The sequence below is a fragment of the Streptomyces sp. XY431 genome (assembly GCF_001279805.1).
GTDB lineage: Bacteria > Actinomycetota > Actinomycetes > Streptomycetales > Streptomycetaceae > Kitasatospora > Kitasatospora purpeofusca.
The window spans coordinates 1-43,680 of record NZ_LGDO01000489.1; the positions used below are offsets into that span (position 1 = coordinate 1).

Genomic DNA, 43,680 nt, shown 5'->3' on the forward strand with positions numbered 1-43,680 from the left:
ACGCTGACGTTGTCGAGGGCGACCACGCGGGTCTCGCCCTCCCCGTAGACCTTGTTCAGGCCGGTGGCGCGGGCGGCCGCCCGGCCGGTACGGACGGCGCTTGCGGTCGACGTGCTCACGGGGTGCTCCTCAAGTCGGGCATGGCGGACCGGGCCGTTCGGCTCCGGGGGGCTGGCCGGCCGGGCCCTTCCAGGGGCGTCCGGCCGTACCTCCATGCTCCTTCCGGTGATCATGGTTTCTCGTCGCTCCGCCGGACGGTTGGCCCGACCACCGCTGGGCGTACGCCCAGGTGGCGCCCTCCTCCTGCGGTATGACACCGACCCTGAGCGGAAGGGCGGTGGCCGGATCGAGCGGGTCGAGTGGCCAAATCACGAACTGTTCGTCAGATGGCAAGGAAACATGACAACTTCCCCGCCTCGGAACATGCGAAAGGGGATGCCGGGCGACTAGGCTCAGGGGTGGCCCGCACGGGGGCGGGAGCGCTGCTCTCCGTTCCGCCGGCGGGGCCGGGTCCGCAGAAGCCCAGATGGTGGAACGCAGACACGGGCAGCTTAAAACTGCTTGGCCGAAAGGCCGTGCCGGTTCGAGTCCGGCTCTGGGCACCGACTCGCGGGGACGCCGACCGGCGTCCCCGCCGGACGTCAGCGGCCGAATCCTTCTCGCGGCGGATGCCGATCCCTTTGCCAAGCCATTACCCTTGTGCTGCGGGCGGTGCAGTGCCGCCACGGAGGGAATGAGCAATGAGAAGCAGCAACCCGGTCTTCTCGCGGGAGGGGTCCTTCACCCGCGAGTCCGGCTACGCGGGTTTCGGGACCACCCAGACCCCGCCGGCCGGGAGCCCGTACGCAGGCAACCCCTACGGCAACAATCCGTACGGGAACAACCCGTACGCCAACAACCCCTACGGCCAGCAGCCCCAGGGCGGGGCGCCGCTGACCGACGAGCAGCTCGTCGAGATGTACAACGCGCCCTCCGCCGGTCCCGCGGCGACGGGCCGGATGACGCTGGACGACGTGGTCGCGCGCACCGCGATGACGCTGCTCACCCTGGTCGCGGCCGGCGGTCTCGCCTGGTTCGCGCTGCCGGACCGGAACTTCGGCCTGGCCGGCGTCGCCTCGCTGGTCGCGTTCGTGCTCGGCATGGTGATCTCCTTCAAGCGGAGCGTCAGCCCGCCGCTGATCCTGCTCTACGCGGGCCTCCAGGGCTTCGCGCTCGGTGCGATCACCAAGGTGTTCAACACCATCTGGGAGGGCATCGCGATCCAGGCGGTGCTGGGCACCGCGGCGGTGTTCGCGGCGATGCTGATCGCCTACAAGACCGGGCGGATCCGGGTCACCCCGCGCTACACCCGGATCGGCATCGCGATCGCCATGGGCTTCGTGCTGCTGATGCTGGTCAACATGGTCGCCTCGCTGGTCTTCGGCGCCGACATGGGGCTGCGCAGCGGCCCGCTGGGCATCGTGGTCGGCCTGGTCGGCATCGGCCTCGGCGCGTTCTTCCTCTCGCTGGACTTCGCGGCGATCGAGGAGGCCATCGCCCAGGGCGCGCCGCAGAAGGAGTCCTGGCGGGCGGCCTTCGGGCTCACCCTGTCGCTGGTCTGGATCTACGTCGAGATGCTGCGGCTGATCGCGATCCTGCGCGGCGACGACTGACCCTCCGTCGTACGACCCGCCGTACCACCACTGCCGCCGGGCCCCGGAGCGACCGCTCCGGGGCCCGGCGGCTTTCGTCCCCGGTGGCCCGTATGCTCGCGGCATGTCCGAGACGTCCGATGAGAAGACCCTGGCCGAGGCCGTCGACGCCCTGGCCGACCGGTTCCGTGCGATGCCGCAGAGCCGGCTGCTCGGTGCCGTCCCCGGGCACCCCTCGCGGGCCTCGGCCGGACTGGCGCTGGCCCGCTGGCTGGCGGTGACGGCGGCGGCCGCGGAGGCGGTCCGGGCCGACGGCGGGGCGGACGGCCCGCCCGCGCACGAGCTGCCGGACGCCGGGGCGTTCGCCGTCGGCGACCAGCTCGCCGTGGTCGGGCACGACCTGGCGGCGGCCCTGGCCGCGCTGCCCGGGGACGCCGAGGTGGCCCTGCCGGACGGTCCGGTGGCGGCCGCGGCGGTGCGGGCCCTGGCCGTGCGACGGCTGGCGGAGGTCTCGGCGGCCCTCTGACGGACGCTGACGGCGCCGTGTGCCTGACGGCGCCGTGTGCCGATCTGCGAAGCGCCGACGGCCAGGCGCTGGCGAAACGCCGAGGGCCGGCCGGATCGGTAACCCCCTCGATCCGGCCGGCCCTCGGCGTCGGCGCGCCCGGCTCGGCGCGCTCGGGTCAGATGCTGGCCACCACCCGGTCGGCGAGCACGTACACGGCGTCCTCGTCGGTGGAGAAGGTCAGCGAGTAGGAGCCGGAGAACCGGGAGCCGCCGAGCAGCCGGACGTTCTCACCGGCCCGGACGGCGTCGATCAGCCGGTACGCGGCCTCGCGGTCGCCCGGGGCCACGCAGAGCGTGGTGCCGTCGGCGAAGGCGTAGACGTCCAGGGTGCCGAGCGGTCCGGGGCGGACGTCGATCAGTGCGGTGCCCTCCTCGGCCAGCGTGGTCAGCCGGGTGTCGGTCCACTCCCGGGACGGCGTCTGGCTGGGCACGAAGTCGGGGTGCGAGGGGTGGCGGCGCGGGTCGGGCGCGGTGGCCGGGGCCTCCTCGACGGCAGCCTCGGCGTCCAGCAGCCCGGCCTCCAGGCCGGTGGCCAGCAGGTCGGCCTCGCGGCGGGCCCGGGCGTCCCCGGTGCCCTCGCCGGCCGGGTGGCCGCCGGCGGGGTGGCCGGCCGGGTGGGCCGGGCGCAGCGGGCTGCCGCCCTCGGGGCCGGTCTCGGTGGGCCGGGTGCCGCCGTCGCCGATGAGGTCCTCCAGCGCGGAGCGCAGGGCCTCGCCGAACTCCGGGTCCATGGTGCCCGGGTGGTCGGCGTTGTCGGCGGCCTCGTTCGGCCCGGTGGGGCGGGGGAAGAAGAGCGGCCACTCGTCGGTGGTGCTGAAGACACCGGCGAACGGGGAGTCGAACAGCGGCGCGTCCTCGGCCGCGCGGGCCTCCTGCTCGGCCCAGAACGCCCGGGCCTCGGTGATCTCCCGCTCGCGGTCGGCGGCCAGGGCCTCGGCGACGGCCCGGCGTATCGCGGCCTCGTCGACGGTCGGGGCGACGGCGGCCCGTGCGTCCAACCGTCGGGAGATTCCCCGGAGGTGGACCAGCACGGTGGTCGACACGGCGATCAGGATCAGCAACAGGATGGTGTAGACGGCGCTCACGGAACGTACTCCTAGGGAGGAGTGGAACGGGGTTACCTCTCCACACTGCCCCATCCGGTGCTGTTACCGCAGTGGCCAATGTCCAATTTGTCGGTGACTTTCGCTCTTGTCCCCAAATTGTTAGGTAGGACCGCTCTACGCAGCGGAGTTGATCCGCTCCGCACCGTCGATTTCCGGTCCGGAAATGAACGAAAAGAGGGCCGGATCGACCTCGCGGTGTGATCCGGCCCTCAATTACGCTGTGTCACTCCAAATGGGTGGTCTGGACCCTTCGGGGTTGACAGCGCGAGGTCAGCTGAGGCGCTCCAGGACCATCGCCATGCCCTGGCCGCCGCCGACGCACATGGTCTCCAGGCCGAACTGCTTGTCGTGCCACTGCAGCGAGTTGATCAGGGTGGTGGTGATCCGGGCGCCGGTCATGCCGAAGGGGTGGCCGACCGCGATCGCGCCGCCGTTGACGTTCAGCCGGTCCAGGTCGACGCCGAGGTCCCGGTAGGAGGGGATCACCTGGGCGGCGAAGGCCTCGTTGATCTCGACCAGATCGATGTCGCCGATGGACAGGCCCGCCCGCTTCAGCGCCTGCTTCGAGGCCTCGACCGGGCCGTAGCCCATGATCTCGGGGGAGAGCGCGCTGACACCGGTGGAGACCACCCGGGCGAGCGGCGTGATGCCCAGCTCGCGGGCCTTGGTGTCGGACATGACGACCAGCGCGGCGGCGCCGTCGTTCAGCGGGCAGCAGTTACCGGCGGTCACCGTGCCGTCCGGGCGGAACACCGGCTTGAGCCCGGAGACGCCCTCCAGCGTGACGCCCGCGCGCGGGCCGTCGTCCTGGCCGACCACGGTGCCGTCGGGGGTGGTGACCGGGGTGATCTCCCGCTCCCAGAAGCCGGCCTTGATCGCCGCCTCGGCGAGGTTCTGCGAGCGCACGCCGAACTCGTCCTGCTCGGCCCGGGTGATGCCCTTGAGCGCGGCGAGGTTCTCGGCGGTCTGGCCCATCGCGATGTAGGCGTCCGGCAGCAGCCCGTCCTCGCGCGGGTCGTGCCACTCGCCGCCGCCCGCCTCTGCGCGCGCCGCCGTGCGCGCCTGGGCGTCGCCGAACAGCGGGTTCATGGTGCCGGGCAGGCCGTCCGAGCTGCCGTGGATCGACCGGGAGACGGTCTCCACGCCGGCCGAGACGAAGACGTCGCCCTCGCCGGCCTTGATCGCGTGCAGGGCCATCCGGGTGGTCTGCAGCGAGGAGGAGCAGTAGCGGGTGATGGTGGTGCCGGGCAGGTAGTCCATGCCCATCTGCACCGCCACGATGCGGGCCAGGTTGTGGCCCTGCTCGCCGCCGGGCAGGCCGCAGCCGAGCATCAGGTCGTCGATCTCGCGCGGGTCGAGCTGCGGCACCTTGGCCAGCGCGGCCTGGATGATGTGCGCGGTCAGGTCGTCCGGGCGGACGTCCTTCAGGGAGCCCTTGAAGGCCCGGCCGATCGGCGAACGGGTGGCGCTGACGATGACGGCTTCGGGCATGGCGGGCTCCTCGCTGAGTGGCGGCGGACAGGCGTCCGGGAGGAAAGTTACCGTCTGGTAGCTCAGTCGTCACCCGCCCCGGTGTGTGAGCTGGCCGACGTGTTGCCGGGCACCGGACCGGCGCTCCCGGAGAGCCCCCCGGACAGGCCCTCGGAGACCGCGTCGGACGGCCCGCCGACCGGTTCCCCGGCGGCCCAGGAGCCCGGCAGGCCGACCCGCAGCCGGTGGCGCAGCAGCGCCCAGCGGCCGGCCGCGCCGTCCAGGCCGCCGACCGCCGCCACCTCGCTGCCGGACCGGTCGGCCGCGGCCGCGGCGGCCACCGCCACCGGCAGCACCGCCTCGCCGGGGACCGGCCCGTCGGCCGGCTCCTCCTGCGGCCAGAGGCCCAGCGCGGCGCAGACCGAGGGCAGGACGGCCATCGCGGCCGTCGCGTAACCCTGGGCCGAGGGGTGGTAGCGGTCGGCGGCGAACATCTCCGGCCTGGCCGCGAACTCCGGGCCGAGCAGCGAGCCGAGCGACACCGTCCGGCCGCCCGCCTCCACCACCGCGATGGTCTGCGCGGCGGCCAGCTGGCGGCTGACCCGGCGGGCCACCCAGCGCAGCGGCGGGCGGACCGGCTTGATGGTCCCGAGGTCGGGGCAGGTGCCGACCACCACCTCGCAGCCGGCCGCGCGCAGCGCCGCGACCGTTTCGCCGAGCTGGCGCACCGCGAGCTGGGCCGGGCTGTGCCGGGTCACGTCATTGGCGCCGATCATGATCACGGCGATGTCCGGGCGGCAGGACAGGGCCTGCTCCAGCTGGCCGGCCAGATCGGCGGAGCGGCCGCCCGAGAACGCCACGTTCACCAGCCGGACCGGGCGCTCGGCGACCGAGGCGAGGCCCGCGGCGAGCAGCGCCCCCGGGGTCTCCCGGGCCCGCAGCACCCCCAGGCCGGCCGCGGTGGAGTCGCCCAGGAAGGCCAGCACCAGCGGCGGCTGCGGCGCGGCCGCGCGGTCGGCGAAGGCCTCGCCGTAGACGCCGTCGGCCCTCGGCGGGTCGCCGTCCAGGATGCCGATGGCCTGGACGGCCAGCTTGCTCTCGGTCAGCAGCAGGCCGACCAGGCCCACCCCCAGTACTCCGAGCCCCCCGCCGCCGTACACCGCCGCGGTGGCGATCCGCCGGGCCACCCGGGCCCGCGACTGCTGTGTTCCTGGCACCCCGTGCCCCCTTCGCGTCCTCGTGCCACCCCGACGGGTGCCGTTCCCGATGCGTGTACACCCCTAGTACCCGTCTTGGGCGCGGGCTACGACGGGGGTGGGCCGTTCGTGGTGCGCACGGGCTCTCCGGGACGCCCGGTACGGCCTAGGCTTGCGGTACCGACAGCACTCGTATGCCCACACATCGGGAGGACCCCCGTGCGGTACCACAATTCGATCATCGACCTGGTCGGCAACACGCCGCTGGTCAAGCTGAACAAGGTCGCCGAGGGGATCAGCGCCACCGTGCTCGCCAAGGTCGAGTACTTCAACCCCGGCGGCTCGGTGAAGGACCGCATCGCCGTGCGGATGATCGAGGCCGCCGAGGCCTCGGGGGCCCTCAAGCCCGGCGGCACCATCGTCGAGCCGACCTCCGGCAACACCGGTGTCGGTCTGGCGATCGTGGCCCAGCAGAAGGGCTACAAGTGCATCTTCGTCTGTCCGGACAAGGTGTCGACCGACAAGATCAACACGCTGCGCGCGTACGGCGCCGAGGTGGTCGTCTGTCCGACCGCCGTCGCCCCCGAGCACCCGGACTCGTACTACAACGTGTCCGACCGCCTGGTCCGGGAGACCCCGAACGCCTGGAAGCCGGACCAGTACTCCAACCCGGACAACCCGGCCTCGCACTTCCACTCCACCGGCCCTGAGCTGTGGGAGCAGACCGGGGGCCGGATCACCCACTTCGTGGCGGGCGTCGGCACCGGCGGCACCATCTCCGGCACCGGCAACTACCTGAAGGAGGTCTCCGGCGGCAAGGTCAAGGTGATCGGCGCCGACCCGGAGGGCTCGGTCTACTCGGGCGGCACCGGCCGGCCGTACCTGGTCGAGGGCGTCGGTGAGGACTTCTGGCCGACCGCCTACGACCGCGACGTCGCGGACGGCATCGTCGCCGTCTCCGACAAGGACTCCTTCCAGATGACCCGCCGCCTGGCCAAGGAGGAGGGCCTGCTGGTCGGCGGCTCCTGCGGCATGGCGGTCGTCGCCGCGCTGGAGGTGGCGCGCGGGCTCGGCCCGGACGACGTCGTCGTGGTGCTGCTGCCGGACGGCGGCCGGGGCTACCTCTCGAAGATCTTCAACGACGACTGGATGGCCGACTACGGCTTCCTGCCGTCCGCCACCGACGAGGCGCACATCGGCGAGGTGCTGGCCCGCAAGGACGCCATCGAGCACGAGGGCATCCCGCAGTTCGTCCACATGCACCCCAACGAGACCGTCGCCGAGGCGGTCCGGGTGCTGCGCGAGTACGGCGTCTCGCAGATGCCGGTGGTCTCGCCGGGCGCCGGCCACCCGGACATCATGGCCGGCGAGGTGATCGGCTCGGTGGCGGAGAAGCTGCTGCTGGAGGGCGTGTTCGCGGGCGACATCGAGCTGACCGACACGCTGGACCGGGTGATGTCCAAGCCGCTGCCGGTGGTCGGCTCGGGCGAGACCGTCACCAACCTGATGTCGGTGCTGGAGAAGGCCGACGCCGCGGTGGTGCTGGTGGAGGGCAAGCCGCAGGGCATCGTCACCCGCCAGGACCTGCTCGGCTTCCTGGCCGGCAGCCGCGCCGGTCACTGAGCCCCGCCGGTACTGGGCCGCGCCGCGCGCCGACCCGCGGTCAGCCGCCGCCCCCGACCCGGTGGCTGAGGAACCGTACGGCACGGGTTCCGTTTCCGGGCGAACCGGTACACCGGCGTCATCTCCGTGCAGCACGGGCTTAACACGACTGCGGCATGGTTGTGCACACGGCAACAAGACGCCGAACGGGACGACAACGACCGGCCGGGAGCGGCTCCCCGGCGGCGCGGTCCGTCCCGGGCACGACGGTCGGTCCTGACCCGGCCGGTGGTGTCCCTGTCCGAGGAGGCGCCGTCGTCCCGCCCCTGCCCGGCTCCGGCCGGCTGCCAGGGTGAGGCGGCTCCCGGACACCCGCGCCGCTCGGCGCGTCCGCACGGCTCCCGGGTGGGGGAGACGGGCGGAAGCGGTGGGGCCGGTCCCTCCTCGAAGGGGGGACCGGCCCCGCTGCATTTCTCCGGCGCCTCCCGGTGGGCGGGATCCCGTAGTCTCGGCGCATGACCAGCACTGACACGACCGGCCAGGACAGCCCGCGCTACGTCCGGCTCAGCATCGAGCTCATCGCCGAGATCACCGACGAGGGCGCCCTCAAGGCGGCGGCCCTCGAGCAGGTGACCGCGGACGAGTACCTCGACGACGAGGAGCGCGCGCAGTCCGTCGAGGCCATCGAGGTGGACCCGGCGGGCTCGCTCGCCCACTTCATCGACCCGGTGGCGCTGCTCGGCGACGTCCCGGGTGTCGAGCTCGCCTCGGCGACCTGGGAGTCGGCGAACACCGACTTCGACCCCGAGGACGGGGAGTGGGACGAGTACGCGGTGGAGGAGGCGGCCGAGTAGGGCTCGCCCGCCACTTCCGGGGAAAGCCCGGCCTGCTGTCCGCAGGCCGGGCTTTTTGTCCATATTTGGCACATGGTTTCGTCTTCTCATACGATCGCAAGCCGTTGGTGTTGGAACCGTGAACGTACGGATTGCGTTTTTGTATCCGTAATGCCCGGATGAGCAGTAGGGAGTGGGCGACGTGACGGCACGGGACGGTCAGGGCCGGTCGGCCGCGAGCAGCTGGAGCCGGCGCGGCGTACTCGCCGGCCTGGTCGGTGCCCCGGTACTGCTGCTGGCGGCCTGCAACGACACCAAGAGCGCGGACAACGGCGCGGGCACCGGAACGACGGGCGCCGGCGGCACCGGCGGTTCCGGTGGCACCGGTTCCGGCGGCGGACAGCCGACGGCGAGCGCCACCAGCACTCCGAAGACCTCCGTCGCCGTGATCACCGTCACCCCGGCCGACGGCACCACGTCGGCCGGCTTCAGCGAGCCGGTCCGGGTCGCCGTCGCCGGCGGCACCCTCACCTCGGTCACGGTCGCCGACTCCACCGGCAAGGCGCTGGCCGGCGCGCTGTCCGACGACGGCACCGTCTGGACCTCCGCCGCCTCCCCGGCCAGCGGCACCAAGTACACGGTGACCGCGGCCGCCGTCGACAAGGACAAGCTGGAGGCCGATGCCAACGCGGTCTTCACCACCGCGACGCCGGCCAACACCTTCGTGGGCTACTTCACCCCCGAGGACGGCTCGGTGGTCGGCGTCGGCATGCCGGTCTCGATCAACTTCAGCAAGCCGGTCACCGACCGCAAGGCCGTCCAGCAGGCCATCACCGTGGTGGCCGAGCCGGGCGTCGAGATCGTCGGGCACTGGTTCTCCAGCACCCGTCTCGACTTCCGCCCGCAGGAGTACTGGGCCAAGGGCACCAAGGTGACCGTCAAGCTCCGGCTCAAGGACGTGCAGGGCGCCAAGGGCGTCTACGGCACCCAGTCCAAGGACGTCCGCTTCACCGTCGGCCGGGCCCAGACCAGCGTCGCCGACCTCGCCACCAAGAAGCTCACCGTCACCACCGACGGCCAGGTCAGCGCCGTCTACGCGATCTCCGGCGGCTCGCCCGAGTTCCGCACCTGGGGCGGGAAGATGGTGATCACCGAGCAGTACCAGCAGACCCGGATGAACTCCCAGACCGTCGGCCTCGGCAGCGAGTACGACATCCCGGACGTGCCGCACGCCCAGCGCCTCTCCACCTCCGGCACCTTCATCCACGGCAACTACTGGTCCCCCGCGTCGACCTTCGGCAGCCAGAACACCAGCCACGGCTGCGTCGGTCTGCGCGACGTCAAGGGCGGACAGGACGCCAACGCGGACGGCTACAAGTTCTTCAAGAGCTCGATGGTCGGCGACGTGGTCGAGGTCACCAACTCCGGGGACAAGACCGTCGTCCCGTCCAACGGCCTCAACGGCTGGAACATGGCCTGGGCCGACTGGAAGGCCGGCAGCGCGGTCTGACGCCCCCGGGCGCCACGGGCGTTCCCGGCGGGGGACTACCCACCGTCCGCGCGAATTCCCGCCCGCGAGGACAGAACCCCGCCCGCCCCCCGAGGAGTCAGGGGGATGTGAAACGCGAGCAGAGGGAGCGCCTGGACGCCGAGTTCAGCGCGTTCGTGGTCGGCATCGGGCCACGGCTGATCAGGCTGGCCGAGCTGCTGACCGGTGATCCGCACCGGGCCGGGGACATCGTGCAGTCGGCGCTGGAACGCGCCTACCTGCACTGGCCCAGGATCACCGCGAACGCGGACGACCCGACCGCCTACGTGCGGCGGATCGTCGTCAACCAGCACCGCGACTGGTGGCGGCGGTTGCGCAACCGCGAGCTGCCCACCGACCGCGCCCCCGACCGGCCGGTGCCGGCGGACTTCGCCGAGCAGCAGGCCCAGCGGGCCCTGCTGCACCAGGCGCTGGCCGCCCTCACCCGGCGCGAGCGGGCGGTCGTGGTGCTGCGGTACTACGGGGACCTGAGTGAGGCCGAGACCGCCGCCGAACTGGGCATCGCGCCCGGGACGGTCAAGTCCACGCTGCACCGGGCGCTGTCGAAGCTGCGCGCACGGCCCGAGCTCGCCGACCGCACCGGCGGTCCGGCGGGCCACGACCCGAGCGACATCGAGGTGGCGGTATGAACGGCGGCACGGAATTCGAGGAGCGGCTCGGAGAGCTGCTGACCCGGGAGGACACGGCCTGGGGGGCGGGGGGCCCCGACCCGGCGACGGTCATCGCCGGGGCGCGGCGCCGCCGGGCCCGGCGGCGGGTCGGCACCGGGGCGGCCGCGTTGGCGGTCGCCCTGGTCTGCGGGGGGACGGCGCTGACCCTCGGCGACCCCCGGCCGGCCGGCGGTGCGGCGGGCGTGGCAGGGGCGGCGGTCACGACGACGGCCGCCGTGCTGCCCGGCGCGGCCCCCGCGTCGGCGTCGGTGGTGCCGGTCGCCACGGGGGCGGGGGCGCAGCCGGACTCGCCGGTCCGGCTGGTGGAGCCCGGCAAGCAGCTCACGATCGCCGACGGCTACCGGATGAGCGTCACCGCGACCCGGTCCTGCGTCGAGAAGTGGGAGCAGGCCACCGGGAGGTGGGAGCAGCCGTTCGGCTGCCGCGACGCCACCAGCGACAACCTCGACCACAGCCGGCCCACCATCGGCGCGCAGAGCCTCGGGGACGGCGAGCGGACCGTGGTGACCGGCCTGTACCTGGGCCCGGCGCCGGCCCGGATCACGGTCGAACTCAAGGACGTCCAGGTGGTCGCCACCCTGGTCACCACCACGGAGATGAACGGCTGGACCGCCTACTACGCGGTGGTTCCGGGTGCCGCCCGCTCCTCCTCGGGCCCGAACGGGCCCGACGCCTCCCCCTCCGTCGCGGCCTGGGCCGCCGACGGGACGCGGCTCGCGGACCTGGTCGCCCCGCGCCGGCCCGACCCCTGGGCCACCGCGGGCGGCGGGACGGGCGCACCGGCCGCGCGCTGACGGCGGACGGTCGGCGGGGCCCGCGGATCGCGGCCGAACGCGAGGGCCGAAATCCGCCGGACTCCCGGGGGCGGCGGCGGGAGGGTGGGGGCATGACGACCACCACTTCTCCCGCTTCGCCCGCCCCGTCCGTCCTGACCGTCCGGGCGATCGACCCGGCCGTGCACCGCGCCCTGCTGGTACGCGACGACGCCGGCCGCCCGCCGGTCCGCTCGGTCGACGAGACCGGCGGCGCCCCGCTGCGCTGCTGCCTGGCCCGGGCCGGGGCCGGGGAGCGGATCGCCCTGCTGAGCTACGCGCCGCTGCGGCGCTGGGCCGCGGAGACCGGGGCCGAGCCCGGCCCGTACGAGGAACTCGGCCCGGTGTTCGTGCACGACGGCCCGTGCGAGGGCCCGGCGACCGGGGAGAGCTGGCCGGAGGGCTTCCACGGCGGGCAGCGGGTGCTGCGCGCCTACGACCGGCGCGGGCACATCCTCGGCGGCGTCGTGGTGCTGCCGGAGACCGCCGAGGCGGGCGCGGCGCTCCTGCTCGCCGACCCGGAGGTGGCCGTGGTGCACGTCCGGGCGGTGGAGTACGGGTGCTTCATGCACGAGGTCCGGCGGGGGTGACCACCCGTCCACGAGGTCCGGCGGGGGAGACCGCGGCCGGCCGGGTGCTCACGAGCGCTTGGCGTAGTCCCCGTAGCCCTGCCAGTCCAGGACGACCGCCGGCTCGTCGCCCACCACCCACGCGTCGTGGCCGGGCGGGCAGACCATGAAGTCGCCGGGGCCGAACTCGCTCTCCTCGCCGTCGTCCATGACGATCTTCAGCCGCCCCGAGATCATGTAGCCGACGTGCGCGGCCTGGCAGCTGTCCGTCTTCGCGATCGGCTTGACGTGCCGGGACCACTGCCAGCCGGGCCGGAACACCGCCCGCCCGACGCCCCCGGCGTCCAGGTGGACCAGGCGCAGCTCGCCGGTGTCCGCCTCGAACGGGCGGACCTCCTCGGGATCGGTGTCGAAGTTCCTGCGGATGAGACCGGCCATGGGGTGCTCCTCGGGTCTCCTGGGGACAGGAGCGGCCGCACCACCGGGGCGGGTGGTGCGGCCGCCCTCCTGGTCCTTCCAGTCTGCGCCCGCCGGGCGCCGGGCGCAGACCCGGCGGGCGCCGGGCGCAGACCCGGCGGCTCAGCCCTGGGTACCCGTCCTGGCCACCCCGATCGGGCAGCTGGCGCCGGTGCCGCCCAGACCGCAGTAGCCGTTCGGGTTCTTGGCGTCCGACAGGTACTGCTGGTGGTACGGCTCGGCCGGGAAGAACGGGCCGGCCGGGGCGATCTCGGTGGTGATCGGGCCGAGGCCGAGCGCCGTCAGCGCCGGCTGGAAGGCGTCCCGGGTCGCGGTCGCGGTGGCCGCCTGGGCGGGGGAGTGGGTGTAGACCGCGGAGCGGTACTGGGTGCCCACGTCGTTGCCCTGCCGGTTGCCCTGGGTCGGGTCGTGCGCCTCCCAGAAGGTCTTCAGCAGCCGCTCGTAGGAGACCACCGCCGGGTCGAAGACCACCCGCACCGCCTCGGTGTGCCCGGTCAGGCCGCTGCACACCTCCTCGTACGTCGGGTTCGGGGTGTGGCCGCCCTGGTAGCCGACCAGCGTCGTCCAGACGCCGGGCAGCCGCCAGAACGTCCGCTCGGCGCCCCAGAAGCAGCCCAGACCGAAGTCCGCGACCTCGAACCCGTCGGGATACGGGCCGGTCAGCGGGTGGCCGAGGACGGTGTGCGGCTCGCTGAGCGTGAAGCCGGGGGCCGCCCGGCCGGGCAGGGCCTGGTCGGCGGGGACGAGCGAGGACTTGTGGCGGTTGAACAGCACGGCCTGCTCCAACGGTTCGAGAAGGGTTGCGGAGGTTCCAACGCCGTCGCCCGCCCGGGGATTCCGGCCGGTCCCCGGCGGCCGGGTGCCTTCCGGGCGGCAGCCCGGCGTTCGCCGACTACGCTCGGAGCATGACCGAGCACCAGCTTCCCCAGGGCTTCGAGACCCTCGCCATCCACGCGGGTCAGGAAGCAGACCCCCAGACCGGGGCCGTCGTCACGCCGATCTACCAGGTGTCCACCTACAAGCAGGACGGGGTGGGCGGCCTGCGGGGCGGCTACGAGTACAGCCGCAGCGCCAACCCGACCCGCACCGCGCTGGAGGAGTGCCTCGCCGCGCTGGAGGGCGGCTCCCGCGGCCTCGCCTTCGCCTCCGGCCTGGCGGCCGAGGACACGCTCCTGCGCACCGTCCTCAAGCCGGGCGACCACATCGTGATCCCCAACGACGCCTACGGCGGCACCTTCCGGCTCTTCGCCAAGGTGCTGACCCGCTGGGGCGTCGAGTTCTCCGTGGCCAACACCCAGGACCTGTCCACGGTCCGCGAGGCACTGCGCCCCAACACCCGCGCGGTCTGGGTGGAGACCCCGTCCAACCCGCTGCTGGGCATCACCGACCTGGCCGCGCTGGCCGAGATCGCGCACGGCGCCGGCGCGCTGCTGGTCGTCGACAACACCTTCGCCAGCCCGTACCTGCAGCAGCCGATCGCGCTGGGCGCCGACGTGGTCGTGCACTCGACCACCAAGTACATGGGCGGCCACTCCGACGTGGTCGGCGGCGCCCTGGTGATCGCCGAGGCCGGACTGGCCGAGGAGGTCGCCTACCACCAGAACGCGATGGGCGCGGTCTCCGGCCCGTTCGACGCCTGGCTGGTGCTGCGCGGCATCAAGACCCTGGGCGTCCGGATGGACCGGCACAGCTCGAACGCCGAGAAGGTCGCCGAGCTGCTGGCGGGCCACCCCAAGGTCAGCCAGGTGCTGTACCCGGGCCTGCCCGAGCACCCCGGCCACGAGATCGCCGCCAAGCAGATGAAGGCCTTCGGCGGCATGGTGTCGTTCCGGGTGAACGGCGGCGAGGAGGCGGCGGTCGAGGTCTGCAACCGGGCGGAGCTGTTCACCCTCGGTGAGTCGCTGGGCGGCGTGGAGTCGCTGATCGAGCACCCGGGCCGGATGACCCACGCCTCGGTGGCCGGTTCGGCGCTGGAGGTGCCGGCCGACCTGGTGCGGGTCTCCGTCGGCATCGAGTCGATCGACGACCTGCTGGCCGACCTCCAGCAGGCGCTGGGCAAGTAGTGCCCGTCGGTCGCTAACCGCCCTGCCGGCCCGCCGAGTACGACTCCATCGAGTGGTTGAAGCGGGCCAGCAGGGCGCAGAACACCTGCTGCTCCTCGGGCGGCCAGTCGGCGACCAGCTGACGCGTCAACTCCGTCCGCCCGGCCCGGACTTCGGCCAGCCGGTCGGCGCCGAGCGGGGTCAGGGCGAGCCGGACGGCGCGCCGGTCGGCCGGGTCCTGCACCCGGCCGACCAGGCCGGCCGCGACCAGCGGGGCGACCTGCCGGGTGACGGTGGAGGAGTCGACCCCCAGCGCGTCGGCCAGGGCCTTGACGTTGGCGGGGCCGAGGCGCTCCAGCCGCTCCAGCAGCAGGTAGGCGGCCCGGACCAGGGCGGCCACTCCGTCGGATCCGCGGACCTGTTCCATTCTGCGGGCGAACACCGCCAGCTGGTACTGGAGTTGCGTGTGCACGGGGTCGGTGAGGTCGGAGGCCAGGGGCGAGGTCGTCGTCATCGCGGCTCACGATCATCATGCGGTGAGAGAGGCTCAGAAGCAGCAGCGTACGCGGGCCGGGCGGGCCCGGGAACAGGGCCGACGTCCCCGGACGAGGCGCCGAAGAAGCCTAGGCTGCTGTCATGCACAGCTGGCCGATCACCCTCGACGATGTCCGCGGCGCCCAGAAGATGCTCGCCGGGGTGGCCCGGACGACGCCGATGGAGGGCAGTCGCCACCTTTCCGCGCTGGTCGGCGCTCCGGTCCACCTGAAGTGCGAGAACCTCCAGCGCACCGGCTCGTTCAAACTGCGCGGGGCGTACGTCCGGATCGCGGGCCTCTCGCCGGTGCAGCGGGCGGGCGGGGTGGTCGCGGCCAGTGCCGGCAACCACGCCCAGGGGGTGGCGCTGGCGGCCTCGCTGCTCGGGGTGCGCTCCACCGTCTTCATGCCGCTGGCCGCGCCGCTGCCCAAGGTCGCGGCGACCAGGGAGTACGGCGCCGAGGTGCGGCTGCACGGGGCGACCGTGGACGAGGCGCTGCAGGCGGCGCAGCAGTACGCGGAGGCGAGCGGGTCGGTGTTCATCCACCCGTTCGACCACCGGGACATCGTGATCGGGCAGGCCACGGTCGGGCTGGAGATCCTGGAGCAGTGCCCCGAGGTGCGGACCGTGCTGGTCGGCGTGGGCGGCGGCGGGCTGCTGGCGGGGATCGCGGCGGCGGTCAAGCCGCTGCGGCCGGACGTCCGGGTGGTGGGGATGCAGGCGGCGGGCGCCGCCGCGTACCCGCCCTCGCTTGCGGCGGGGCGTCCGGTCTCGCTGGAGCGGTTCGCCACCATGGCCGACGGGATCATGGTGGGCCGGCCCGGGGACGTGCCGTTCGAGATCGTCAACACCCTGGCGGACGGGGTCCGCACCGTGTCCGAGGACTCGCTGTCCCGGGCCCTGCTGCTCGGTCTCGAGCGGCTGAAGCTGGTGGTGGAGCCGGCCGGGGCGGCGCCGATCGCGGCCCTGCTGGAGCAGCCGGACTCCTTCGAGGGGCCGGTGGTGGCGGTGCTCTCCGGCGGCAACATCGATCCGCAGCTGATGCAGCGGGTGCTGCGGCACGGCCTGGCGGCCGCCGGCCGGTACCTCTCGCTGCGGGTGCGGCTGGCGGACCGGCCGGGGGCGCTGGCGGGGCTGCTCGGGGTGCTGACCCGGGTCGACGCCAATGTGCTGGACGTGGCGCACGTGCGGGTCGACCCCCGGCTGGGGCTGACCGAGGTGGAGGTGGACCTGCACCTGGAGACCAAGGGGCCGGAGCACTGCGCGGCGGTGCTCGGCGAGCTGCGGGACGCGGGGTACGTGGTCTCCGCGTAGGGGCCGGGGGGCTCCGGAGTCGCTGGCCCACCAGGAATGGGGGCAAAGTGGGACAGGCCACTTGTTGTCCCGCGCAGTCGTCCCCGCCCTTCCGTCCCTCCCCGAGGAGATGAGGCAGGCCCATGGCGCCAGCCATCCAAGCCGAGAACCTGGTGAAGACCTTCGGCGACGTACGAGCCCTGGACGGCGTCAGCCTCGACGTCCCCGAGGGCACGGTGCTCGGGCTGCTCGGCCCGAACGGCGCCGGCAAGACCACCACCGTGCGCGTCCTCACCACCCTGCTCCAGCCCGACTCCGGCCGTGCCACGGTGGCCGGCGTCGACGTCCTCAAGCATCCGAACCGGGTCCGCAGCCTGATCGGCCTCTCCGGCCAGTACGCCGCGGTCGACGAGTACCTCACCGGTTTCGAGAACCTCCAGATGGTCGGCGAGCTCTACCAGATGCCGGTCCGCGCGGCGAAGGCCAGGGCGCTCGAACTGCTGGAGTGGTTCAACCTCACCGAGGCCAAGGACCGCATCGCCAAGACCTACTCCGGCGGTATGCGCCGGCGCCTCGACCTGGCCGCCGCCCTGGTGGTCCGGCCGCCGGTGATGTTCCTGGACGAGCCCACCACCGGTCTGGACCCCCGCAACCGGCTCGCCCTGTGGGAGGTCATCGAGACCCTCGTCGAGCAGGGCACCACGCTGCTGCTCACCACCCAGTACCTGGAGGAGGCCGACCGCCTCGCCCACGACATCGCCGTGGTCGACCACGGCCGGGTGATCGCCCGCGGCACCGCCGACCAGCTCAAGGCGCAGATCGGCGGCGAGCGGATCGAGGTCGTGGTGCACCGGGCCGAGCTGGTCGGCGAGGCGGTGGCCGCGCTGTCCGGCTACGCGCTGGGCGAGCCGGCGCTGGAGAAGAACACCCGCCGGATCACCGTCCCGGTCAGCGGCGGCGCCCGGGTGCTCGCGGACGTGATCCGCGAGCTGGACGCCCGCTCGATCGAGATCGACGACATCGGCCTGCGCCGGCCGACCCTGGACGACGTCTTCCTCTCGCTCACCGGCCACCACACCGAGGCCGACCAGGAGGAGGGCGGCGGCGGGGGCCGCGCCGACGGCTCCGGCGCGGACGAGCGGGCCGTCCCGGCCGGGAAGGAGCGGTGAGATGACCAGTGCCACCGAGCACGCCATCGGTGGGGCGGTGCCCAAGCAGCGCCGGGGCGTGGCCGCCGTGCTGCACGACTCCTGGGTGGTCGCCAAGCGGAACCTGCGCCGGATGACCCGGATCCCCGAGATCGTGGTGTTCGGGCTCATGCAGCCGGTGATGTTCGTGCTGCTGTTCTCGTTCGTCATGGGCGGCGCGATCCAGATCCCCGGGACGGAGTCCAGCTCCTCGACGTACATCCAGTTCCTGATGGCCGGCATCTTCGCCCAGACCGTCACCTTCGCGGTGGCCGGCGCCTCGGCCGGCATCGCCGAGGACATGTCCAAGGGGCTGGTGGACCGGTTCCGCTCACTGCCGATGACCCGCTCGTCGGTACTGGTCGGCCGCACCCTGGCGGACCTCTGCCAGACCGCCTTCACCCTGGTGGTGCTCGCGGTGGTCGCGCTGCTGGTCGGCTGGCGGATCCACCACGGGTTCTGGTCCGCGCTGGGCGCGTTCGGGCTGCTGCTCCTGCTCGGCTACGCGTTCTCGTGGATCGGGGCGCTGATCGGCCTCTCGGTGCGCAGTCCGGAGGCGGCCACCTCGGCCGGGCTGATCTGGCTGTTCCCGCTGACCTTCATCTCCAACGCCTTCGTGCCGGTCAGCTCGATGCCGGGCTGGCTGCAGGGGATCGCCTACTGGAACCCGTTCAGCGCCACCGTGCAGGCCTGCCGCAACCTCTTCGGCAACCAGGTCGGGCCGGTGGACGACGTCTGGCCGATGCAGCACGCGGAGCTGATGTCGGTGCTCTGGTCGCTGGCGATCATCGCGGTGTTCTCCTGGCTCTCGGTGCGCAAGTACCGCTCGGCCGCGGGCTGAGCGGGGCGCGTTCGCCCGGGGCGGCCGTTCGCCCGGGGTGGCACGCGAAGGGCGGCCGTGGCAGGTGCCACGGCCGCCCTTTCGCCCGTCCGCCGGACCGGCGGGGGAGGATCAGCCGGTGTAGGGCTTGACCTCGATGATCTTGACCATGGCCCGCTTGCCGTTCGGCAGCTCGTAGGTGGCCTCGTCGCCGATGGTCTTGGCGTCGATGGCGCGGCCCAGCGGGGACTGCGGCGAGTAGATCTCCAGGTCGTCGTCGCCGGCCACCTCGCGCGAACCCAGCAGGAACTTCATGGTGTCGTCCACGTCGCCGTCGAAGGCGACCGTGACGACCATGCCCGGTGCCACCACGCCCGAGTCGGCCGGGGCCTCGCCGACCTTGGCGCGCTCCAGGAGCTGGGTGAGCTGGCGGATCCGCAGCTCGTACTTGCCCTGCTCCTCCTTGGCCGCGTGGTAGCCGGCGTTCTCCTTGAGGTCACCCTCCTCACGCGCGGCCTCGATCTTCTGCGCGATCTCGATCCGCCAGGGGCCGGTCAGGTGATCCAGCTCGGCCTTGAGCTGGTCGTAGCCGGACTGAGTGAGCCAGGTCACGTTCTCGCTGGTCTGGGTCACGGGTGCTCCTCGTAGGTGCTGGGGCTGTGCTGAGGGTGTGAGTCGTCAGCGCGTAGGTCGGTGCAGATAACGGTCTTAACTACAAAGCAACGCCCGCTCCCGTACCAGCTGGTGCGGAAGGGGCGAAACCACGAGCCTAACAACTCCTGCCGACAATCGGGAGAGTCGTTGGCGCGCCATTGACGACGGCGTTGCGCCGAGGTGTACCGGATCGGCGGGCGGGACTCCCCTACGGATGCCCGCCCGCCCGGGCGAATATGCGCCGACCGCCGTCCGGACGACCGGTCGGCGCCTTTCGGGCCCGGCCTAGGCGGGTGTGCAGCCCAGCAGCTCGGCGGTGGTGCCGCGGGCGGTGGTCCGCAGACTGACCACCGCGTCGTAGCCGGTGCCCGCCGCGGGGACGGGGAAGTCGGCGACCCCGACCACCGCGCCGTCCTCGCCCTGCGAGCGGACGGTGCAGCTGCCGGCCGTGCCCTCGGTCTTGCGCACCGCCAGGTGCAGCTGGAGCTCACTGTCCGAGACGGCCTGGAAGGTCGGCACGGTGCCGTTGATCCGAGTCTCCCGGATCAGGTACGAGCTGCCCAGCCAGGCGATCAGGCCCAGCGCCAGCACCCCGCAGACCGCGCCGATCACCTTGAGCCGGCGGTCGGTCTCGCGGTCGCCGCGCCGCCCGTAGCGCCCCTCGGGGAGCTGCGGGGTCCGGGTGCCAGCACTCATGGGGCTCAGTCCTCTCGTGAGGAGGAGGCCGCGCGGGTGGTGCGGGGGAATGCGGGGCTCCTCCAGTCCGTCACTATAGGAGGGGCACGCCCGCGGCCGGTCCGGCGGGGGCGGGGCTCGGCCGTGTCGGCGCCGTACGCCGCGGCCGGTCCCGCGGTGACGCGGCCCCGAGAGCGGCTCGGACGGTGGGCGGACCGGATGGCGCGGGACGCCCGGACATTTGTGGAAGGAACGCACGCGTTGACTGAGCAGTTGCGACTGATGGCGGTGCACGCACACCCGGACGACGAGTCCAGCAAGGGCGCGGCGACCATGGCCATGTACGTCGACCAGGGGGTGGACGTGCTGGTGGCCACCTGCACCGGGGGGGAACGCGGTTCGGTCCTCAACCCGAAGCTGCAGGGCAAGCCGGAGATCGAGGAGAACATCCACGAGGTGCGGCGCAAGGAGATGGACGAGGCCCGCGCGATCCTCGGGATCAAGCAGGCCTGGCTGGGCTTCGTGGACTCGGGCCTGCCCGAGGGCGACCCGCTGCCCCCGCTGCCCGAGGGCTGCTTCGGCCTCCAGGACGTCAAGGAGGCGGCCGAACCCCTGGTCCGCCTGATCCGGGAGTTCAAGCCGCAGGTCATCACGACCTACGACGAGAACGGCGGCTACCCGCACCCCGACCACATCATGACCCACAAGATCACCATGGCGGCCTTCGACGCCGCCGGGGACCCCGACGCCTACCCCGGGGCCGGCGAGCCCTGGCAGCCGCTGAAGCTCTACTACAACCACGGCTTCCCGATGGGCCGGATCCGCGCCCTGCACAAGTACCTCAGCGAGAACGGCCACGAGTCCCCCTACGGCGAGTGGATCGCCGGCTGGGAGAAGAGCGGCCGCACCGAGCGCGAGATCACCACCCGGGTCCGCTGCGACGACTGGTTCGAGACCCGGGACCGCGCGCTGATCGCGCACGCCACCCAGATCGACCCGGACGGCCCGTGGTTCCGCGTCCCGCTGGAGGTCCAGCGCGAGGTGTGGCCCACCGAGGACTACGAGCTCGCCCGTACCCTGGTCGACGTGGACCTGCCGGAGGACGACCTGTTCGCCGGTCTGCGTACCCCCAGCCTGACGGCCGAGAAGGCCGACACGCGGGACTGAAGCACCCCCCGACGGCCCGGCTCCCCGTGAGCCGGGCCACCATAGAGATATGAGTGCCCCCGTGAACCTCACCCACCTCGCCGCCGAGCTCGCCGTCGACGACGCCAAGGTCACCCCCGGCCTGCTGGGCTTCGTCGTCTTCGCCGCCCTCGGCGTGGCCACCTGGTTCCTGGCCAAGTCGATGAACCGGCAGTTCAAGAAGGTCGACTTCGTCGAGGAGCCGGAGGCTCCGAAGGAGTGAGGTCCTGCCCCCTCCCGGGCGCCGATGCGCAAGGATGGGGGGCATGCCGAACCGCCTCGCCGACGCCACGTCGCCGTACCTGCAGCAGCATGCCGACAACCCGGTCGACTGGTGGCCGTGGGGGCCGGAGGCCTTCGCCGAGGCGGAGCGCCGCGGCGTACCGGTACTGCTGAGCGTCGGGTACGCCGCCTGCCACTGGTGCCATGTGATGGCCCACGAGTCCTTCGAGGACGGCGGCACGGCGGCGTACCTCAACGAGCGGTTCGTCGCCGTCAAGGTCGACCGGGAGGAGCGGCCGGACGTCGACGCCGTCTACATGGAGGCGGTCCAGGCGGCGACCGGGCAGGGGGGCTGGCCGATGACCGTCTTCCTGACCCCCGAGAAGGAGCCGTTCTACTTCGGCACCTACTTCCCGCCCCAGCCCCGGCACGGCATGCCCTCGTTCCGGCAGGTGCTGGAGGGCGTGCACGCGGCCTGGCGGGACCGGCGGGAGGAGGTCGGCGAGGTCGCCGGGCGGATCCGGGCCGACCTGGCCGAGCGGGCCTCCGTGTACGCGGTCGGCAGCGGGGTGCACACGCCGCCCGGCGAGGCCGAGCTGCACGAGGCGCTGGTCGGGCTCAGCCGTGACTTCGACGAGCGGCACGGTGGCTTCGGCGGGGCGCCGAAGTTCCCGCCGGCCATGGTGATCGAGTACCTGCTGCGCCACCACGCCAGGACCGGCTCCGAGGCGGCGCTGGAGATGGCCGTCCGCACCGGCGAGGCGATGGCCCGCGGCGGCATCCACGACCAGCTCGGCGGCGGCTTCTCCCGGTACGCGGTGGACGCCCGCTGGGTGGTACCGCACTTCGAGAAGATGCTCTACGACAACGCGCTGCTGCTCCGCGCGTACCTGCACCTGTGGCGGGCGACCGGTTCCCCGCTGGCCCGCCGGACGGCGCTCTCCACGGCGGACTTCCTGCTGCGCGAACTGCGCACCCCCGAGGGCGCGTTCGCCTCCGCGCTGGACGCCGACAGCCTCGACGAGGAGACCGGCGCCAGCAGCGAGGGCGCCTACTACGTCTGGGAGCCGGGCCAGTTGGTCGACCTGCTCGGCCCGGCCGACGCGGCCACCGCCGCCCGGCTGTTCTCCGTCACCGCGGACGGCACCTTCGAGCACGGCACCTCCGTCCTCCAGCTCCTCGCCGACCCCGAGGACCCCGCCGAGTACGAGGCGATCAGGGCGCGCCTGCTGGCGGCCCGCGCGGAGCGCCCGGCGCCCGCCCGGGACGACAAGGTGGTCGCCGCCTGGAACGGCCTCGCCGTCGCCGCCCTCGCCGAGACCGGCGCCCTGCTGGACCGCCCCGACCTCGTCGCCGCCGCCGAGCGCGCCGCCGACCTGCTGCTCGCCGTCCACCTCACCCCCGACGGCCGGCTGCTGCGCACCTCCCGGGACGGCCGCCCCGGCGCCAACGCGGGCGTGCTGGAGGACTACGCCGACACCGCCGAGGGCTTCCTCGCGCTGTACTCCGTCACCGGCGAGTCGGAGTGGCTCCAGCTGGCCGGCGGGCTGCTCGACACCGTGCTCAAGCACTTCACCGACGAGGCGACCGGTGCCCTCTACGACACCGCCGACGACGCCGAGGAACTGATCCGGCGCCCGCAGGACCCGACCGACAACGCGACCCCGTCCGGCTGGACCGCCGCCGCGAACGCGCTGCTCGGCTACGCCGCCTGCACCGGGTCGGACCGTCACCGGACCGCCGCCGAGCGGGCGCTCGGCATCGTCGGGGCGCTGGCCTCGCGCGCGCCCCGCTTCGTCGGCTGGGGTCTGGCGGCGGCCGAGGCGCTGGCCGACGGGCCGCGCGAGGTCGCGGTGATCGGCCCGGCCGGCGACCCGGCGACGGCCGCGCTGCACCGGACCGCGCTGCTGGGCACCGCGCCCGGCGCGGTGGTCGCGCTCGGCGAGCCGGGCGCGGGCAGCGACGACGTCCCGCTGCTGGCCGGCCGGCCGCTGGTCGACGGCGCGCCCGCCGCGTACGTCTGCCGCCACTTCGCCTGTGACGCCCCGACCACCGATCCGGCCGTCCTCGCGGCCCGGCTGGGCGTGTTCCAGGACGTGTCCGGGCGGTAGAAAAGCGGTGGAGGGAGGCGGTGGGGCCGGGGGAGGATGGCTCATGCCCTGGACCATCAGCAGCTCCCTCGACGACTTCCGCGCCCGGGCCGGCGGCTTCCTCGCCGCGCACCCGGCCGAGAACACCGTCCTGCTCACGATCACCGACCGGCTGGCGGCGAGCGGCCCGCACTACTACGGCGACGGCGTGCCGGTGTTCGGCTGGTGGCGCGCCGAGCCGGACGGGCCGGTCGCCGGTGCGTTCGTGCAGACGCCGCCGTTCACCCCTCGGCTGGGGCGGATGCCGGAATCGGCCGCGGTCGAGCTGGCCGCCGAGCTGGCCGCCCTGCTCGCCGCCGAGCTGGTTGCCGAGCCGGCCGCTGGGTCGGCCGCCGCTCCGGCCGGGGCCGCAGCGCTCACCGGAGCGGGCGGGGGCGCGGCCGCGACGCTGGCCTTCGGCGCCGCCTGGGCTGCGGTCACCGGTACCACGAGCACCGTCAGGACCAACGAACGGCTCTACCGGCTCGGCGAGTTGGCCGATCCGCCGCGCCCGCCGTCCGGCCGGTCCCGGCTCGCCGGAGCGGCCGACCACGAGCTGCTGGTCCGCTGGTTCGCCGAGTTCGCCGAGGAGGTGGACATCCGGATCCCCAACGTCGCGACGGTGGTGGACGACCGGACCGCCGCCGGCCAGCTGCACCTGTGGGAGGACGGCGGGCGGCCGGTCGCGGTGGCGGGGGCCAGCGCGGTGATCGCCGGGATGTCGCGGATCGGCCCGGTCTACACCCCGGGCGAGGCCCGGGGCCGGGGCTACGCCAGCGGTGTCACGGCGGCCGCCTCGGCCGCCGCCCTCGCCCGAGGGGCGGTGGAGGTGCTGCTCTACACCGATCTCGCCAATCCGACCAGCAACTCGATCTACCAGCAGATCGGCTACCGGCCGGTGGAGGACTGCGTGGAGCTGGCCTTCGGCGACTGAGGTCCGCCGACGGTCCTCGACGGTTGCCGGCGGCCGACAGCCGTCTACGGGGGTCGGGAACCACCGGTACCGGGAAGACGTCGGACCGGTGGGGCAGGGCAGGCAGCAGGAGGGGGCGCGACGGTGGACGCGGTACTCGCACGGGCGGCCCGGCTGGGGCCGCTGGAGGTGGCGGTCGGAGCGCTGGCCGGCAACCTCGCGCTGTTCGTGGTGGCCCTGCTGGCCGGGGGCTGGCTGGTCCGTCGCTTCGGCGACCGGCGGCTGACCCCGGCCCCCGCGCCGCCGGACCGCCGGGAACGGCTGCTGACGGTGGTCGCCGTGCTGCTCAACTCGGCCCTGGGGCTGGCCGGCTGGCTGCTCTGGCGGGCCGGCTGGATCCGGCTCACCGCGGACACCGGGCCGCGGGCACTGGCCGATCTGCTGCTGTTCTCGCTGGTGATGGACGCGCTGATGTACGGCGGCCACTGGCTGGCCCACCGCCGCCGGCTCTACCGGCTGGCGCACGAGCTGCACCACGCCTACCCGGACCCGCGCCCGGCCACCCTGTTCGTGCTGCACCCGCTGGAGGTGCTGGGTTTCGGCGGGGCCTGGATCGCGGTGCTCTGCCTCTGGCCGGGGATGTCCGCCGCGGCACTGGCCGGCTACATCGGCGTCAATCTGGTCTTCGGCCTGCTCGGGCACCTCGGGGTGGAGCCGTTCCCGGTCCGGGTCCGGCGGCTGGCGGTGTTCCGCTGGGTGGCGCTGCCGATGTTCCACGTCGGCCACCACCGCGACCCCTCGGTCAACCTGGGCTTCTACACCACGGTCTGGGACCGGCTGTTCGGCACCGTCGACCCCCGCTACGACGCCCGCCGGCTGGCGCCGGACCCCGGCCGGTACGACCGGTAGCCGGGGGGCGGTCCGCAGCCGGGGCGGTCCGCAGCCGGTACGACCGGTGGCCGGAGCCGGGGCGGTCCTCCTACTCCCAGTCCCAGCTGATGCCCAGGATGCAGGGCCGCAGGGCGGTCGCGACCAGGTGGACGCAGTGGTGGCCGTCGAGGGTCAGCTCCTCGGTCTCGTAGGGCCGTTCGGCGGGGGAGCGGCGGGCGAAGCGGTGGCAGCGGACGGGGAGTGCCTCCGGGTGGAAGGTGACCTGGAGCACGTACTGTCCGGCACCCGAGTTGAAGCCCCGGACGTACTCGCAGCTGGGGGTGGGGGACGGGGCGTCGTCGAAGCCGTAGCCGAGCAGATGGGTGTCGCCCGCGCGCAGCCGCCGGTCCAGCAGGAGTTCGGCGACCAGCAGGTCGTGGGCCTGGTCACGGCGGATGCGGCCGGGGCGGCAGTTCTCCTCGGCGCGGACCCCGACCCGGGTGATGTCGCTGCCCGGGTCGCCCTGGTGGATGGCGAGGTAGCGGTCGATCCCGTCCCGGTGGGCGCGCAGGGCGTGCTGGGAGTCGCGGCGCAGCAGCTGGCGGTCGGCGCCGATCCGGATCCGCTCGATGTGGGTGATGGTGTGCAGGCCGGTGTCGCGCGGGCTGGACAGCTCGGTGAGCAGGTCGTCGACGGCGGTGGCCGGGCTGATGAGGTCGCGGTAGGGGCGGACGGGCGGGCCGGCCGGCTCGGCGGGTGCGCCGCGCCGGGGGCCCAGCAGTCTGGTGAGGGAGTGCGCGGGGAGGTCCAGGACCCGCTCCAACTCCCTTACGGCGCGCAGCGACTCCGGCCGCTCGGGGCGGCGGTGGCCCTGCTGCCAGTAGCTGAGGCTGGTGACCCCGATGTGGACGCCGCGCAGCGCGAGGTGGTCGCGGACCCGGTGCAGGGCGAGGCCCCGGACGGCGATGGCGGTGCGCAGGGCGAGGTAGAACGGGCCGGTCCGCAGCGCGGTGGCGAGGTCGGGGTGGTCGGTCCGCTGCATGCGGCCTCCTCGGGTGGCGGACGGGGCGGGCCCGGTCGGTCGTGAATATTCACATGTGGAGGGGGGTTTGTCACCGGTCGGGGCGTGACTGGCAGGGGTTCCCGGGCCGGCGTTCACAACGGGGCGGGTGCGTTCACACCCGGCGGAAGGGGTGCCGAGGGGCGTTGACCGGCCATGTCAACAGCGCGATGCTCGGTGGCGCGATCCGGACCGCACCCCCACACCTCTCGACTCCTCTGCCTGTCGCAAGGAGGAAATCCCCCATGTCAGTCGCACGGACACGCCTGCGCCGCACCGTCTCGGTGCTCGCACTCGGCGTCCTCGGCCCGGCGCTCAGCGTCGCGGCCGTCACCCCGGCCCAGGCCACCCCCACGGCCTCGTCCGCCCCCGTCCAGGCCCAGCGGGTACAGCCCGCCGCCGCAGGTGCCACGGCCGATCTGGCCGGCACCTTCAAGAAGCTCAACATCACCATGCAGCAGCAACAGCAGACCAACTGGTGCTGGGCGGCGAGCGGCAACACCATCGCCACCTGGTACGGCTACACCTACAGCCAGAACCAGTTCTGCAACGCCGCGTTCGGCCGTTCGACCAACTCCGGCTGCCCCAACAGCCAGGCCACGCTGGGCGATGTGCAGAACGGCCTGAGCTGGGTCGGCATCAACCCGGGCTCCTACGTCACCGGCTATCTGCGCTACAGCACGGTGCAGACCGAGGTGAACGCCAACCGGCCGATCGAGACCCGGATCCAGTGGAGTTCCGGCGGCGGCCACATGCACGTGGTCTACGGGTTCGACACCTCCAACAACTGGGTCTACTGGGGCGACCCGTGGCCGTCCAACACCCGCTACAACTGGGCGGACTACAACTACTACGTGTCGAACGGCACGTTCTCCTGGACCCACTCCCTGTACCGGATCGGCGCGTGAGGGGCGACATGAGCAGCATGCGTGATGCCGCGGCCGTCCGCGGCGCGACGGTCGTCCTGCTGGCCGCCGGCCTCGGCCTGGCCCTCGCCCCGGCCGCCTCCGCGGCCGGACCCGGCGGGGTGCCCGAGCCGGTGCCCGCGGCGGAGCTGGCCCAGGCCCGCGGCGCGGTCCAGAGTCCGGCGGTGCTGGACCAGTTGGGCCGGTTCTTCGCCCGCAAGGGTGCCCCGCAGACCGGGCAGCTCACGGTCGGGGCGGACTCCTCGGGCACCGCGGACGCCGCCGCGCCCAGGCTGACCGGTGACACCGTGCCGGTGTACCTGCTGGACGCGGACTTCGTGTCCGGCTCCCCGGGTGCCCCGGTGGCCCGGGCCGAGTTCACCGCGAGCAAGGTGGTCGCGGCGGACGGCCGGATCGCCTCGGTCTGGACGGTCAAGCAGAACGGCGGCTGGCGGGTCGTCAACATCGCCACCGGCGGCGACGAGAGCGACTACGCGGCGCGGGCGGCGGCCGGCGGCGGTGGTACGGCGTTCCGCGAGCCGCAGATCAACGCCTGGTACGTGCTGCGGGACGGCCGGGTGCTGCCGCTGGACGAGGAGGCGCGCCGCTCGGTGGGCGAGGCCGGGGTGAGCCTGGCCGCGTACCAGGGGCTGGTCCGGCAGCGGTACGGCGACAAGCTGCCCGGCTCGGCGTACGACCGGGCGGGCAAGGGCGGCGGCTACGAGCCCGGCGCCCCGCGGGCCGCCGGTACTCCGGTGAACGGCGGCAGCGCGCTGCCGGCCGTGACGGCGGTCGCGGCCCTGGGCGTCACCGCGCTCGCGGGCGCGGGCCTGGCGCTCCGGCGGCGGACGGCGGCGCGGGCGGTGGACGCGCGCTGAGGACCGGAGCGGACGGCGAACAACGGACCGGCGGCGGGGCGGAAGCCCCCGCCGTCGGTCCTGCCGTGCGTCATGACCCGGCGAACCCGTCCTCCAGGATCGCGAAGGTGCGGTGGACGAGTTCGGCGATGTCCTCGCTGCCGCCGCTCTCGGCCCACTGCAGCACGGTCTCCGTGGTGGCGGCGCCGATCGCGGCGGCGGTGATCCGCATCGCGAAGGTGGGCTCCCGCACTCCGGCCCGCCGGGTCAGCACGGTGAGGTAGAGCCGCTGCGGTTCGTTGCCGGTGTCGATCATCCGGGCGCGCAGCGCGGGTACGTCCTTGGTCAGCCGCATGCGGACCAGCAGTTCCTCGCGCTCGTGCTCCAGCAGTTGCCGCAGCAGCCCGATGAGGGCCTCCCGGCAGGACCGCAGGAACGGTTCGTCGGCGGGGCGGGCGAGCAGGGCGTCGATCATCGCCGGGTCGTACTCGTCGGTGAGGACGAGGTCCTCCTTGGTGGCGAAGTACCGGAAGAAGGTGGACGGGGAGACCTCGGCGGCGGCCGCGATCTGGTCGACCGTGGTGTTCTCGTAGCCCTGTTCGGCGATCAGCCGGTAGGCCTCGCGCCGGATGGTCTGGCGGGTCTTCAGCTTCTTCCGCTCGCGCAGCGACAGCGGCGCCTCCAGCATCGCCTGGATCGGGTTGCCCGGTCCGGCCGGAGGTGCCGTTGCCGACTGCGGTGCGCTCATGTCTTCGATTATCCGTGATCGGTCGCGGGCACGACGGCCTCCCCCGACTCTCCCGGTGCCCCGGCGGGTGAGGCCGGTCCGGCGGTGGCCCCGGCGCCCCCGACAGCGGCCCCGGCCGGTTCGGCGGCCGGCATCCGCAGCGCCACGAGCACAGCGGACAGCACCGCGATCACCCCGGAGACCAGCAGGACGACCGTCATTCCGTGCACATAGGCGCCGTGCGCCGAGGCGGCCAGGGCGGGGTCGCCGGTCGCGGCGGCGACCGCGTCGGCGGCGACCACCGAGCGTCCGGCCCGCTCGGCCGCGCCCGCCGCGAGTCCGCCGGTGTCCAGCGCCCCCCGGTAGGAGTCGGCCAGCAGGCTGCCGAAGACGGCCACTCCGATCGCGCCGCCGACCTGGCGGAAGGTCTGCAGCAGCCCCGAGCCGACGCCGGCCCGGGCGGGCGGCAGGGTGAGCAGGGCGGTGGCCTGCGCGGTGATCAGGGACAGGCCCATGCCGACCCCGAGCAGGGCGAGCCAGACCGCGGCGAGGGCGTAGCCGTCCGAGACCTCGGTACGGCTGCCGAGGAGCAGCGCGCCGGCCAGTACGGCCAGCCCGAGGACGATCACGGTCCGGGGGCCGGTCCTGGCGACGAGCCGGTCGCTGAGCCGGGCGGCCACCATCAGGCCGAGCATCATCGGCATCAGCCGCAGGCCGGTACCGAAGGCGTCGGCGCCGAGAACGCTCTGGAAGTACAGCGGGAGGACGAAGAAGGCGCCGAACAGCACCAGTGACACCAGCGTCGCGGCCACCGTCGACCAGCGGAAGCCGCCGTCGGCGAGCAGGGTCAGATCGAGCATCGGGTCCTGTTGCCGCCGGCTGCGCAGCACCAGCGCGGTGAGGGCGACCAGCGCGCCGCCGACCGTGCCGAGCACCAGCGGGTCGCTCCAGCCGCGCTCGGGGCTCTCGATGATGCCGTAGGTGAGCGCGGCCAGTCCGCCCGCGCCGAGCAGCGTGGCGGGCAGGTCGATCCGGGGCGCGGCCGGGTTGCGGGTCTCCGGCAGCAGCAGGGTGCAGGCGGTGATGCCGATCACGACCAGCGGCAGGTTGATCGCGAAGATCGCGCCCCACCAGAAGTGCTGGAGCAGGAAGCCGCCGATCAGCGGACCGAGCGGGGTGCCGACGGCCAGCGAAGCGGCCAGGATCGCGGTGGCGCGGCGCTGCTCGGCGGGCGGGAAGAGGCCGGGGATCACCGCCATGGACATCGGCATGACGAGCGCGCCGGCCAGGCCCATCGCGGCCCGGGCGGCGATCAGTGTGCCCGGGCTGTCGGCCAGCATGCCGACGGCCGAGGCGAGGCCGAACAGGGCGAGGCCCAGGGTGAGGGTGAAGCGGCGGCCGAACCGGTCGCCGATCAGCCCGGCCGGGAGCATCACCGCGGCGAACACCACGGTGTAGGAGTCGACGATCCACTGCTGCTGCCCGGTGGTGGCCTGGAGCTGCGAGGCGAGCGTGGGCAGGGCCACGTTCAGGACCGTCATGTCGAAGCTGATCACCAGGACGCTGAGTGCGACCGCGACGAGGGCGAGCCAGCGCCGTGGGTCCGGCCCGGGTGGGGCCGCCTGGTCGGTGGGCGGGGTGGACACGGGAACCTCCGGGGCCTGCGAAGGGAGTCTCTGTCAAATGACAGTAACTACCAAAAGATGGGCCCCGTCAATGCCGGATCACGGTTCCAAGTTGACTACGCTCCGTGATGTGTCCTGGAAGTGCGCGTTCCGCACGGGGAATTGACGCAACGTTGATCTGTCGTTCGCCGCTTTCGGGCGGTTACGGGTGACTGTCGGTAGATACCATGTGGCCGTCGGTCAGTGCGGGCCGGTGCGTGCCGAGAGCGGAGAAGGGGTGGGGCGGCACGGGCCGACCACGAGCCCGGCGCAGGAAGGGGAAGCCGAAATGGCCGAGCGGGAGTCGGGCGCCCAGATCTGGGGTGCCGCAGTGGTGGTGGCTTCGGCGCTGGCCGTGGTCGCGGCCTATCTGATCAACGGTGCCGCGCTGGTGCTGGTGGTCGCCGGGGTCGAGGTGCTGCTGCTGATGGTGTACGTGGGCCGGCGCTGGCGGCTGCTCCGCCAGGCGCCCGAGCCGGACCGCCGGGCGGCGCCGAAGGGCCATCGGACGGCGGGCGGCACGGTGGACGCCGCGCACTGCGAGCGCTGCCGCCGGGCCCGGGAGGCGATCGACGCGCGGCAGGCGGGGCGCCAGCCGCGGATCCCGCACGCGCACGACCGTCACGATCACCATGACCACCACGACCGGTCGCGCGAGCGCCGGCGCGAAGGGTCGCACGAGCATGCCCCGCACGAGCGCGGGTCGCACGAGCACGCGCCGCACGAGCGCCCGGTCCGGGAGTGGACAGCGGAACGGGCGGCCGTCCGGTCGCACGACCGGTCGACCGCCCGTCACGGGGCGCCGGGCTCAGCCGGCCGCGCTGTAGGCCACCAGTGAGACGCCGACGTACTGGGTGATGAAGGCCCCGAGGGTGAAGGCGTGGAACACCTCGTGGAAGCCGAACCAGCGCGGTGACGGGTCGGGCCGCTTGAGCCCGTACACCACGCCGCCGATGCTGTAGAGCACCCCGCCGACGATCATCAGCACGATGACCGCGACCCCGCCCGCGTGCAGGAAGTCGGGCAGGAAGAACGCGGCGGCCCAGCCCAGCGCGATGTACACCGGCGTGTAGAGCCAGCGCGGCGCACCGACCCAGAAGACCCGGAACGCGATCCCCGCCAGCGCACCGCCCCAGACCGCCCAGAGCAGCAGCTGCCGGGCGGCGCCGTCCAGCAGCAGGATGGTGAACGGCGTGTAGGTGCCGGCGATGATCAGGAAGATGTTCGCGTGGTCCAGCCGGCGCAGGATCGCGTCGCCGCGCGGGCCCCAGGTGAACCGGTGGTAGACCGCGCTGACCCCGAAGAGCAGCCAGGCGCTGGCCGAGTAGATCGCGCACGCGACTCTCGCGGGCCCCGGTTCGGCCAGGCAGATCAGCACGATCCCGGCGGCGACGGTGGCGGGGAACATCGCGGCGTGCAGCCAGCCGCGCCACTTCGGCTTGAGCGGCGCAGGCTCCGCGCTCTCCAGGAGCTCAGCAGTCATGAGCCGCATGCTACCCGCTACCTACGGATCCGTAGGTTACTCGGTCGTAGGAAGTGGCGCTCATCACGACTTGGACGTTTTGGAGCATTGGTGGAGGGGGTGGAGGGGGCCCGAGGCCCCTTGGGGTGGTCTGCTACTGGCTGGTAATCATCCTTACTGTAGTAAAAGATGCGTCAACTTTGCCTTCTTGCCGCGTTCCGGCCCAAGGTGCGGAGCTACGCTGCAAGCACCCTCAACCCCCGCTACGCCGTCTCCCCGCCGGGATGGCGTGAAACGGAGCGATCGTGTCGAACGAGAACTCGGCTGCTCTCAGCGCCGCGCCGACCCGCCACCAGCGTCTGCTGGCGTGGGTGCGCGAGATTGCGGAGATCACCCAGCCGGACCGCGTCGAATGGTGCGACGGTTCCGAGGAGGAGTACCAGCGCCTCGCGGACCTGCTCGTCGCCCAGGGCACTTTCAAGAAGCTCAACGAGGACAAGCGACCCAACTCCTACTACGCCGCCTCCGACCCCACGGACGTGGCGCGGGTCGAGGACCGGACCTTCATCTGCTCCGAGCAGGAGAAGGACGCCGGCCCGACCAACCACTGGAAGGCCCCCGCCGAGATGCGGGAGATCTTCCAGGGCGAGCAGGGCCTGTTCCGCGGCGCCATGAAGGGCCGCACCATGTACGTCGTCCCCTTCTCGATGGGCCCGGTCGGCTCCCCGCTGGCCGCGTACGGCGTCGAGATCACCGACTCCGCCTACGTCGCGGTGTCGATGCGCGTGATGACCCGCATGGGCCGCGCGGTGCTGGACCAGCTCGGCGAGGACGGCGACTTCGTCAAGGCCGTGCACACCGTCGGCGCCCCGCTGGCCGAGGGCCAGGCGGACGTGCCGTGGCCGTGCAACAGCACCAAGTACATCTCGCACTTCCCGGAGACCCGCGAGATCTGGTCCTTCGGCTCCGGCTACGGCGGCAACGCCCTGCTGGGCAAGAAGTGCTACGCGCTGCGCATCGCCTCGACCATGGCCCGTGACGAGGGCTGGCTGGCCGAGCACATGCTCATCCTGAAGCTCACCCCGCCGTCGGGCGAGGTCAAGTACGCGGCCGCCGCCTTCCCGTCGGCCTGCGGCAAGACCAACCTGGCGATGCTCCAGCCCACCATCCCGGGCTGGAAGGTCGAGACGATCGGCGACGACATCGCCTGGATGCGCTTCGGCGCCGACGGCCGCCTGTACGCCATCAACCCCGAGGCCGGCTTCTTCGGCGTCGCGCCGGGCACCGGTGTCGACACCAACGCCAACGCGATCGACACCCTCTGGGGCAACACCGTCTTCACCAACGTCGCGCTCACCGACGACGGCGACGTGTGGTGGGAGGGCCTCACCGACGAGAAGCCGGCCCACCTGATCGACTGGCGGGGCGACGACTGGACGCCGGAGTCCGGCACCCCGGCGGCCCACCCGAACGCCCGTTTCGCCGTCCCGGCCGCGCAGTGCCCGACCATCGCCCCCGAGTGGGAGGACCCGGCGGGTGTGCCGATCTCGGCGATCCTGTTCGGCGGCCGCCGGGCCACCGCCGTCCCGCTGGTGACCGAGTCCTTCGACTGGCAGCACGGTGTCTTCCTCGGCGCCAACATCGCCTCCGAGAAGACCGCCGCCGCCGAGGGCACCGTCGGCGAGCTGCGTCGCGACCCGTTCGCGATGCTGCCGTTCTGCGGCTACAACATGGGCGACTACTTCGCCCACTGGCTGAAGATCGGCGCCTCGGCGGACGCCGCCAAGCTGCCGAAGATCTACTACGTGAACTGGTTCCGCAAGAACGCCGACGGTCAGTTCGTCTGGCCGGGCTACGGCGAGAACAGCCGCGTGCTGAAGTGGATCGTCGAGCGCCTGGAGGGTGACGGCGCGGGCGTCGAGACCCCGATCGGCGTGCTGCCGACCGTCGAGGGCTTCGACCTGGACGGCCTGGAGCTGTCGAAGGAGGACCTCGACCTGCTCTTCACCGTCGACGCCGACATCTGGCGTCAGGAGGCCGCGCTCGTCCCGGCGCACCTGGAGATGTTCGGTGAGCACACGCCCGCCGAGCTGTGGGACGAGTACCGAGACCTGGTCGCCCGCCTCGGCTGAGCCTGAGCCTCAGCAGGAGCGGTAGAGAGGCCGGTGTGCCGCACGAAACGCGCACCGGTCAGCGACAGGACGGCCGGAGACCCGACGGACGATCTTTCCCCGACCAAGGAGATCGCCCGACCGGGGCTCCGGCCGTAGCGCTTTTCCGGGCACCCCGTGGTGCCTCGTGGCAGGCACTGCCCTACGGCTGGGTGTAGCCGCTCAGGAAGACGCCGATCCGGGTGACCGCGTCGGTGATCTCCTCCGCGCGCGGCAGGGTGACCAGCCGGAAGTGGTCCGGCTCGGGCCAGTTGAAGCCGGAGCCCTGGACCAGCAGGATCCGCTCGGCCCGCAGCAGGTCGAGCACCATCCGGGCGTCGTCCTTGATCTTGAACACCTTCGGGTCCAGCCGGGGGAAGGCGTACAGCGCGCCCCTCGGCTTCACACAGCTGACCCCGGGGATCTCGTTGAGCAGCCGGTACGCGGCGTCCCGGGACTCCAGCAGCCGCCCGCCGGGCAGCACCAAGTCCTTGATCGACTGCCGTCCGCCGAGCGCCGCGGCCACCGCGTGCTGGGCCGGCATGTTGGCGCACAGCCGCATCGAGGCCAGGACGGTCAGGCCCTCGACATAGCTGCGGGCCCGGGTGCGGTCCCCGGAGAGCACCATCCAGCCCGAGCGGAAGCCCGCCACCCGGTAGGACTTGGACATGCCGTTGAAGGTGACGCAGAACAGGTCGGGGGCCAGGGTGGCCAGCGGGACGTGCTCGGCGTCGTCGTAGAGGATCTTGTCGTAGATCTCGTCCGCGTAGATCACCAGCTGGTGCCGGCGGGCGATCTCGACCAGCCCCTCCAGCACCTCGCGCGGGTAGACCGCGCCGGTGGGGTTGTTCGGGTTGATCACCACCATCGCCCTGGTCCGGTCGGTGACCTTGGCCTCGACGTCGGCGAGGTCCGGGTACCAGTCGGACTGCTCGTCGCAGCGGTAGTGCACGGCGGTGCCGCCGGCCAGCGAGACGGAGGCCGTCCACAGCGGGTAGTCCGGGGCCGGGACGAGCACCTCGTCGCCGTCGTCCAGCAGCGCGGTCATCGCCAGCTGGATCAGCTCGGAGACGCCGTTGCCGAGGAAGACGTCCTCGACCGTCAGGCCGTGCAGCCCGCGCTCCTCGTAGTGCATCACCACGGCGCGGCGGGCGGAGAGCAGGCCCTTGGAGTCGCCGTACCCGTGCGCGGAGGAGAGGTTGCGCAGGATGTCCTGGAGGATCTCCGGCGGTGCGTCGAAGCCGAACAGCGCGGGATTGCCGGTGTTGAGCTTCAGGATGCGGTGGCCCTGTTCCTCCAGCCGCATCGCCTCGTCGAGCACCGGACCGCGGATGTCGTAGCAGACATTGGCGAGCTTGCTGGACTGGATGACCTGCATGCCTGCCTACTTTAGGGGCACGAACGGGCGGCCCGGCGCGTGTCGTGGGACACCCGCCGGACCGCCCGGACGCTGCTGATCCGCCACCCCTTCGATCGGGAGGCGGAGGGCTCAGCCGGCCTTCCAGATCAGCGGCTGGGTGTCCAGAACGCTACCGAAGACGAGGAACTGCGGCGGGGTGCCGTCCGGAACGAGATAGACGGCACACTGCTGCTGGGTCTCCCCGTCGGCCAGGGTGCCCGGCTTCTTGCCGGTGTCGCACTGCGGGATCGACCGCAGGACGGTCGGGGCGGACAGGATGCCGGTGCCCTTGGGCTCGGTCTGCACCTTGAACCGCATCATGAAGTACTCGTCCTGCAGCGGGGCGCCGGTCCTGTTGGTGAAGTTGACCGTCACGTAGTACGGGGTCTTGCCCGCGGTGTCGGCCGGCTTCCAGTTGTACGGCGCGATCTCGGCCGCGGTGCCCTTGACCACCGAGACCGGTGTGACGTCGGCCTTGGTCTTGCCGAGGTAGCTGCCGGTGGCGGTGGGCGCGAGCGGGTTGTCGAAGGTGATCTTGCTGCCGCCGCCGCTCGTCCCGCCGATCGGGTTGCCGCTGGTAGCGGCCGAGGGCAGGCCGCCGGCGGTCGGGCTGCCGCCGCCGGCCGCGCCGCCCGCCGCACCGGCCGCGGGGGCCGAGGACGGGGCGGCGGCCGTCGGGGCCGCGGTGATCCCGCCGGCCGGGGCCGAGGTGGGCGCGGCGCCGGTCGGGGCGGCGGTGCTGCCGCCCGCCGGGGCGGAGGTCGGGGCGGCGGTGACGGCCGGGTCGTCGTTCTCCGGACCGCAGGCGGTCAGTGCGAGCGCGAGCGCGGCCACCGGAACGGCCGCGCGCAGAGTGCTCCGAAGCTTCGTCAAGGTATGTCTCCCCCGTGGATGATGTGGTCGGTGCGGCGCCGTGGATCCGAGGATCCGAGGTGCCGTCAGTGTCGGACGCGGACGGTGTCCGGTCGGTTCCGGAGCGGAACCTGCCGGATCGTACCGCCACCGGAGGACAAGGGGGCAAGCCGTGATCGCGATCGTGCTGGGAGCGGTCCTGGCGGGGCTGCTGGTGGCACCGGCCCTGCGCGGACTGGTGGTGCGGTACGCCGTGCCCGAGGAGCAGCCGTGGTGCCTGGCCTGTCCGGCCTGCGGGCGCGCCCTGCGCGGCCTGCCGCCCACCGGCGGCTGTCCGGGCTGCCGGACCGGACTCGGCCCGGGCCCGTGGCGGGTGGAGGCGGTCACCGCCGCCGCGGCCGCCGCCGCGCTCACCGCGGCCCACCCGGCGGACGCGGTGCTGCTGCTCTGGCTGGCCGGCCCCGGAGTGGTGCTCGGCTTCACCGACGCCCGGGTGCACCGGCTGCCCTACCCGCTCACCTGGACGCTGGCGGCGGGCCTCGCGCTGCTGCTGACGGTGCTGGAGCTGATGGACGGCAGCCCGGGGACGCTGCTGCGCTGCCTGCTGGTGGCGCTCTCGGCCGGGGTGCTGTTCGAAGTCCCGGTCCAGCTGGGGCGGATGGGCCCGGGGGACACGGTGCTGGCGCTCGGCCTAGGGGCACTGCTCGGCCGGTACGGCTGGTCCGCCGCGCTGGCCGGCCTGGCCGCCTTCGTGCTGCTGGCCGGGCTCTGGTCGGTCGGCGTCCTGCTGGTGGCCCTGGTGCGGCGCCGGCCGGTGCGCGGCCGGGAGGTGCCGCTGGGTCCGTTCATGCTGCTCGGCACCCTGGTGGCGGTGCTCGGGCACTCCGGCTGAGGCGCGGGGGCCCGGGTCCGCCGGTGTCCACCGGGGGACGCGGACGGGCCCGCCGTACCGGTCGGGTACGGCGGGCCCGGCGCCGGCGCGCAGGCCCCACCCTCAAGGGGAGGCGCGCCGTGGGGGTGCGGTCCTCGGGTTACGGCATCTGGTGGACGAACGGGCCGACCGTGTTGGAGAAGGCGTTCCCGTTGACGGAGTCCCAGTTGGTGGACCAGGTCATCGCGCCGCGGATGGTCGGCCACTTGGCCGGCGGGACGAAGCTGCCGCAGTTCTTGCCGGTGGCCAGGCAGTCCAGCGCGTTGTTGACGACGCTCGGCGCGACGTAGCCGCCGCCGGCCGCCTTGCCGGAGGCCGGGACGCCGATGCCGACCTGGTCGGGCCGCAGGCCGCCCTGGATGTGGGTGCAGACCTGCGAGGTGATGAAGTCGATGGTGCCCTGGTTGTAGACCTTGCCGTCGCAGCCGTTCATGCCGCCCGAGTTGTAGAACTGGGTGTTGACGACGGTCAGGATGTCCTTGGTCTTCAGCGCCAGCTGGAAGTAGGAGCCGGCGGTGGAGTACATCCCGATGGTCTCCGGGGCCATCGTCAGGACGAAGTTCGGGCCGACCTTGGCCTGCAGGGCGTGCAGCGCGTCCGCGAGGTAGGTCGCGTTGAGGCCGTTCTCCAGGTCGACGTCCAGGCCGTCGAAGCCGTAGTCCTTGATCACGGCGGCGGCGGTGTCGACGAAGGTGGCCGCCGCGGCGGCGTCGTTGACCTGGATGGCGCCGTTCTGGCCGCCGATGGAGATGATGACCTTCTTGCCGGCCGCCTGCTTGGCCTTCACATCGGCGCGGAACTGGGCGTCGGTGTAGCCGCCGAGACCGGCCGAGAGCTCGGCGTCCAGCTTGAAGGTGACGGCGCCGGGGCGGTTGGCGACGGCGTCGGCGAAGGACACCGCGATGATGTCGTACGCGCTCTGGACGTCGCTCAGCTTCTGGAGGTTGTTGCCCTTGTTGTCGAAGTTGTGCCAGTAGCCGGTGACGACGTGCTTGGGCAGCCCGGTGGTGGGGTTGCCGGTGCTGGTTGCGGTGGGGGTCGGGGTCGCGGTCTGGGTCGGCGTGGCGGTCGCCGTGGGGGTGGCGGTCGCGGTCGGGGTCGTGGTCGCCGTGGGGGTGGCGGTCGCCGTGGGCGTCGGCGTGGGGGTGGCCGTCGGGGTGGCGGTCGGGCTCGGGGTGGAGGTGCCGCCGGGGCCGCTCAGCACCACGTCGTCGGCGAGGTAGGCGCTCTGGCCGTACCAGCCGTGCAGGTAGACGGTGACGCTCCGGACGTTCGCGCCCGTGGTGAAGGTGGAGGAGAGCTGGTTCCAGCTGTTCTGGTTGGACCAGCTGCTCGGGTCGGTGCCGCCGGTGCCGCGCGCGCCGAGGTAGACGTAGGGGCCCTGGACCCAGGCGCTCAGGGTGTAGCTGGTGTTGGGCAGCACGCTGATGGTCTGCGTGCACTCGGCGGTGTCCGCCGCGCCGGGGGTGGCCTGCAGCGCGCCCGAGCCGGAGTGGACCGGCGTGGTGACGGCGCTCGCGGAGCCGGTACAGGTCCAGCCGCCCAGCGAGCCGTCGAAGCCGCCGTTGGCGACGAGGTTCCCGGCGGCCGCGTTGGCGCCCCCGGCGAAGAGGGCGAGGCCGGTGCCGGCCAGGGCCAGGGCGGTGGCGCCGGCCGCGAGGGCCGGGACGGGGCCGCGGCGGCGCTTGTGCGACGCGGGCCGGTTCAGCGTACGGGCCATGGAGGTGCGCTCCTGTGGGGGAGGAGCGGCCGCCGCGGTGGGGGGCGCGGCGGCCGCGTGTGGGGGAGGGGAGGTCCGCAGTACTGCCTCGAGAGGGGCGGTTCCGGTACGCCGTTCCGCCCTGGCACAAAAGCTGGACTAGACCATTGGGGGTCGTCAAGCATTGAACCGTCGGCTTACGGATTCCTTAAGGAAGGAGAGACCGTTCCGTATCCGGCCGCCGGGCGTTCCCCCGCCCGCCCCCGGGGCGCCGCACGGGTACGTTCCGGGTACGTTCCGGCCACCCGCGCCCGGCGCGCGGCGACATAGTCCGCACAGGACCGTGACCCTCCCGCGACCTGCGGCTTTCCCTGCCACCACAGCGCGGGAGTAGGCTGCGCCGGGGGTTCTGAAGCACCCGCTGAAGTGAGCACGGAGGGGCCGAAAACCATGGGTCTGCGCGATGTCGTCGAACGCACGCCGGGTCTGCGCGTCCTGCTGGACGGGATGTACGGCCTCTACGGCCGCCGGGTCGAGGTGCACCTCGCCCGCACTCCGCACCACATCGGGGTGATCCTCGACGGCAACCGCCGCTGGGCCAAGGCGACCGGCGGCTCCACCGCTTACGGCCACCAGCGCGGCGCCGACAAGATCAGCGAGTTCCTCGGCTGGTGCGACGAGACCCACGTCAAGGTCGTCACCCTGTGGATGCTCTCCACCGACAACCTCTCCCGCCCGGCCGACGAGCTGGTCCCGCTGCTCGGCATCATCGAGGACGCCGTCACCGGCCTGGCCGCCGCCCGCCGCTGGCGGGTCAACCCGGTCGGCGCGCTGGACCTGCTGCCGCAGCACACCGCCGACGTCCTGAAGCGCGCCGCCGACGAGACCGCGGGCATCGAGGGCATCACGGTCAACGTGGCCGTCGGCTACGGCGGCCGGCACGAGATCGCCGACGCCGTCCGCTCGCTGCTCCAGGAGCACGCCGGCCGGGGCACCTCGATCGAGGAGCTGGCCGAGGTCCTGGACGTCGAGCACATCGCCGAGCACCTGTACACCAAGGGGCAGCCCGACCCGGACCTGGTCATCCGCACCTCGGGCGAGCAGCGGCTGTCCGGCTTCCTGCTCTGGCAGAGCGCGCACAGCGAGTTCTACTTCTGCGAGGCGTACTGGCCGGCCTTCCGCAAGGTGGACTTCCTGCGGGCGCTGCGCGCCTTCGAGCAGCGCAACCGGCGGCTGGGGCTCTGACGGGGGCGTCGCCCTCGCGTCGTACCGCGGTGTATTCGCGCGCCGCGACGGTGCCCTCGCGACGCGTCGGGAAGCGGCGTCCTGCGGGGCGTCGGGATTGACCGCCGTAAGAGCTGGCCTACCCGGTGGCAGGGCGAGGCCAAACGTTCACCCGCAATGATCCGTCAGTTCTCCGGGGGCGCGAATGCACCGCCCCCCGCCTGGGAATACTCCGATCAGACCGGCTCCGAGGCCACCGGGGCAGCGGGGCCGGCTTGCCGCGGATGACGCAGGGTCATCCGCCCTGGAGGCCTAGTGGTCAGTTCCAAGAGCCGCCGGACACCAGACCGGCGGACGTACGTTCTCGACACCAGTGTGCTGCTGGCGGACCCGCTGGCCATGACCCGCTTCGAGGAGCACGAGGTCGTCCTCCCCGTGGTCGTGGTCACCGAACTGGAGGCCAAGCGGCACCACCCGGAGCTGGGCTATTTCGCCCGCCAGGCGCTGCGACTGCTCGACGACTTCCGGATCCGGTTCGGGCGTCTCGACGAGCCGATCCCGGTCGGCGAGCTCGGCGGTTCCATCCGGGTCGAGCTCAACCACTCGGACACCTCGATACTGCCGGTCGGCTACCGGGCCGGCGGCGGCGAGGCCGACACCCGGATCCTGGCGGTGGCACGCAACCTCCAGGCCGAGGGGTACGACGTCACCGTCGTCTCCAAGGACCTCCCGCTGCGGATCAAGGCGTCCTCGGTGGGCCTGCTCGCCGAGGAGTACCGCGCCGAGCTCGCGATCACCTCCGGGTGGACCGGCATGGCCGAGCTGCACGTGGCCGCCGACGACGTGGACGCGCTGTTCGCGGCCGGCCACGACGCCGGGGTGGACGTCGCCGGCGCCGACGAGCTGCCCGTGCACACCGGGCTGGTGCTCACCTCCGAGCGCGGCAAGGCGCTCGGCCGGGTCACCGGCGACGGCCGGGTCCGGCTGGTGCGCGGCGAGCGCGAGGCGTTCGGCCTGCGCGGGCGCAGCGCCGAGCAGCGGGTGGCGCTGGACCTCCTGCTCGACCCGGAGGTCGGCATCGTCTCGCTGGGCGGCCGGGCCGGTACCGGCAAGTCCGCGCTGGCGCTGTGCGCCGGTCTGGAGGCGGTCCTGGAGCGGCAGCAGCACCGCAAGGTGATGGTGTTCCGGCCGCTGTACGCGGTCGGCGGGCAGGAGCTCGGCTACCTGCCGGGCTCCGAGTCGGAGAAGATGAGCCCCTGGGCGCAGGCGGTCTTCGACACCCTGTCCGCCGTCACCACCCCGGACGTGATCGAGGAGGTCATCTCCCGGGGGATGCTGGAGGTCCTGCCGCTCACCCACATCCGAGGGCGTTCCCTGCACGACGCCTTCGTGATCGTGGACGAGGCGCAGTCGCTGGAGCGCAACGTCCTGCTGACGGTGCTGTCCCGGATCGGCCAGGGCTCGCGAGTGGTCCTCACCCACGACGTCGCCCAGCGCGACAACCTCCGGGTCGGCCGCTACGACGGCGTGGTGGCGGTGGTGGAGAAGCTGAAGGGGCACCCGCTGTTCGCCCACATCACGCTGACCCGCTCGGAGCGCTCGCCGATCGCGGCGCTGGTGACGGAGATGCTGGAGGACGTCCAGCCCTGATCCGGACTTTCCGGACTTTCCGGAAGCCAACGGGCAGTTAGGGACAAAACAGTCAAATCCCGGTATAGGGCCCGCTCCTGATGGAGCGGGCCCTTGTCCCTTTCATCACATCGCGTGGTTTCTGTCCGGTGAACGCCGGTACGGTGAATGTGACATCCGCCACGCAACAGGGAATTGCGTCGACAGTGCCCGGTGCGGCATGGTGAGGGTTCTGTCAGGCCCCGCGTACGGCATGGCAGGGCTTCCGGGAGACCGGGGGTCCGGCCCGGACGGTCCACCAACTCCGGTCGGTGGGCGCACAATTGAAGACCTGAGCCGTACGCCGCCCGATCACAACGCCCGGTCGCCTCACCTCGACCGGACGCCGGGTCAGTACCTCCCGTGACCAGCACCGTACGGAGGGCAGCGCCAAGGGGCATGTTGCGCCTGTACGGTCACGCGTGGGCGATGCTGGAAGGAATCCATGTGACTCGGATCTCGGTCCGGGGAGTTGCTGTCGCCTCCGCCACCGCCGTCACCGCAGTTGGTGCCGTGGTGGGTATGGCGTCGGGCAGCGAGGGCAAGACGACGCAGACGATTGATGTCGCCGGCGCGACGCTGCTTGCCGAAGTCCCCTCCGGCGCCCAGGCGCAGACCATCAGCGACAACATCGGCACGCAGGCATCCGCCCAGCAGGCCGCTGCCGACGCTGCGGCCAAGGCCGCAGCCGAGCAGAAGGCCGCCGAAGAGGCTGCGCGCCAGCAGGCCGCCGCCGAGGCGCAGGCCAAGGCCGACGCCGCCGCCAAGGAGGCCGCCGACGCTGCCGCCAAGGTCGAGGCGGAGAAGGCCGCGAAGGCTGCCGAGGAGAAGCGGAAGGCCGACGAGGCCGCCGCCAACCGCTCCAAGGCGCGTTCGGCGATGGCCGCCACCGACAGCGCTCCGTCGACTCCGCCGGTATCGGTCAGCCCCGGTTCGGTGCAGGAGCTGGCCCAGCAGATCATCGGCAGCGACTCGCAGTTCCAGTGCTTCAGCCAGATCGTGAAGCGCGAGAGCGGCTGGAACTACACCGCCACCAACAAGAGCTCCGGCGCGTACGGCCTGGTCCAGGCGCTGCCCGGCTCCAAGATGGCCTCGGCCGGCGCCGACTGGCGCACCAACCCGGCCACCCAGATCCAGTGGGGTCTCGGCTACATGAACAGCCGCTACGGCAGCCCCTGTGGCGCCTGGTCGTTCTGGCAGTCGCACCACTGGTACTAGGAACGCCCGCCGCGGCCCCCCGATCACGATCGGGGGGCCGCGGCGTTTCCGCTTTTCCGGGGTCGAGGCCGGGGCCGGAATGCTCCGGGTGCCTTGTCGCTCCGGGTGCCTGTCGGCCCGGGGAGCGGGCCGCGCCGCCCGGGTGGCGCTGACCATGGCGCCCACGGGCGGTGCGGTCCTGGTGCGGACGCGGGGACGGGGAGGGGTCCTGGTGGCTCCCCGCGCCGGCCGGTCCGCCGACAGTTGGCTCCTGGTTCCCGCTCGACTCCTCCCCGCTGTCCTGTGCCTGAAACCACCGGGGACATGATGGTTTGCCCCGGAATCACCCCCGGCCCGACCGGCCCCGGCCGCAAGAACCCGGGCGGATCCCGCTCACCCGGCGGACTCACCGCACCGCGGCCGGGTAGCGTCTATCCCTGACGGCCGTGGCGCGACCCACGGCGTGCCGCCGCATCGGGCGGCTCCGGCGGGGAGAAGTGGTAGCGAGCATGGCGCGGGGCGGAAAGGCCTTCAAGGCCGTGGCCAAGGGCATGGCCGTGGTGGCGAGCGCGGCCGCCGTCATCGAACGGCGCCGACGGGCCGCGATGGCGGCCGACTTCCACGACACTCTCCACCCGGTGGATCCGCTCGACCAGGTGGATCCGGCGGCTGCTCCGGCCGCCCGTCCGCTGCCCGGTCCGCGCGCTGCCGCCGTACCCGCGGCGGCCGCGACCGTCGTACCGTCCGGAGCGTCCGGGTCGACCGGCCCGGCTGCCGCGCCGGTCCCGGTGTCCGCCCCGGCCGCCCCCGCGCCGGTGGCCGCCCCCGCCGCCGCCCCGCTGCCCCCGCACGGCCACTTCGGCCGGCCCGCCACCCCC

40 protein-coding genes, 1 tRNA gene and 2 pseudogenes are annotated in these 43,680 nt (G+C 73.0%); 27 read left to right on the forward strand and 16 right to left on the reverse strand.

Features of this window, described 5'->3' with window-relative positions:
• A pseudogene (locus ADK60_RS48550) lies at window positions 1-215 on the reverse strand (hypothetical protein); the annotation flags it as partial.
• Between the two features lie 305 nt (window positions 216-520).
• Here ADK60_RS48550 and ADK60_RS33380 point away from each other — a divergent pair.
• The 3 genes from ADK60_RS33380 to ADK60_RS33390 all read left to right on the forward strand — a co-directional run bounded on the left by ADK60_RS33380 (window position 521) and on the right by ADK60_RS33390 (window position 2,157).
• A tRNA-Leu gene (locus tag ADK60_RS33380) sits at window positions 521-602 on the forward strand.
• A gap of 138 nt (window positions 603-740) precedes the next feature.
• Window positions 741-1,652 (forward strand): Bax inhibitor-1/YccA family protein, encoded by a 912-nt coding sequence (locus tag ADK60_RS33385; protein ID WP_053650689.1) that lies wholly within the window; start codon window positions 741-743, stop codon window positions 1,650-1,652.
• A 103-nt stretch (window positions 1,653-1,755) separates the two neighbouring features.
• Window positions 1,756-2,157, forward strand: coding sequence for a hypothetical protein (locus tag ADK60_RS33390; RefSeq protein ID WP_053650690.1), 402 nt, complete (start codon window positions 1,756-1,758; stop codon window positions 2,155-2,157).
• A gap of 157 nt (window positions 2,158-2,314) precedes the next feature.
• On the opposite strand, the gene ADK60_RS33395 is transcribed toward ADK60_RS33390, so the two are convergent.
• The 3 genes from ADK60_RS33395 to ADK60_RS33405 form a co-directional block, all read right to left on the reverse strand.
• A complete protein-coding gene (locus tag ADK60_RS33395) occupies window positions 2,315-3,283 on the reverse strand; it encodes a hypothetical protein (protein ID WP_053650691.1) in 969 nt (322 codons plus the stop codon).
• A gap of 291 nt (window positions 3,284-3,574) precedes the next feature.
• Window positions 3,575-4,795, reverse strand: coding sequence for an acetyl-CoA C-acetyltransferase (locus ADK60_RS33400; protein ID WP_053650692.1), 1,221 nt, complete (start codon window positions 4,793-4,795; stop codon window positions 3,575-3,577).
• Between the two features lie 62 nt (window positions 4,796-4,857).
• The gene (locus tag ADK60_RS33405; RefSeq protein WP_079008906.1) at window positions 4,858-5,991 is read right to left on the reverse strand and encodes an SGNH/GDSL hydrolase family protein; all 1,134 of its coding nucleotides are present in this window, start codon (window positions 5,989-5,991) and stop codon (window positions 4,858-4,860) included.
• 198 nt (window positions 5,992-6,189) lie between these two features.
• Here ADK60_RS33405 and ADK60_RS33410 point away from each other — a divergent pair, with 198 nt between their 5' ends.
• The 6 genes from ADK60_RS33410 (at window position 6,190) to ADK60_RS33435 (ending at window position 12,027) form a co-directional block, all read left to right on the forward strand.
• Complete coding sequence (locus ADK60_RS33410) at window positions 6,190-7,593, forward strand: cystathionine beta-synthase (RefSeq protein ID WP_045940382.1); 1,404 nt, start codon at window positions 6,190-6,192, stop codon at window positions 7,591-7,593.
• A gap of 494 nt (window positions 7,594-8,087) precedes the next feature.
• Window positions 8,088-8,426 carry a hypothetical protein gene (locus ADK60_RS33415; RefSeq protein WP_045940383.1) on the forward strand — a complete coding sequence of 113 codons (339 nt, stop codon included), beginning with the start codon at window positions 8,088-8,090 and terminating at the stop codon, window positions 8,424-8,426.
• A 172-nt stretch (window positions 8,427-8,598) separates the two neighbouring features.
• Window positions 8,599-9,915, forward strand: a complete 1,317-nt coding sequence (locus ADK60_RS33420; RefSeq protein WP_502687472.1) for a L,D-transpeptidase — start codon at window positions 8,599-8,601, stop codon at window positions 9,913-9,915.
• A 107-nt stretch (window positions 9,916-10,022) separates the two neighbouring features.
• Complete coding sequence (locus ADK60_RS33425; RefSeq protein WP_063783343.1) at window positions 10,023-10,583, forward strand: SigE family RNA polymerase sigma factor; 561 nt, start codon at window positions 10,023-10,025, stop codon at window positions 10,581-10,583.
• Window positions 10,580-11,419 (forward strand): hypothetical protein, encoded by an 840-nt coding sequence (locus ADK60_RS33430; protein WP_053650693.1) that lies wholly within the window; start codon window positions 10,580-10,582, stop codon window positions 11,417-11,419. Before ADK60_RS33425 ends, ADK60_RS33430 begins: the two co-directional genes overlap by 4 nt.
• Before the next feature lie 92 nt (window positions 11,420-11,511).
• Window positions 11,512-12,027, forward strand: a complete 516-nt coding sequence (locus ADK60_RS33435; protein ID WP_053650694.1) for a DUF1203 domain-containing protein — start codon at window positions 11,512-11,514, stop codon at window positions 12,025-12,027.
• Window positions 12,028-12,075: 48 nt separating this feature from the next.
• On the opposite strand, the gene ADK60_RS33440 is transcribed toward ADK60_RS33435, so the two are convergent.
• Both ADK60_RS33440 and msrA read right to left on the reverse strand, forming a co-directional pair.
• Complete coding sequence (locus ADK60_RS33440) at window positions 12,076-12,444, reverse strand: cupin domain-containing protein (protein WP_043469330.1); 369 nt, start codon at window positions 12,442-12,444, stop codon at window positions 12,076-12,078.
• A 141-nt stretch (window positions 12,445-12,585) separates the two neighbouring features.
• Window positions 12,586-13,257 carry a peptide-methionine (S)-S-oxide reductase MsrA gene (gene msrA / locus ADK60_RS33445; protein ID WP_053650712.1) on the reverse strand — a complete coding sequence of 224 codons (672 nt, stop codon included), beginning with the start codon at window positions 13,255-13,257 and terminating at the stop codon, window positions 12,586-12,588.
• 131 nt (window positions 13,258-13,388) lie between these two features.
• Between msrA and ADK60_RS33450 the strand changes: the two genes are divergently transcribed.
• The gene (locus tag ADK60_RS33450) at window positions 13,389-14,546 is read left to right on the forward strand and encodes a cystathionine gamma-synthase (RefSeq protein ID WP_045940387.1); all 1,158 of its coding nucleotides are present in this window, start codon (window positions 13,389-13,391) and stop codon (window positions 14,544-14,546) included.
• 13 nt (window positions 14,547-14,559) lie between these two features.
• On the opposite strand, the gene ADK60_RS33455 is transcribed toward ADK60_RS33450, so the two are convergent.
• The gene (locus tag ADK60_RS33455; RefSeq protein ID WP_045940388.1) at window positions 14,560-15,039 is read right to left on the reverse strand and encodes a MarR family winged helix-turn-helix transcriptional regulator; all 480 of its coding nucleotides are present in this window, start codon (window positions 15,037-15,039) and stop codon (window positions 14,560-14,562) included.
• A gap of 122 nt (window positions 15,040-15,161) precedes the next feature.
• On the opposite strand from ADK60_RS33455, the gene ilvA reads away from it, so the two are divergent.
• The 3 genes from ilvA to ADK60_RS33470 all read left to right on the forward strand — a co-directional run bounded on the left by ilvA (window position 15,162) and on the right by ADK60_RS33470 (window position 18,380).
• Entirely contained in the window at window positions 15,162-16,373 is a 1,212-nt protein-coding gene (gene ilvA / locus ADK60_RS33460; RefSeq protein ID WP_053650695.1) for a threonine ammonia-lyase, read from the forward strand.
• A 122-nt stretch (window positions 16,374-16,495) separates the two neighbouring features.
• A complete protein-coding gene (locus ADK60_RS33465) occupies window positions 16,496-17,521 on the forward strand; it encodes an ATP-binding cassette domain-containing protein (protein ID WP_053650696.1) in 1,026 nt (341 codons plus the stop codon).
• Window position 17,522: 1 nt separating this feature from the next.
• Window positions 17,523-18,380: an ABC transporter permease gene (locus ADK60_RS33470; RefSeq protein ID WP_053650697.1), complete on the forward strand. Its 858-nt coding sequence runs from the start codon at window positions 17,523-17,525 to the stop codon at window positions 18,378-18,380.
• A gap of 111 nt (window positions 18,381-18,491) precedes the next feature.
• Here ADK60_RS33470 and greA read toward each other — a convergent pair whose 3' ends face one another.
• Window positions 18,492-18,992, reverse strand: coding sequence for a transcription elongation factor GreA (gene greA, locus ADK60_RS33475; protein ID WP_030397059.1), 501 nt, complete (start codon window positions 18,990-18,992; stop codon window positions 18,492-18,494).
• Window positions 18,993-19,298: 306 nt separating this feature from the next.
• Window positions 19,299-19,709, reverse strand: a complete 411-nt coding sequence (locus ADK60_RS33480; RefSeq protein WP_053650698.1) for a DUF4307 domain-containing protein — start codon at window positions 19,707-19,709, stop codon at window positions 19,299-19,301.
• A gap of 240 nt (window positions 19,710-19,949) precedes the next feature.
• Here ADK60_RS33480 and mca point away from each other — a divergent pair, with 240 nt between their 5' ends.
• From mca to ADK60_RS33505, 5 genes are all read left to right on the forward strand, one after another.
• Complete coding sequence (gene mca, locus ADK60_RS33485) at window positions 19,950-20,855, forward strand: mycothiol conjugate amidase Mca (RefSeq protein WP_053650699.1); 906 nt, start codon at window positions 19,950-19,952, stop codon at window positions 20,853-20,855.
• 49 nt (window positions 20,856-20,904) lie between these two features.
• Window positions 20,905-21,096, forward strand: a complete 192-nt coding sequence (locus tag ADK60_RS33490) for a hypothetical protein (protein WP_045940394.1) — start codon at window positions 20,905-20,907, stop codon at window positions 21,094-21,096.
• A gap of 43 nt (window positions 21,097-21,139) precedes the next feature.
• Window positions 21,140-23,206, forward strand: a complete 2,067-nt coding sequence (locus tag ADK60_RS33495; RefSeq protein ID WP_053650700.1) for a thioredoxin domain-containing protein — start codon at window positions 21,140-21,142, stop codon at window positions 23,204-23,206.
• A gap of 43 nt (window positions 23,207-23,249) precedes the next feature.
• Window positions 23,250-24,158, forward strand: coding sequence for a GNAT family N-acetyltransferase (locus ADK60_RS33500; RefSeq protein WP_053650701.1), 909 nt, complete (start codon window positions 23,250-23,252; stop codon window positions 24,156-24,158).
• A 123-nt stretch (window positions 24,159-24,281) separates the two neighbouring features.
• A complete protein-coding gene (locus tag ADK60_RS33505; RefSeq protein ID WP_045940397.1) occupies window positions 24,282-25,046 on the forward strand; it encodes a sterol desaturase family protein in 765 nt (254 codons plus the stop codon).
• A gap of 70 nt (window positions 25,047-25,116) precedes the next feature.
• On the opposite strand, the gene ADK60_RS33510 is transcribed toward ADK60_RS33505, so the two are convergent.
• Entirely contained in the window at window positions 25,117-26,049 is a 933-nt protein-coding gene (locus tag ADK60_RS33510; protein ID WP_053650702.1) for a hypothetical protein, read from the reverse strand.
• A gap of 263 nt (window positions 26,050-26,312) precedes the next feature.
• Between ADK60_RS33510 and ADK60_RS33515 the strand changes: the two genes are divergently transcribed.
• Both ADK60_RS33515 and ADK60_RS33520 read left to right on the forward strand, forming a co-directional pair.
• Window positions 26,313-26,975, forward strand: coding sequence for a papain-like cysteine protease family protein (locus tag ADK60_RS33515; RefSeq protein WP_053650703.1), 663 nt, complete (start codon window positions 26,313-26,315; stop codon window positions 26,973-26,975).
• A gap of 8 nt (window positions 26,976-26,983) precedes the next feature.
• Entirely contained in the window at window positions 26,984-27,850 is an 867-nt protein-coding gene (locus ADK60_RS33520; RefSeq protein WP_053650704.1) for a hypothetical protein, read from the forward strand.
• A 70-nt stretch (window positions 27,851-27,920) separates the two neighbouring features.
• On the opposite strand, the gene ADK60_RS33525 is transcribed toward ADK60_RS33520, so the two are convergent.
• Window positions 27,921-28,577 (reverse strand): TetR/AcrR family transcriptional regulator, encoded by a 657-nt coding sequence (locus ADK60_RS33525; protein ID WP_079008907.1) that lies wholly within the window; start codon window positions 28,575-28,577, stop codon window positions 27,921-27,923.
• 8 nt (window positions 28,578-28,585) lie between these two features.
• On the reverse strand, window positions 28,586-30,202 hold the full coding sequence (locus ADK60_RS33530) for an MFS transporter (RefSeq protein WP_063783344.1): 1,617 nt from the start codon (window positions 30,200-30,202) through the stop codon (window positions 28,586-28,588).
• A gap of 307 nt (window positions 30,203-30,509) precedes the next feature.
• Between ADK60_RS33530 and ADK60_RS33535 the strand changes: the two genes are divergently transcribed.
• Entirely contained in the window at window positions 30,510-31,058 is a 549-nt protein-coding gene (locus tag ADK60_RS33535; RefSeq protein WP_053650705.1) for a hypothetical protein, read from the forward strand.
• On the opposite strand, the gene trhA is transcribed toward ADK60_RS33535, so the two are convergent.
• Entirely contained in the window at window positions 31,029-31,712 is a 684-nt protein-coding gene (gene trhA, locus ADK60_RS33540) for a PAQR family membrane homeostasis protein TrhA (protein WP_045940402.1), read from the reverse strand. The genes ADK60_RS33535 and trhA overlap by 30 nt on opposite strands.
• 275 nt (window positions 31,713-31,987) lie before the next feature.
• Here trhA and ADK60_RS33545 point away from each other — a divergent pair, with 275 nt between their 5' ends.
• Window positions 31,988-33,814 carry a phosphoenolpyruvate carboxykinase (GTP) gene (locus tag ADK60_RS33545; protein WP_053650706.1) on the forward strand — a complete coding sequence of 609 codons (1,827 nt, stop codon included), beginning with the start codon at window positions 31,988-31,990 and terminating at the stop codon, window positions 33,812-33,814.
• 181 nt (window positions 33,815-33,995) lie between these two features.
• Here ADK60_RS33545 and ADK60_RS33550 read toward each other — a convergent pair whose 3' ends face one another.
• On the reverse strand, window positions 33,996-35,210 hold the full coding sequence (locus ADK60_RS33550; protein WP_045940404.1) for a pyridoxal phosphate-dependent aminotransferase: 1,215 nt from the start codon (window positions 35,208-35,210) through the stop codon (window positions 33,996-33,998).
• Between the two features lie 111 nt (window positions 35,211-35,321).
• Window positions 35,322-36,104: a hypothetical protein gene (locus ADK60_RS45265; RefSeq protein ID WP_159400696.1), complete on the reverse strand. Its 783-nt coding sequence runs from the start codon at window positions 36,102-36,104 to the stop codon at window positions 35,322-35,324.
• Window positions 36,105-36,255: 151 nt separating this feature from the next.
• Between ADK60_RS45265 and ADK60_RS33560 the strand changes: the two genes are divergently transcribed.
• A complete protein-coding gene (locus ADK60_RS33560) occupies window positions 36,256-36,975 on the forward strand; it encodes a prepilin peptidase (protein ID WP_053650708.1) in 720 nt (239 codons plus the stop codon).
• Window positions 36,976-37,114: 139 nt separating this feature from the next.
• Here the strand turns inward: ADK60_RS33560 and ADK60_RS33565 are convergent, their stop codons facing one another.
• Window positions 37,115-38,734: a chitinase gene (locus tag ADK60_RS33565; RefSeq protein WP_053650709.1), complete on the reverse strand. Its 1,620-nt coding sequence runs from the start codon at window positions 38,732-38,734 to the stop codon at window positions 37,115-37,117.
• A gap of 429 nt (window positions 38,735-39,163) precedes the next feature.
• On the opposite strand from ADK60_RS33565, the gene ADK60_RS33570 reads away from it, so the two are divergent.
• The 4 genes and pseudogenes from ADK60_RS33570 to ADK60_RS45270 all read left to right on the forward strand — a co-directional run.
• A complete protein-coding gene (locus tag ADK60_RS33570; protein WP_078896623.1) occupies window positions 39,164-39,958 on the forward strand; it encodes an isoprenyl transferase in 795 nt (264 codons plus the stop codon).
• Window positions 39,959-40,252: 294 nt separating this feature from the next.
• A complete protein-coding gene (phoH2, locus tag ADK60_RS33575; protein WP_045940783.1) occupies window positions 40,253-41,587 on the forward strand; it encodes an RNA 5'-3' helicase PhoH2 in 1,335 nt (444 codons plus the stop codon).
• Window positions 41,588-42,052: 465 nt separating this feature from the next.
• A complete protein-coding gene (locus ADK60_RS33580) occupies window positions 42,053-42,823 on the forward strand; it encodes an aggregation-promoting factor C-terminal-like domain-containing protein (protein ID WP_045940782.1) in 771 nt (256 codons plus the stop codon).
• Window positions 42,824-43,311: 488 nt separating this feature from the next.
• Window positions 43,312-43,680 (forward strand): annotated as a pseudogene (locus tag ADK60_RS45270) (hypothetical protein); the annotation flags it as partial.

Coding starts and splice junctions, on each gene's coding strand:
- ADK60_RS33515 (WP_053650703.1), top strand. CDS start 26,313: ATGTCAGTCGCACGGACACGCCTGCGCCGCACCGTCTCGGTGCTCGCA.
- ADK60_RS33415 (WP_045940383.1), top strand. CDS start 8,088: ATGACCAGCACTGACACGACCGGCCAGGACAGCCCGCGCTACGTCCGG.
- ADK60_RS33400 (WP_053650692.1), bottom strand. CDS start 4,795: ATGCCCGAAGCCGTCATCGTCAGCGCCACCCGTTCGCCGATCGGCCGG.
- ADK60_RS33570 (WP_078896623.1), top strand. CDS start 39,164: ATGGGTCTGCGCGATGTCGTCGAACGCACGCCGGGTCTGCGCGTCCTG.
- ADK60_RS33465 (WP_053650696.1), top strand. CDS start 16,496: ATGGCGCCAGCCATCCAAGCCGAGAACCTGGTGAAGACCTTCGGCGAC.
- ADK60_RS33480 (WP_053650698.1), bottom strand. CDS start 19,709: ATGAGTGCTGGCACCCGGACCCCGCAGCTCCCCGAGGGGCGCTACGGG.
- ADK60_RS33455 (WP_045940388.1), bottom strand. CDS start 15,039: ATGACGACGACCTCGCCCCTGGCCTCCGACCTCACCGACCCCGTGCAC.
- ADK60_RS33510 (WP_053650702.1), bottom strand. CDS start 26,049: ATGCAGCGGACCGACCACCCCGACCTCGCCACCGCGCTGCGGACCGGC.
- trhA (WP_045940402.1), bottom strand. CDS start 31,712: ATGCGGCTCATGACTGCTGAGCTCCTGGAGAGCGCGGAGCCTGCGCCG.
- ADK60_RS33525 (WP_079008907.1), bottom strand. CDS start 28,577: ATGAGCGCACCGCAGTCGGCAACGGCACCTCCGGCCGGACCGGGCAAC.
- ADK60_RS33390 (WP_053650690.1), top strand. CDS start 1,756: ATGTCCGAGACGTCCGATGAGAAGACCCTGGCCGAGGCCGTCGACGCC.
- ADK60_RS33500 (WP_053650701.1), top strand. CDS start 23,250: ATGCCCTGGACCATCAGCAGCTCCCTCGACGACTTCCGCGCCCGGGCC.
- ADK60_RS33435 (WP_053650694.1), top strand. CDS start 11,512: ATGACGACCACCACTTCTCCCGCTTCGCCCGCCCCGTCCGTCCTGACC.
- ADK60_RS33535 (WP_053650705.1), top strand. CDS start 30,510: ATGGCCGAGCGGGAGTCGGGCGCCCAGATCTGGGGTGCCGCAGTGGTG.
- ADK60_RS33385 (WP_053650689.1), top strand. CDS start 741: ATGAGAAGCAGCAACCCGGTCTTCTCGCGGGAGGGGTCCTTCACCCGC.
- ADK60_RS33490 (WP_045940394.1), top strand. CDS start 20,905: ATGAGTGCCCCCGTGAACCTCACCCACCTCGCCGCCGAGCTCGCCGTC.
- ilvA (WP_053650695.1), top strand. CDS start 15,162: ATGCACAGCTGGCCGATCACCCTCGACGATGTCCGCGGCGCCCAGAAG.
- ADK60_RS33470 (WP_053650697.1), top strand. CDS start 17,523: ATGACCAGTGCCACCGAGCACGCCATCGGTGGGGCGGTGCCCAAGCAG.
- ADK60_RS33550 (WP_045940404.1), bottom strand. CDS start 35,210: ATGCAGGTCATCCAGTCCAGCAAGCTCGCCAATGTCTGCTACGACATC.
- ADK60_RS33430 (WP_053650693.1), top strand. CDS start 10,580: ATGAACGGCGGCACGGAATTCGAGGAGCGGCTCGGAGAGCTGCTGACC.
- ADK60_RS33495 (WP_053650700.1), top strand. CDS start 21,140: ATGCCGAACCGCCTCGCCGACGCCACGTCGCCGTACCTGCAGCAGCAT.
- ADK60_RS33450 (WP_045940387.1), top strand. CDS start 13,389: ATGACCGAGCACCAGCTTCCCCAGGGCTTCGAGACCCTCGCCATCCAC.
- ADK60_RS33520 (WP_053650704.1), top strand. CDS start 26,984: ATGAGCAGCATGCGTGATGCCGCGGCCGTCCGCGGCGCGACGGTCGTC.
- ADK60_RS33565 (WP_053650709.1), bottom strand. CDS start 38,734: ATGGCCCGTACGCTGAACCGGCCCGCGTCGCACAAGCGCCGCCGCGGC.
- ADK60_RS33440 (WP_043469330.1), bottom strand. CDS start 12,444: ATGGCCGGTCTCATCCGCAGGAACTTCGACACCGATCCCGAGGAGGTC.